Source organism: Nonomuraea salmonea (genome assembly GCF_042428605.1).
Taxonomy (GTDB): domain Bacteria; phylum Actinomycetota; class Actinomycetes; order Streptosporangiales; family Streptosporangiaceae; genus Nonomuraea; species Nonomuraea salmonea.
The window spans coordinates 276,918-333,245 of the sequence record NZ_JBHMCF010000034.1; the positions used below are offsets into that span (position 1 = coordinate 276,918).

Here is a 56,328-nt window from a genome sequence, read left to right on the forward strand (position 1 = left end):
CGCGAGCTGCTCGCCGAGCACCTCAGGCGGGCCAGAGGCATGGTCGTCGGCCCGGAGAACGTCCTGGTCACCAGGGGCACCGGCAACGGACTCGACCTGGTCGCGCGCATCCTCCTGGAGCCCGGCACGAAGGCCGGCGTGGAGGACCCCGGCTACCCGGCGGCTCGGGTGATCTTCGGCTCCAGGGGCGCCGAGGTGGTGCCGTGCCGGGTGGACGAGGACGGCGTGATCGTCGATCGCCTGCCCACGGACCTGCGCCTGCTCTACACCACCCCGGCGCATCAGTATCCGCTGGGCGGCCGCCTGCCGATCCCGCGCAGGGAGCGGCTGCTCGCCTGGGCGAGGCGCACGGGCGCGACGATCGTCGAGGACGACTACGACGCCGAGTTCCGCTACGACGTGGCCCCGCTGCCCGCGCTCTACGGCCTCGACCCGGCCCGCGTCGTGCTGCTCGGCACGCTGTCGAAGACGCTGGCCCCCGACGTCGGGGTGGGCTGGCTGGTCGGCACCCCTGAGCTGGTCGCCGAGGTGGCCGCGCTGCGCGTGGCGGTGGCCGACCGCACCAGCGGCCCCGTCCAGCAGGCGGTGGCGACCCTGATCGAGCGCGGCGACCTCGACCGCCACCTGCGCAGGATGCGCCTGGAGTACGCCCGCCGCCGGGCCGCGGTGGTGGAGCTGCTCGGCCCGCTCTGCCGGCTGCGCGGCGACACGGCGGGGCTGCACGTGCTCGCCGAGCTGCCGCCCGACCTGGTGCCCGTGGTGATCGAGCGGGCGGCGCGGCGCGGGGTGCTGCTCGACTCCACCCTCCGCCACCACCACGCGGAGCCCCGCCTGCACGGCCTGGTCATCGGGTACGGCTCCGCGTCCCTGGCCGACGTGCGGCGCGGCTGCCGGATCATCGCCGAGCTGATCCGCGACGCCGGTTGAGCCGGTCAGTTGAGCCGGTCGGTTGAGCCGGTCGGTTGAGCCGGTCGGTTGAGCAGGTCAGCCGTGCGGGCCGCGCTCCGGCGGCTCCAGCCGGCTGAGGACGGGCAGTGAGCGGAAGGTGTACATCGGGTCGACGGGCAGCACGTGACGGGCCCACCAGCGCGCGGGCAGCGGGTCGGGCGAGGGGTCGGTGAAGCCGGGGGCGTAGTCGTCGTACGGCGGGTCGTACAGGTAGCCGGTCGAGACCCCGCCCCGCTCCAGCTCGGCGATCGCCGCGTCGCGGTCGCGCACCAGCAGCGGCACCCGGAACAAGGGCCTGGACAGGTCGTCGAGCACGGCGGGCGCGACGGTGGGCAGCTCGGCCAGGCGCTGCACGCCCGCCAGCCGGCGCGCGCGGTCGCGCGGCACCCGCGCCACCCGCCTGGCCTGGTACCAGCGCACCAGGCGGCTCCTGCGCGCCCGGTAGTGGTGCAGGTCGGCGCGGACCCACGGGTCGAAGGGCGGCAGCACCGGCACCTGCTTGAGCGCCTCCTTGAGCCGGTCGGCGGCGAGCGGGATGCGGTAGCCGTCGCGCGGCTCCATCAGGCCGAGGCGGCGGGCGAGCGCGAGCGCGGGGCGTACGAGGTCGAGCTTGAGCGCCGCCTGGCGGGCCATGGAGGTGGCCACGCTCAGCATGTCGGCGCGCAGCGAGCCGGGGACGAGCAGCGCGTCGCGGGCGCGGGTGAGCGCCTTGAGGTCGGACTCGTGCTCGACGGCCAGCACGCCGCCCGAGCCGGCGGACGGATGCTTAGACAGACTGAAGACCCCGGCCTGCCCGAACGTGCCGAGCGGGCGGCCCCCGAGGTCGGTCTCCATGGCGTGGGCGACGTCCTCGATGAGGATCTTCCCGGCGAAGGCGGGGACGTCGTCGGGCAGGCCGTACAGGTTGGTGGTCAGCACCGCGTCCACGCCGGCGAGGTCGACGCGCGAGGTGTCGATGTTGCCGTCACGGGGTGACAGCGGTGCGATCACCGGGAGCAGGCCGGCCGCCAGCACGAGGAAGAGGATCTCGTCCGCCGAGATGGGTGACATCAGCAGCCGCTGGCCGGGGGTGCACCAGTGACGCAGCGCGAGGTAGAGCCCCAGCCGGTTGGACGGAAGCGACAGACAGTGACGGTCTGTACGCTCTGCGATGCGTTTCACCCTTGTAGGACAGTACGCAGTCTCCCGTACGTTTTCAATGCTTTGTCGGCGGTCTTGAGCAACACCGGATTGGCCATCACCGTGGCTCTGGTCTTGCGCACCGGCACCCGCATCATCCAGTGGACGCCCGCCGCCACGCCGGCCCTGGCCACCCGGCCCTCGGCCACCTCAAGCTGGCCGTTCTTGAGCTTGTCCTTGTACTCCTTCTGGCCCCGCCCCATGTCGATGATCTGGATGCCGTCGGCGGCGGCGCGCTCGGCCATCGCCAGGTGGTGGATGAGCCCGGGGGAGTATTTCGCGAACGCGGTGTCGTAGGCGGGGAACCAGCCGGCCAGCGTGGTGCGGGTGCGCACCCCGAAGTGGCCCGCCACCGGCCGGTCGTCGACGTAGACCATGTCGAGCACCCCGGCGAACGTCTCGGTGCGGGTGGCCAGCAGCCGCTCGACCAGCTCGACGATCCACTTGTGGGCGAACCTGTCGGTGCGCCCGGTGCGCCGGTATTGGTCGGTCTTCCAGTTCAGCAGCGTGCGCAGCGGCGCGAGGTCGCTGGTCGCGTAGTCGTGACGCAGCGTGCCCATCTCGCGCTGCAGCTTGCGCGACTTGGCCAGGGTGGACTTGTAGGTCTTGCCGGACTGCTTCTTCAGCGTCTCGGTGTAGGGCTCCCAGCCCTCGCGCAGGTCGATGATCGGCGAGGGGTGCCGCTCGGCGCGCGCGTTGAGCAGCGGCTGCCCGCCGACCAGGTGGTCGAACTCGTAGACCGAGAGCCCGCACTCCTTGATCAGCCGCATCGGGTCGATCTCGACGTCTTTCGCGTGGACCAGGCCCTGGGCGTCGGTGAGGCCGGCGGCCACGGGTTTCCCGATGCCGAGCGGATGCCGTTCGAAGGGGAAGAATCCCACTATTTCCGGACCGTCGTAAATGACGGCGACACGTACGACGTCTCGGAGTTCGCCCACGATGAGGGTGAATTCTGGGGATAGGAAGGGGTTGTCGAAGGCGGTGTCCGCTTCCTGCAGGGCACGCCATCGGGTCACTTCCGGCTGACCCAGTTCACGAGGCAGGGCAAGGGTGACGCGCATGAGCTCCTACTGTCGGCATGCACTCTGTCCAGCATGTGGCCAGGGGTGTATTACCCAGAGTAAAGGATCTCGCCCCCTGCGGTCGCCGCAGCTCCGGAACGTTACAAGATTCCCAGCTAGCGCTCAGGACCGAGTGACGTTCTAATGTGTGTTCATGACCGAATCTGGGACCGTGCCCGGCATCGACCACCCCCGTCTGGTCGCCTGGATGGGCCAGAACGTGCCCGACGCCGGCGAGCCCGGCTCCGTCTCGCTCATCTCGGGCGGCAGGTCCAATCTCACCTACCTCGTCGAGGCCCCGGGACGACGGCTGGTGCTGCGCCGGCCGCCCCTCGGTCACGTGCTCCCCACCGCCCACGACATGCGCCGCGAGTGGCGGGTCATCTCGGCGCTCGCGCCGACGCCCGTCCCGGTGCCGGAGCCGGTCGCGTTCTGCGCCGACGAGGACGTGATCGGGGCGCCGTTCTACCTCATGGGGTACGTCGAGGGCGCCGCCGTACGCACCCGCGACGAGCTCGGCGACCCGGCGCCCGAGCGCGTCCAGCGGCTGTCGGAGCGGCTGGCCGAGGTGCTCGCCGCCATCCACGCCGTCGACTACAGGGAGGTCGGCCTCGGCGACTTCGGCCGGCCGGAGGGCTACATGGCCAGGCAGCTCGACCGCTGGAGCCAGCAGTGGGAGCGCTCGAAGACGGCCGACCTGCCCGACTACCACCGCCTGGTCGAGCGGCTGCGCGCGCGGCTGCCCGCCGAGGCGCCCGGCACGCTGGTCCACGGCGACTACCGGCTGGACAACACGCTGCTGCGGCTCGGCGACCTGGAGATCGCGGCGGTGGTCGACTGGGAGATGTCCACGCTCGGTGACCCGCTGGCCGATCTGGGGCTGACGCTGACGTACTGGCATGACAGGGACGACGAGGAGCGGGCGCGCATCCCCGTGGCCGGTGACGTGACGGTGGCGCCAGGATTCATGAACGCGGCGGAGTTCGCCGCCCACTACGCCAAGGTGTCGGGTCGCGAGATATCCGACCTGGGGTTCTATGTGGCGTTCGGCAACTTCAAGCTCGCCGTCATCGTGGAGGGTATCCACGCGCGCTTCCGTCAGGGTAAGACCGTGGGAGAGGGCTTCGACCGCATCGGCGCGGCCGTGCCCACGTTGATCTCGCGCGCCCATCGCATGCTCGACCAGCACTGAACGCCTCGAACCCCCCAGGCAAGGAGCGTCATGAGCACTGTTGCACTCATCACCGGAGCGGCGAGCGGCATCGGGGCCGCCGTCGCGCGGCGCCTGGCGTCGGGCGGCGCCCGCTGCGTCCTGGTCGACCTCGACGCCGAGGGCGTGGAGCGGCTGGCCAAGGAGGTCGACGGAGCCTGGCTGGCCGCCGACGTCAGCCAGGAGGAGGCGTCGCTTGAGGCCGTCGCGCTGGCCGAGCGCCGCTACGGCCGGCTCGACCTCGTGCACCTCAACGCCGGCATCGCCGGCAAAGTGGACTTCGCGGACTTCGACGCCGAGCGCTACCGCAAGGTGGTCGGGGTCAACGTGGACGGCGTGGTGTTCGGCGTGCGGGCCAGTGTGCCGCTGCTCGTACGCTCGGGCGGCGGCGCCATCGTGGCCACCGCCTCGCTGGCCGGGCTCGTGGGCTTCGCCGGCGACCCCGTCTACACGATGACCAAGCACGCGGTGGTGGGCCTGGTCAGGGCGCTGGCCGAGCCGCTGGCCGCCCAGAACGTCCGCATCGGCGCGGTCTGCCCAGGCTTCACCGACACGCCGCTCGTGGCCGAAACCCGCGAGCTGTTCGCCAACGCCGGCTTCCCCCTGCTCACGGCCGACGACGTCGCCGCCGCCGTCGAGAGCGCCTTCTACACCGACATCCCAGGCACCCTCCTCGTCGTGCAGCCGGGGCGGCAGCCCGTGCCGTACCGGTACGCCGGCGTGCCGGGACCCGTCACCGGGCAGCGCCCGCCGAACGTCGGCTGACGAGTCCAGATCAACGGCAAGCGCCTCGCAAGCGGGACCACTACCGTGAGGAGGGCCGGGCACGCAGCCCGGCCCTCGTCACTTTCCGGACCTTGTAGGTTCGTTGTTCCCCCTAACATCTCGTGAGGATGAGGAGCGTTCAGTGATTCCGACCGAGGGCCGACACGCGCGCAGGCGATCGCCGTGGCCGATCGCGATCGGGGCGGGCGCGCTCGCGGTCGTGCTGGTGGCGGGCATCATGATCTACGCCGCCATCCGCACTCAGGCCCGCACCGAGTTCAAGGGCAGCGACGTCGCCACGTCCGTGCCCACCCAGCCCGCCCCCACGCTGGAAGCGCCGCCCGCGTTCGACAAGTGGCCGCGCTGGGGCATCACCCACACCCAGTTCAGCGCCGACAACGAGCCGGAGCACGTCGCCGAGCAGGCGAGAGGCGTGCTCGGCCGGGTCCCCATGCTGCAGAACCAGCACATCATGGGCTGGGGCGTGGGCAACCCCGAGCCGAGCCCCGGGCAGTTCAACTTCCGCGACCTCGACCGGCGGCTGACGTTCATGGCGTCCTCGCGAGCGATGCCGGTCATCACGCTGTGCTGCGCCCCCGACTGGATGAAGGGCGGGCAGGCCGGCCGCACCGACTGGAGCAAGAACCACACGGTCGCGCCCAAGAAGGAGCACTTCGACGACTTCGCCAAGCTCGCCGCGCGGGTGGCGAAGCAGTACCCGACGGTCAAGCACTACATGGTCTGGAACGAGTTCAAGGGCTTCTGGAACGCCGACACCAACCGCTGGGACGCCGAGGGCTACACCGAGCTGTACAACAAGGTCTACGACGCGCTGAAGAAGGTCGATCCCCAGATCAAGGTCGGCGGGCCCTACGTGCCGATCGGCACCCTGTCGGGCACCGGGCCGTCGGAGCTGACCGGGCCCTGGGGCACCGTCGACCAGCGGGCGCTCGACGCCATCGAATACTGGATCGAGCACAACAAGGGCGCCGACTTCATCGTGGTCGACGGCGCCTCCATGACCAGCGACAAGGGCAACGTGCCCGACGACTTCAGCGCGCAGGCCAAGTTCAGCGCGATCACCACCTGGCTGCGGCAGAAGAGCGGCGACAAGCCGGTGTGGTGGGCCGAGTGGTACGTCGAGCCGGAGAACTCCGGATGGAGCGAGGACAAGCGCACGGCCGTGCAGGCGAGCGCGCTGATGGAGTTCGTCAAGAGCGGCGTCACCACCGCCCTCTACTGGAACCCCCAGCAGGACGGCGAGGGCGAGTGCCCCGGCTGCCTCTGGGCGCCCAAGGTCGGCGGTGAGATGCCGATGGCGGGGCTGCTCAGCGGCTTCACCCGATGGTTCCCCGCCGGGGTGAAGGCCGAGGAGGTGAGCTCGTCCGACCCGAAGGTCAAGGCGATCGGGCAGGAGCAGCAGCTCGTCATGGTCAACACCAGCGACCGGAGCGTCACGGCCACCGTGGACGGGCGTCAGGTCAGCCTGCGGCCGTACGAGATCAAGTGGTCGGGGCGCGGCGGCGCCTGACCCCCGCCAGCGCGCAGCACGCCACCAGCACCGCCCCGAACGCCGGCAGCCAGGTCAGCCTGGCCGCCACCCAGGCCGCCGACTCAGGGGCGGTGTGCAGGCCGGGCAGCACCCGGCCGGTCAGCAGGCCGAGCGCCGTCACGGCGATCATCGCGGTCTGGTGCCACAGGAAGATCGTGATCGCGTGCACGTTCACCAGGGCGACGGCGGCCCAGGCCAGGGGGCGGCGCAGCGCCCGGCGTAACGGATCGGCCAGCAGCCGCGCCGCCCCGCACTGCGCCAGCCCGAACATGACGACGGCCGGCGTGGGCGGATCGAGGTTGGACACCGCCGCCCCCGGCACACCCACCATCGAGGCCGGATAACCGGCTGCGAGCACGAGCGCGACGGTGGCTGCGCCGCCGCCCAGCAGCAGGCCCCACCCCGTACGCCGGGACGGCATCCCACCCGCCCAGGACACCCCGAGGCAGTACGGCACCAACCACCCCGCCACCACATTCACCCACCCCAGCCACCCAGGCCCACCCGCCCAGAACCGGCCCACATCGACCAGCGCGACCACGACCACCAGCACCGCCACGGTCACGGCAGGGGCCCGCCGGACCGATGCCGACGTGGTGGGGGCGGGGGCCTGCTGGGTCGGTGCCGTTGTGGTCGGGGTGGGGATCTGCCGGGTCGGCGCCGTCGCGGTCGGGGCGAGGGCCGGTTGGGTCGGTGCTGTCGTGGTGGGAGCGGGGGATTGCCTGGGCGGTGCTGTCGCGGTCCTGAGTGAGACTGACTTGGTGGCCAGGGGGGTCAGGGCCGTGAGTGCCGCGAAGACCAGCAGGAACCACAGCGGCGACCAGACCAGCCTGGCCAGGGCGAGCACGACGTCCAGGGAGACCCCGGAGGCCAGCATGGTCACGGCGGCCACCGTCCACACGGCGACCACGGTGACGACCGGTCCGAACAGGCGCGCCAGCCGCCGGCCGAGCCACACGCGGTAGCGCTCGGTGGAGCGGGCCCAGCCGCGCGCCGCGACCAGCCCGCCCACCAGGAAGAACACCGACAAGGTCTGGAACAGCCAGGACGCCGGGGCCAGCTGCGGCAGCGCGCTCAGCGGGCTCGCACCGCGCAGCGTGCCGGAGTCGGCGACCAGGGCCGTCACCAGCCAGTGGCCGAGCACCACGCCGCCGATGGCGAGCGCGCGCAACCCGTCCACGGCCCGGTCCCGCCCCGCCGGGGTGGCGCGCTCGACGCGCTCGAGGAGCTCACGCATCGCCGGAGACGATCCGCGCGATGGTACGCAACGCCGGGGAGCCGGGCCGCAGGTAGTCGCTGTGCCCGCCGTCCCCGGCGGGGAAGACGCGCGTCCCGGCCGCCGGATCGACCGGGTCGAGTCCCAGGCCCAGCGTGACGAACGGCAGGTCGAACCGGGCGTGCGGCACGCGGGCGATCCAGTCGCCGCCGGCCCTGGCCGCCCACACCGGGGCCTGGGTGCCCAGCGGGCCGGTGGTGCCGGTGCCGGGAGCGCCGAACAGGACGATGCTCGCCACCCCGTCCAGATCAGGAGCGGCCCGCCCGCAGACCACGGCGCCGTACGAGTGGCACAGCAGCGACACCCGGGCCGGCCCCAGCTCGTCCACCAGGGCCCGCAGCGCGGGCGCCGCCGCGTCGGCCCGGTCGGGGGTGAGCAGAGCGGCCTCGTACGTGCCGGGCGTCCGATACCCCAGCCACGCGACCACCGCCGCCCGCCCGCCCAGCTCCTCGCGCAGGGCAGAGGCACCGGAACGCAGCCGCCCGTACCGGTCGAGGCTCGTGTCGGAGCCCGGCACCAGCACCGCGACCCGCTCGGCCGTTGCCGGATCGCCGAACACCTCCGCCGCCCTGCCGCCGTCCCGCCCGTCGAAGAACAGGAACCGCCGCGCGGGATCGGCCATCGCCCGCAGCACCTCCGCACGGCGCCGATGCCCGTGCCCGGCCGCCATCCGCTCGGCCGCCAGGATGCCCTGCCGGACGGCGGCGTAACGGGCCTCGGACAGCCCTGAAGGCGGCTGGACGGGCTCGGGAGCGGGAACCTCGGCACTGGACAGCGGAGCCGCTAAGGAGACCGTTAGAGACGCGATGAGCAGGCTGCGGCGAAACGGGAAGCGCATGCAGCCGAAGCTACGAAGCGCCCCCCGTCATCGTCGTCACGCCACGGAGTGGACCAGGAACGTACCCCTCAGGTACTACGCCGCTCAGTTGTTCGCCGCGATGTAGAGGAATCTCTCCACGATCACCGCCAGCGCGACCGCGAACGCCGGCACGGCCAGGAACAACAGGCGTTTGCGGGCCCGCGGCGCCCGGTTGGGGCCGTTGAGGCGGATGATCTCGTAGCTGAAGAGCGCCACCCACGTCACCGCCAGCGCGGCGATGCCCACCGGCGTCCACGGCGAGGTCGGGTCGCCCCTGCCCTCGTACGGGTTCGGCTCCGGGATCTCGGTGCCTCTGACGAACTTCTTCCACGTGTAAAGCGCCGCGTCCTGGTTGGCGTAGACCCGCTTGACGTCGGGTGACTTGTCCAGGGCCGCGCGGAACCGTTCGCCCCAGTCGGCCGGGAAGCCCTCGTTGAGCTGCAGGTAGCTCACCTGGCCCCGGCTCACCATCAGGTACGAGTTACGCGGCGCGCTCTTGAGCTTCGCCACCGCGTTCTCGATCTTGGACGGGTCCTTGAACACCAGCGCCTGCTCGGAGAAGCTCACCCGCTCGATGTCCCGCTCGCCCCACGGCAGCGTCGGCGTGACCTCGGGGCCCTCCTTCGGCACCAGGTAGAGCACGCGGGCGCTCGGCTTGTCGTGGTCGTAGACGTAGTGCAGCGCCGCCACCTCGCCGGTGGTGACCCGCTCGAACTTCTCGTTGCCGTACCTCGCCAGCAGGAACGCCATCGCGAACACCACCGCGAAGCACGCCGCGAGCACCAGCGAGATCCGCTTGGTGAGCTGCGGGTTGAAGCGCACGTTGCGCTTGCGCAGCGGCACCGTCTCCTCGCGCACGTCCGCGCTGTCGGCAGGCAGGTTCGGGAAGAACGCGTACGCGGCCAGCAGGCACGCGCCCGGCAGCGCGAACATGTAGATGCGCAGCCCGATCTCGCCGCCGTAGCTCTGCAGGCCGAGTGCCAGCACCGGCACGCAGAGCAGGATCAGCGCGGAGCGGTCGAACACCCCGCGCCGCAGCCGGCGCAACAACCCGGCCGCCGCGCAGGCCAGGATCACCGCGAGGATGCCGAGACGGGCCTGCAGCACCATCGCGTGCGCCGGGTCCGTGCCCTCGATGCGGTCACCGGTGTTGCTGCGCAGGTTCTGCAGGATGTTGCCGAGGCCGCCGAAGATCGTGTCGATCTGGCTGGCCCAGAAGCCGACCGTCAGGTAGCTGATCCAGGCCAGCACGATCAGGCCGAGGAAGAACGGCAGCGCCCACGTCAGCGTCGTCCGCTTGAACAGCAGGAACGCCGTCACCACGCCCAGCATCATGAACGGCGTGATCTGATGCGAGGCCACCGACGCCAGGAACAGCGCGACGAGCAGCATCAGCATCAGCAGCTTGTCGGCGCGGAACGTGCCGGTGTTGGCCAGCTCGCCCGGCGTCATCGCGTCCAGCTTGCCGATCCACTTGCGCAGGCCCTTGGGCGGCACCGGCTTCGTCCGCTGCTCCACCCGGCCGAACCAGCGCAGCAGGATCGCCACGAACGCCAGATAGAGGGCGAACGTGAAGCCCTGCGGGGAGAAGTAGTCCTGGCCGATCCACTGCACCAGCACGAACAGCAGCGCCGCGAACCACCTGGCCCGCGTCGTCGCCACCACCTGGCGCAGGATCAGCACGAACGGCAGCAGGTAGAGCAGGTTCGACAGCAGCGGCGTCCACTGCAGGATCGTCGTCATGTCGCTGATGCCGGCCGCCTTCGTCACGAAGGCGAACAGCGCGAAGAAGCCCGGCCAGCCCATGCGGGCGTCGATGTTGATCGCGGTCTCGCCGGTCCTGCCGATGAACTCCACGAAACCGGCATGGATGTACGCCGTGGGGAAGCGCGGCTCGTCGGCCACCAGCGCGCCCGCGCCGTGCAGGGCGAACGTGATGGCGGCGATCTGGAACAGCAGCAGGAACTTGCGGTCGGTGCTCTGGGAGACCGTGACGAAGAACGACACGATCATGATCAGGATGGCGATGAACGCCGTCGCCGGCAGCGCCGAGATCAGTCCGAGCCCGTCGATGTCGGCGGGATCGACCCCACGCCAGGGCCCAGGGGGCACCTTGAGCGCGAGGATGTACATGACGAGGCCCTCAAGGACCAGCAGGACGGGCAGCCACTTGGGCGCGCTGGCGACCAGCGCCCCCAGCCGCGCCCCGATCCCCTTCTTGGGCGCCTGCTGCCGCTGGGGCCCGCCGTAGGGCGCCTGCTGAGGGAGCGGCGGGCTGCTCACCGGCGGGCTGCTCACCGGCGGGCTCTGCACCGCCACCCCGCCACCGGGCGGCCCGGGGACGGTCATCGGCTGCACGAGGTCCGCCAGGCTCCGCGCCCCACCGGGCGCCTGGGAGGCGGCCGGCGCGCCGCCGGACGGCGCGGCCGCCCCGCCGGCGGGTGGCATGCCGGAAGGGGCGCCTTCGGTCGTGGCGCTCGTCGTGCTGGGCGCGTCGGCGGGTTTGGGTGCGTCGGCGGGCTTCGGTGGCGTGGCGGGCCGCACCTTCATGGGCTGCGTGCCCCCGACCTCCTCGCCGGCGTCGGAGGCCGGCGGCTTCGGAGGCTCCGCGACGACCGGGGGTTTGACGCCCGCCGGGTTCGTGTCGGTGGTGTGGGTGTCAGGGGCGGGCAGCGGGAGGGGGAGCCGGATCGCCGTGGTCGTTTCCGCGTCGGGGCCGCCCTCGTCCGCAGCGCCCTTGTCCGCAGCGTCCTTGTCCGCAGCGCCCTTGTCCGTGGAGCCCTTCTCCTCGGTGCCCTCGGTCTCGGTGCCCTCGCCGTCGGCGCCCTTCGGGGCCTCCTCGGCCGCGTTCGGGCCCTCACCGGACGGGGGCTCGAACGTCAGCTTCGGGATGACTCCCGTAGCGTCCGGATCGAAGGGCACGTCCGACTCCTCCTTGTCACCACGAACGTCCGGGGAGCTGGTCCCCGTGGTCTTGCCATCGCCGTCCCGTTGCCTCACGTTGACCATCATGCGGCCCCGGACGACCCCTGGGTGACAGGCGACCGACCAGTTTCGTCCACTTTGAGAATCTTGCGGAGATTTCCAAAGATCACAAGTGCGACGAGCACCTCGCTGACCAGCAGACCGTACCCGACCGCGTTCACCCCGAAGTACGGGAAGAGCAGCAGCGTGGACACCAGCACCAGCACGGCGAGCCCGATCTGCACGATCGCCAGCGTCCGCGCCTGGCTCTGCGCGCGCAGCGCACTCAGGTACACCTCGATCAGCACCCGGGGCAGCACCGCCAGCGCCATCAGGCGCAGCAGCAACGTGCCCTCCTCGGCGAACTCGGAGCCGAAGATCCGCAGGATCAGCGGCGCACCCAGCACCGCGACCGTGATGATCGGCACCACGATCATGAACGCCCGCCGCAGCGCCCGCCGGCAGTTCTCCGCCAGCGCCGCCCGGTCGAAGGAGCCCTCGACGGTCAGCGACACCGCCATGTTCATGGCCAGCAGCTCGATCATGCTGGCCAGCGTGTGCGCCATCGAGAAGCGGCCGAACGTGGCCTCGCCCACCTGCGTCGCCACCACCACGGGCACCAGGTAGACGATGGCCAGGATGGACAGCGTGCCGGGGAAGTCACCGGCCAGGAAGCGGCCGACCTCGCGCAGCCTGGGCGGCTCCTTCACGGGGTCCGACTCGCGGACGTGCCGGCGTACGACCACGCCGAAGATCAGCCACTGCACCGGGATCAGCGCCAGCGCGGTCGGGATGACCCACGAGACGAAGATCCCGCCGGAGGGCAGCGCCCCGGCGAGCGCCACCAGCAGGCCCATCTTGACCAGGCCGAAGACCAGGTTGTTCAGCGGCACGAACGGAGCCCTGCGCAGCCCGGTCAGCACGACGTCCTGGAGCGTGAAGACCGCCCACACGACCACGGACCCCAGGAAGAACAGGCCGGGCCCGAACCCGGCGAGCACGGAGTACGTCTTGCCCCACAAGGGCAGCGTCAGCAGGAAGCCGACCGCGGCGACCCCGCCGGTGGCGGCGGCCAGGCCGTACCCGCGCAGGATCAGCTCGGGCGTGCGGCGGCCGGCGATCGGCAGGAAGCGGGCCAGCGCGCCCACGAAGCCCAGCGCCGTCAGCGAGGCGAACAGCCGCATCGCGGTGATCACCGCCTGGCCGCGGCCGAACTCCTCAGGCGTGTAGAAGTGGGCGGCGAGCAGCCAGTAGCCCATGCCGAGCACGCCGGTGATGACCGTGTTGGCCATCAGCGCGTAGCCCTGCCGGAACAACGGGTTGCGCAGATCGGTGACGACCCTCGCCCAGACCCTAGACATTTCCGCGCACCCGCTGCAGCCCGTACCTCGTCCTGCGCACGACCGCGTACCCCTTGGTGAGGATGCGCTCGCGCAGGTAGATGAGAGGTACGGCGGTGCCTTCGACGGCGCGCTTGAACATGTTGATGGTCGTGCCCTTGCCGACCGTCAACCGGGGGATGGCGAGCATGTCGTGACGATCGGCGGCGATCGTGTTGCTCACGGCGCAAGCAGCAAAGTATCCGGCTTTGCGCACTTCACGGCGTACGCGGGCGCTGGAGTACCCGTACGGGTAGGCCATGGTGGCGACCGGCGCGCCGATCTTCTCCTCCAGCAGGCCCTTGTTCCTGCGCAGCTCCTGCCGCAGGTCCTCGATGCGGAGCTGGTCGAGCTGCGGATGGCTGTGGCTGTGGCCGCCGATCTCGATGCCGGTCTGCGCGGCCTCGCGGGCCTGGCCCCAGGACAGCATGTCGTCCAGGGGCCGGCCCGCGGCCTCCTTGCCCGCGTCGGAGACCCAGCCGCTGGTCAGGAAGACCGTGGCCGGGAAGTTGTAGCGGTCCAGCAGCGGCAGTGCGTGGCTGTGGAAGTCGGCGTACCCGTCGTCGAACGTCACCACGATCGGCTTGTCCGGCATCGAGCGGCCGTTGTTCTTGTTGAGCGCGGCCACCAGATCGCCCAGGGTGAGCGGGGTGAAGCCGCTCTCCTTCAGGTAGGCGAGCTGCTCGGCCAGGTCGGACGGCCGCACGGCGTGCGGCTTGGTGTCGTCGTTGGGCGTGTCGGTGACCGAGTGGTACATCAGGATCGGTACTCGAGTCATGATCGTGCCACTTTCAGCCGTACGGAACCGACGACGTAACCCCAGGTCGTCCAGGCCAGCCCGATGACGATGGCGGCGGCCCTGCCGAGCCCGCCCAGGTCACCGCGCAGGGCCTCGCCGACCCCGCGCAGCGCGCCGAGCGGCAGCGTCTTCATGGCGTGCGCCCGCTCGCTCGACAGCCCGTCCTGGGTGCCGACCTCGCGGGTCACCAGCGCCTTCGACAGCCCTTCCGCGTAACACCTGGACCTGAAGTACGAGAACCTCTCACGCTGTGTGGACACCTTGTGCCCGATCACCGCGCGCGGCTCGAAGAGCATGACCGAGCCCGGCTTGCGCTGCGAGAGCCTGATGCAGAACTCGGTCTCCTCGCACCCCAGCGGGCGCGACTTGCGTCCTTGCACGCTGCGGCCGATGCCGCTGTGGAAACCGCCCACCTCGGACACCGCGTCGCGCAGGAAGGCGGCGTTGCCGCCCATGACGTTGCGGATCGGCGCCCTGACCGCGGGCATGCCGCGGTAGGTGCAGCCGACCGTCCAGTCGAACTCGTACGGGAACCACGAGGGCCGCCGCCCCGACGCCCACAAGGGGTCGGTGCGGCCGCCCACGCCCACGACACCGGGTTCCTGGAAGCCCTCCTCCAAAGCCTCCAGCCACCCGGGATCGGCGACGGCGTCGTCGTCGAGGAACGCGACGATCTCACCGTTGGCCGTGGCCACACCGGTGTTCTTGCCACCGGACAACCCCTGCTCGTGCGTGTTCTCCACCACGATGGCCTGCGGGTACTCGCGCTTGAGCTTGAGATGCAGGTCGGGGTTGTGATCGACCACCAGGATCAGCTCGTGTGCCGGGCGCGTCTGGTTCTCGACCGACTCGACTGCCTGCCTGATGTCCTCCCACCGCTCCTCGGTGTAGACGCAGATGACAACAGACGTGTTCACAGAGATCCTTTTTTAAGCGACGCCTCGATCAGCGGCGGGAGTGGCGGCGGGCTCAGGCTGAGGGGGAGTGGGCTGGCGACGCCACTCCTTCAGGATGGTCTTGAGCACGCGGAAGCCGTCCCGTACGACGTGCAGGTTGCTCTCGCCGTGGATGCGATTGCGCTCGTGGCTCGGCACCTCGTGCACCTTCAGCCCGGCCTTGGCGGCCCGCACGTTCATCAGGGTCTCCACCTCGAAGCCGTCGCAGTCGAGGTCGAGCACGTCCAGGTGGCGCGCCCAGAACGCGTTGTAGCCATAGCAGAGGTCGGTGTACTGGGTGCGGTACATCACGTTGACGATCCCCGTGAGGATCTTGTTGCCGAGGCGGCGGTTGAGCGTCAGGTCGTCGCTGCCGCCGCCGGCCGCGTAGCGCGAGCCCTTGACGAAGTCGGCGCCCGTGACCAGCGCGCCCACGAAGTTGATGATCTCGCGGCCGTCGGTGGAGCCGTCGGCGTCGATCATCACGATGATGTCGCTGGTGCACGCGTCGAAACCGGCGGCCAGGGCGTCGCCCTTGCCCTTGCCCGTCTGGGTCACCACTTTGACGTTGGGCCGCAGCCGCTTGGCGACGGCCACGGTGTCGTCGACGGAATTGCCGTCGACGAGCACGATCTCGTCCACCCACTGGGGGATGGTGGCGAACACATGAGGGAGGTTCTCGGCTTCGTTCATCGCCGGCACGACCACGCTGACCGTCGGGGAGATGGCCAGGTGCGGAGTGACCGGCGTGAAGCTGGAGGGCGGAGGCATCGACCGCAGGGGTGCGGAGTGGACCTTGCCGTTGTGCTTGGTTATCTCGGGACTCATAGCGAGGGAATTCCTTCCGGGACCCGCATCACGCGCCGGGCACGGACCCTCCCCGGGTGCTGCGGGAACGGTGAAACCGGCGAATGATGCATCGGTGGATCCAGTGGAGTGAGGGTGTTGGTGCTGTGCCGGGGGGTCTTGCCCGGGAGCGGTCTAACGTGCTCCCGTTGGTTCCTGACTTACCGCATTGGATGGCTCCTGATGTTGCATCGAGGTGCGCACCCGACCGAAGCCCTTGAGCACTCGGTCGGCCGCCCTATAGAGAGACGGCCGGTCCATGACAATTGTTCGGGCCTTGTTGAAAGGAGTTCGGCCCATCCAGTGGACCGCCGCCGACGGCGACGGCCGTGAGATGCGGCCTTCGGCGACGTACAGGACGCCGCTCTTGAGCCAGTCCTTGTACTCCTTGCCGCCCTTGCCCATGTCCACCATGTGCAGGCCGGCGTTCGCGGCGGCCTCGGCCATCTGGAGATGGTGCACGATGCCCGGCGAATAGCGGCCGAACTCGGTGTCGTAGGCGGGGAACCACCCTACAAGCGTGGTCGCCGTACGGAGGCCGAAATGCCCGGCTACCGGCACGTCACCGGCATAAAGCATGGTCAGCACGCCCGCGAAGTCCGATGAGTTCTCGGCATGCATCATGTCGGTCAGCTCGACGATCCACGGCTGGGCGAATCTGTCCACCCGGCCGGTTCTTCGATACTGGTCGGACTTCCACGCCAGCAGGGTGCGCAGCACCTCGGGGTCGGGCGAGGCCCACTCCAGGCGCAGCTCGCCGTGCTCCCTGCCGAGCTTGCGTTCCTTGTACCTGACCGTCTTGAGGTTCTTGGGCGAGTTGGACTTGACCTGCTCCAGCCAGGCGTCGAAGCCGGCGGTGAAGTCCATCACGGGCGCGGGCCTGACGTCGGCCTCGTACGCGGTGAACGTCGGCTGCCCGGCCACGAGGTGGTCGAAGTCGAACACGCTGAGCTTGCAGGCCCGCAGCAGGGCCTTGGCGTCGAGCTTGAGGTCGGGGACCGAGATCAGGCCGTGGCAGGTGGTGAGGAAGCCGCCGAGGGGTTTGCCGATGCCGAAGCTGTGCCGCTCGTACGGGAAGAACCCGACGATGCGGCCTCCGTCGGAGATGACCGCCACCCTCACGTAGTCGCGCAGACGATCCATCGCCACGGCGAATTCGACCGACAGGAACGGGTTGTCCAGACTCGGATCGGCCTTCTGCAGCTCACGCCAGCGCGCGCGCTCGGAGTCGCCGAGTTCTCTGGGCCGGACTACCTGGATGTTCACCTTGCCCTGGCCCCCTGTTCGGTCTGCATGCTCTTCCCCCGGTACAACACCCGAAGCACGTACATGAACCCACCGAGCACGGCGACCGTCGCGACACCGGCCCGGGGCGACCACGCGTTGAAGAGCAGCATGGCCTGGGCGAGCAGTACGTTGAGCACAAGGCTCGCTGCTGCTCCCACGGAGAGTGCGGCAAGGGGGTCACGATCACGCAACAGTCCCACCACTGCCGCTCCTGGCACGACCAGGAGGAACAAGGAGATCAGGAACGGGCGCAGCGGTGTCTCGATATCGAACAGCGCGATGACCGCTCCTGCGATGCAGGCGAGCGCGACCAGCCAGGCCAGCGCTCTGCGGTGCTGCTTGAGCATCTCCTGTCTCTCTCCTGCCCTTGCTGGTTAGGACGCCGAACGATCGCAATTCATGGGACCAATCGGCGCCTGGACACGTCAATGCCGACGCTTGGCGACGCGCGCCGGTTTACCGGCAGGCGGGGTCTTTCGTGTGACCTTCAGCACACGGTCAAGTGATCGCCCACCCCGAAGCGGTCCCCAAGCACACCAGAATGCCCTATGTGGCCTAGGATCTTCGAGCCAGGGTCCGATTTATACCCGTTTGTCGATCAGATTTGTCAATCTACTGCGGGTTGACTTCTGCTTTGCGCAGGCCCTCGGCATCCGTCCCATCGGCGGATGAGGTGGCCACCCCCGACGTGGGCACGGGGGACGGTTCCTCGCTCGCCGTCGGCTGGTCGGTCGGCGGCTCGGGGAGCTCCTCGCCCTGCCAGGACAGCGCGCACGTGGCGGTGCCCGCGTTCGAGGTGAACGCGACCCGTCCGGTGCCCGGCTCGTACGGGTCGGCGACCGTCACCCTGACCGTCGCGGCGGCCCCCGCCTTGATCGAACCGCTGGCCGGGACCACGTCCAGGCCCTGCGAGGCGGTCGCCACCCAGGAGACCGCCGCGTTGCGGGCCCGCAGCCCGATCTCGCCGGCACCGGTGATCGCCTGCGGGCATGTGGTGACCAGCCGGGCGCTGGGCGCGGGGCGGCGGCGGGTGGCCGTCGGCGGTGCGGGTCTTCTCCTCGGCGGCCCAGCCGCGGGTCGTGAGGCCACGCGCGAGGGCGGGGCCGCCGACGGCGTACGGCTGGGCGACGGCGTCGGGGCCGGCTCGACCTCGTCGATCTCCAGGTCCTCCGTCGGCTCCGGGCTCTCCTCGACGGGCGGCGGCGTGGTCACGGTCGGGCGGGGGGCCGCGGTGCCGACGTCGGAGGCGTTCGAGCCGTTGATCACCACCACCGCGCCCGTCGCGGCCAGCAGGCAGGCGCCGGCCAGCACGAGCGGACCCACGCGGCGCGAGCGGCGCCGGCGCGGATGCGACTCGGCCACCACGGGGAACCCGGCGCGGTCCAAGCTGTCACCGCGGTCGGTGATCAGCTCGCGCGTCTGGTCCAGCTCGGGGCTGACGCACGTGTCGATCACCCGCCGGCGCAGCGAGATCCCGGGGTACGCCACCGGCACCAGGTCCAGCAGCCGCGCCGCGGAGACCTGCCGGTGCCGCCCCTCCGTGCACACCTCGCATCCGCCGATGTGCCCCGACAGCCGCCGCCGCAGCAGCGGGGTCAGCGGGCCCTCCCACGAGTCCACCATCGCCGACAGGTCGGGGCAGTGCGCCCGTCCGGTCCGCGCCAGCACGACGGCCGCGGCCGCGATCTCCAGGTGGTCGCGGGCCCGGCTCAGCCGGTTCGCCGACTGGCGGCCGGTCAGCCCGAGCACCGCGCCGACCTCCGCCGGGGTCAGGCCGTGGCGCAGCGACAGCTCCAGCACCTCGCGCTCGCCCCTGCGCAGCTCGCCCAGCGTCTCGTGCACCAGGTCCGCCAGCTCGGGGTCGTCCTGCTCGGCCGGGTCGGGCAGCGTCAGCCCGGCGGGCGGGGTGCCGGGGCGGTGGGCCAGGCGGGCGCGTACCTGGAACCTGGTCAGCGCGTACAGCCAGGCGCGCAGCTTGGCGGGCTCCTTCAGCCGCTCGACGCAGCCCTGCGCGGTGACCAGCGCGTCGTGCACGGAGTCGGCGGCGAGGTCGCGGTCGGCGGCCATCGCGTAGGCGTAGTCGTACAGGCGCTCGCCGTAGGAGTCGTAGAGCGTGGCGGGAGCTTCGGGGTCCGCACGCCGCAGAGCCTCGATCAGCTCCTGGTCGTCGGCGCGATCGATGGTCGGCCATCCAGGCACGGATTTCCCTCCCCGCGGGTAGTACGGGCACTAGAGCCCCACGCGGAGAGGACGCGGCCTGGTTCGTACCGGTTCGCCCTCCATACCCAACGGGCATGAAGGGCGAAAGGGTCAGCCGTCGCAGTTCGGTGTGCAGAGGCGGCGTTCCATGCCCTGCAGGAAGAAGTCACGGACCTGCAGGATGTCCTCGGCGATGTACGCCTCGCCGCCCGTCGCCTTGGCCAGCGCCTCCATCTGCCGCTTGCCCTTCTTGGCGTCCGGTCCGAACGCGATGAGCAGGATGCTGATCGGCCGCTTCGGGTTGTAGGTCTGCTTGAGGAACTGCAGCAGCTCGGCGTTCTTGACGCCGCCGTCCGGGTCGTCGTTGCCGGCGCCGTCGGTGAGGATGAGCAGGGTGTTGACCTTGTCCTGCTTGTACGTCTTGGTGAGCTGGGTGTAGGCCGCCTTGACGGTGTCGTTCAGGCCGGTGTCACCGGTGGCCTTGGCCTTGATCTGCGCGAACGTCGTGGCCAGCACCTCCTTGCGGAGCGCGCCGTCGATCGACTCGCTGAGCGGCCCGACCGGGACGTCCTCCCTCCAGTCCTTGCCCTTGCCGTCGAGGTGCGTGGAGAACGTCCACAGGCCCATCTCGGAACCGGCCGGGAACAGCGCGAGCCCCTCGGTGGCGATCTTGTTGATGGCCTGCATGCGGGTCATGCCGGTGCCCGGCACCGGCAGCGCCATCGTGCCCGAGACGTCGAGCAGGGTGAGCAGGCGGGTGCCGAGGTTCAGCCGGGTCCAGGTCTGCACCATGCGCGCCACGGTCGCGCCGTCCGGCGGGTCCAGCGCGGTCGGCGTGTCCTGGGTGAAGCCGTCGCCCTCCGCCAGCACGTCGCCCGGCTTGCCGTCGGTGCCGCGGAAGCCCGCCTCGCGCAGCGTCCGCTTGGCCGACTCCGAGGACAGATCCTGCTTGAAGTCCGCGGCGGCCTTCAGCACCTCCGGGTCCTTCGTCAGGATCGTCACCGGGTAGTCGAGGCTGAGCGTGCCCTCCTTGGGATAGAGGGCGACGACCGGCGCGTCCGGCTTCTTGCTGTTGTGCGCGTAGATGGCCTGCTCGGAGGTGACGCCCACGGGCACCTTGCTGCCCGGCTTGACGGTCAGGCTGGCCAGCAGCGCGTTCGAGTCGGCGGCGAGCTGGCCCGACAGCTCCTTGAGCGCGCCCACCAGCGCTTTGTCCTGGCCGGCCTCCTTGGCCGTGCCGGCCGCGGCCAGCAGCGCGGCGAGGCCGGCGGAGTTCTTCTGCGGGTCGAGGGCGAGCACCCTGACCTTCCTGCCGGGGCCGTCCACGTTGGCCACGTTCGCGGCGGCGATCATCGAGGTCCAGCTCGGCTGGAGCGCGCCCGACAGCTTGCCGGCCGCCGACTTGGCCGCCGCCAGCACCACGGGCGACGTCGCGATCGACCCCTCCACCTGCGGCAGCGCCTCACCGGCCGGGGTCTGGCGCATGCTCTCCATGAGCAGGCTGGAGTCGGCCACCCAGAAGTCGGCGGTGACCTTGCCGGCCGCGAGCGCGTTCGCGGTCCGCGCCGATGCCTCCTTGGCCACCGTCACCTCGACGCACCTGCCGTCGATCGAGTGCAGCGCCTTGTTGTAGCGGCCGGCGATCTTGTTGAGCGCGGGCTGGATGTCAGGGGCGGCGACCACCTTCAACGGCAGCTTGCCGCCGGAGCAGTCGTGGTCGCGGGTGAAGATGACGAACGCCGCGACACCGAGCAGGACGGCCATGGCGACGGCGCCGGCCAGCGGGACGAGCACCCTGCCACGGCCGTTCCTCGGCCGTCTGCGCGGGACGGGTTCGCCGGCTCTGTAGTCGCCATCGAGATCGTCTGTGCGGTGTCGCCCCACGATGTCCTCTTAGGTGTTTTAGAGACCGTCCGGAGACCCTAGCGGGAGATGCTCCGCAATACTCCGGGAACGATACTCGGTGCGGTCTCTGTGGCAAAACAGCCCTTTTGGTGCGACGATGACGCAGGGTGACCATCAATGGCAACAAGTGTGACCGATCCAGGCGCGCCGCCCCTCGCGTACGGCGACCGCCGCGAGGAGCACCGCCACCGCCGGATCGACCCACCACCACCCGAGTGTGTTCAGGTACAAACCGGCCAGCACCCCGGCCGCCATGGCCGCGCACATGAGGTTCTGGGTGCCCTCGCCCGACGTGGCCGCCGACGCCAGCCGCGCCCCCAGCCGCCGCTTCGCCAGGCCCAGCGCCGGCATGCTGACCAGGCTGACCGCCGTCACCACGATGCCCAGCACGCTCGGCGTCGCCCGATGCCCCGCGTCCAGGTCATGCGCCACGTGCAGGACCAGGTAGGGGGCCAGCAGCCAGAAGCTCACCGCCACCGCGCGGCGGGCCGTGCGCTCCGCGTGCGGTGACAGCGTACGCGTGCCGGTGAACCGCCACACCACGATCAGGCTCGCCGCCGCCTCCACCAGGGCCGCCAGCCCCCAGCCGATCAGCGCGACCGAGTGCGCCGCGAGCCCCGCGGCCAGGCCGAGCGCGCTCTCCACGCCCAGCCAGGCCAGCGTGACCAGCGAGAGCGTACGAGCGGCGCGGGCCGCGCGCAGCCAGTCCGCTGACGCGGCCGGACGCTCATGAATCCGCTGATCAGGCACCATGAACCCCCGAACTCCGGCTTATCCGGCCGTCGACAGCGATACGTACCGTACCCACTGCGGAGCGTGACGAGGAATGGCGGCGGCAAAGCCTGATCAAGGTTCGCCCGCATAATGAGGGGTCGATCATGAGGGGGAGGTCCTGTTGCCGTTCACGCCCAGCCACATCGCCGCCGTCTTACCGCTCATCGGGCCGTCGGCCCGGATCCGCAAATATCTCGACCCCTGGGCGCTGGCGTTCGGCGCCATGGTGCCCGACCTGCCGCTCTTCCTGCCGTTCCTGCCCGACTACAGCGACTGGCACTCCTGGCTGGGCGTCGTCACCATCGACCCGCTCGCCGTGCTCATCCTGCTGCCGTTCTTCCACCTCGTGCTGCGCGACCCGCTGATCGCGCTGCTGCCCGCCTCGCTCGCCGGGCGGGCCGCGCTCCTCGCCCCCGAGCGGCTGCGCCTGCTCCCCATGGCGGCCGGCGCCGTGACCGGGGCCGCTACCCACGTCCTGTGGGACTCCTTCACCCACTCCACCGGCGTCATCGAATGGGGGGCCTGGCTGTCGGTGAGCGTTCTGGGGGTGATCAGCCTCTACCGCCTCCTCCAGTACGTCTCGTCCGCCATCGGGCTCGCCGTCGTGATCTGGTGGGGATGGCGGGGCCTGTCCGGGATGGCGGCGGCGCCCGTACCCGAGCGGCTGCGCCTGCCCGCGCGCGTCCGCGCCGCCGTCCTGTCCGTGGCCGGGCTCGGCGTGCTGGCCGGCGCCCTCGTGTGGCCGCTCATCGACGAGCCCAGCCCCCGCCACGGCATCGCCGGCGTCATCACCAAGACCGGCGCGGGCACCGTGGTCGGCCTCTGCCTGGTCCTCGCCTGCTATGCGCTGGTCTGGCAGGTCAGGCGGCGCATGGCAGTATCGGAAGGTGCTTGAGTACGTCACCGACCCCGACGACCCCCGCCTGTCCGACTACACCCGGCTGCGGGACGTCGAGCTGCGCAAGAGTCTTGAGGCCGAGCGCGGCCTGTTCCTCGCCGAGGGCGAGAAGGTCATCAGGCGGGCCATCGGCGCCGGCTACCCGATCCGCTCCGTCCTGACCACCCGCCGCTGGCTCACCCCGCTGCAGGACGTCCTCGGCGACGCCACCGTCTACGTCGTCAGCGACGAGCTCATGTCCGGCATCGCCGGCTTCCAGGTGCATCGCGGCGCCCTCGCCTCCATGGAACGCCTCCCCCTGCCTTCCGTCGACACCCTCCTCAAAGGCCCGGCCCGCCGCATCCTCGTCCTGGAGGACCTGGTCGACCACTCCAACGTCGGCGCCATCTTCCGCTCGGCGGCGGCCCTCGGCGTAGGCGCCATCCTCCTGTCACCCCGCTGCGCCGACCCCCTCTACCGCCGCGCCGTGAAGGTCTCGATGGGCGCCGTCTTCTCCATCCCGTACGCCCGCATGGACGACTGGTTCGAGGGCCTGACCCGCCTGCGCGAAGCCGGCTACCACACCCTCGCCCTCACCCCCGACCAGCACGCCACCCCCATGGACCGCGCCCGCCTCACGGACCGGGTGGCCCTGCTCCTCGGCTCGGAAGGCGACGGCCTGTCCTCCCACTGGCTCCAGGAGGCCGACGAGGCGGTGTGCATCCCGATGAGCCCCGACGCGATGGCCGCCGGCGTCGACTCCCTCAACGTCGTGGCCGCCGCCGCAATCGCCTGCCACGGCCTCATGCGAGCGACAGACCCCGCACAGAGCCCTGCCTGAGTTCTGTGCTCGGATCAGCTGGTCAGGACATGCGCCATCTCCAGCCGGTCACCCACGGCAAGGGCCGCCACCAGTGACGTTCTTCTGAGCGTCCGGTCCACGGCGGCGGCGAACGCCGCGCCCTGCGCTGCTGTGAGCTCCGGCCTTTTCGCCATGCCTGAGCTGGGGGACGTTTAAGTGCGGCTCAGGGGGCACGGGCATACGCCACGTGAGCGTAAGGAGTGGGGATGCAGCCCGTGGAGAAAGTCACGTCGCTGGGGATGAGCCTGGTGAGCGGGGCGGTGGCCGCCGCGTTGTTCAGGCGGGCCTGGGCGATGGTGTCGGGGCAGGATGAGGCGCCCGATGCCGATGACCTGAGCCGGGGGTGGACCGAGGTGCTCGTCGCCGCCGCCGTGCAGGGAGCCGTGTTCGGGGTGGTCAGGGCCGCGGTTCAGCGTACGGGGGCCAAGACCTTTCAGCGGCGGCGGTGAGCCCCCGTCACTGGTTGTCGTCGTTCAGCCAGTCGGGGTAGCCGTTGAAGTCGTGGGCGATCGGCTCGCGGTCGATGGGGTGGCGTGCCCCGATGCTGCGCATGTGACGTTCGAGCGCGGGCACCTGCTGCCCCGTCGTGACGAGGGTGAGCTGCCAGGTCGTCGCGTCGGCCGCGGACGGGTGCGGGACCTCGGCGATGTCGATCGAGGTGGCCAGCCCGGCGAGCAGGATGCCGTGCGCCAGCTCGGCCGCCGCCTCGTGACCCTCGATCAGGGTGCGGACCTCGAAGAATTCCGCCATCAGGGTGTCCTTAGGGAGGGGTGTGTGGCTCACCCTACTCGGCAACGGACGGCGGGCCGAATCCATCGGAAAACGTACAGCGGCGTCGTGGCGGGGCGTCCGGCCGCAGACGAGGACGGACGGCGCGGCCGATGAGGCACACTGTAATCGTTCGATTACCGTACGTGCGTCCATCGCGCAGGCCGGAGGGTCCATGAACGGGGCTTGGATCATCACGCTCACCGTCGCCACGGGGCTGCTGGCCCCGCCGTCACACGCCACGACGGCGTCTCCTTCCGGTTCCGCGGAGGGTGGGGCGGCGCCTTTCCGGCTGGCGGCGCCGTTCTGGCCGGCCACCGCCGGTGCTCCGGGCGGGCCGGCGTTCGGGTTCTCGGCGGGACGGGGGTTCGGGCCGGCGTTCGGGGCGGCGCTCGGCCGGTCCGCGGGGGCGGACTTCGGGGCGGCGCTCGGCCGGTCCCTGGGAGCGATGTTCGGGGCGGCGTCGGAGGCCAGGGTGGCTCGGTGGCCGGGTGAGAGGGCGCGGAGCGGGGCGCTGACCTGTGCCGTGTCGACGCCGTCGGGGCGGCCGCTGACGTTCGCGCCTCGGGTGGGGCTGACGACGCGGCGCATCTCGGCGCGCGGCTACCTGGAGTTCACCGGGTGCACCTCGCCCGACGGCTCGGCCACGTTCCTGCGGTCGGGCTGGGTGAACGTCAAGGCCACCGCCCAGGCGTCGTGCGCCACCGCCCGCCGGGTACGCGGCACCGCCAGGATCACCTGGTTCGGCGCCACGGGACGCCCGGCGGGCACCTCGAAACTGGGCATCAAGGCCGACCACCTGGTCGCCAGGCATCCGGCCGACACGCTGCTCACCGGCACCGTACGTACGGGCTGGCTGGCCGGCCGGCGGGCCAGGGGCGGCATCGCACCGCCCACGGCCATCCTCGGCTGCGCCGCCAGCGGCCTGCACGCCTATCCCGGCCACGGCACCATCACCTTCGACTGACCGGCCCCGGCGGGCGCCCGCCGGTCGGCCGAAGCGCCCGCAAGCACCTCCGGCCGCCGACCCCCTAGCCGGTCGGCCGAAAGCCTCATGATGGTGTCGGCCGGTCAGCCGAAGGCGACCTGTTCGCCGGCGTAGTCCAGGAGTTTCTCCGCCGTCGAGAAGCGGCGCTCGTTCTGGTCGCCGAGCAGGACGCCGACGATCTGCAGGCCGTTGCGCTCGCCCGCGAACAGCAGGCAGTAGCCGGCCGCGTTCGTGTACCCGGTCTTGACGCCCAGCACCCCGTCCGCCCGCGACAGGAGCTTGTTGGTGTTGCGCCAGGTGTGCGCCCGGTGCACGGCGGTCTTCGACACCCTGTGCACCTTGGCGCCGACGACGGTCGTGAAGATGCTGCTGCGCAGCGCGTACTGCGCCAGCTTGGCCTGGTCGGCGGCGGTGGAGTAGCCGCCGTTGGCGGGAGTGGGCATGCCGTCCGCGTTCGTGTAGCGGGTGTCGGCGAGGCCGAGCGAGCGGGCGGTGCGGTTCATCTTGGCGATGAAGGCCGTCTTGCCAGGGCCGTAGTGGCGGGCCAGGGCGTTGGCCGCGTCGGCGCCCGAGGGCAGCATGAGCGCGTACAGCAGATCCCTGACCGTGAACCGCTCACCCTTGCGCAGCCCGGCGGTGGCGGCGCCGCCCTTGGCGGCGTACTTGACGTCGGCGGCGCTGATCGTGATGACGTCGCTGAGGTCGGCCTCGCGCAGCACGACGTACGCCGTCATGACCTTGACCAGGCTGGCCACCGGCACCCGCCTGGTCTCCCGCTTGCCGAGGTGGACCGTTCCTGCTGAATCGACGATGTACGCCTCTTTCGCCTTGACGGCGGGCGCGTTAGCGGCCTGGGCCGGAGTGCTGCCGAACCCGACAACCAGCGCGACCACCGCAGAGCTGATCAAACCCCCAATACGCATGAGAATCATGGTGACAGGAGATCAAGGATTCGTTTGCCTAACCAGGCCACGCGTCGCCCTCAGATGGGGGTAAATCCTTCATAGATCCGATATGGCGGGGGGCGGTGGCCATGGCGGGAAAGTTCGTCATCACTGAGGATGAACAGGGCGAATACCGGTTCGCACTCGTCGCGAACAACGGGCAGACCCTGGCGGTGGGGGAGGGATACCCCAGCAAAGTGGCATGCGTAAACGGCATCGAGACCCTCCGCAGGAACGCCCCGCAGGCGACGATCGAGGACCGTACGACGAGTCCGGCAGCTACCGGGTAGTCACGAGTCCTGCGTCACCAAGGGCTGGTCGTCGGTGGTGCGGCGGCGCCGGCGGCGGATCATGAACCAGGCCGCCCCGGCGACGGCCACCACCGCGACGACGGCCGCCGTGATGGGCGACCGCGCGGCCAGCTCCAGCCATCCCCACACGACGGCGGTCAGCCCAAACCACCACAAAGGCGCCCAGGTCAGGCAGCCGAGCGCGCTGGCCACGACGTACCAGGGGTAGGAGACGCGCAGCGCCCCTGCCACCCAGGGCAGCGTGTGGCGCAGCATCGGCACCCAGAAGCAGCCGTAGACGGCGAGCGCGCCCCAGCGCTCGACAACGGCCTCGATCTTCGCGATGCGGTCGCGGCCGAGCTTGACGCCGACGCGCGACTCGTACAGCTTCTCGCCGAGCCTCCGGCCGACCCAGTAGTAGACCTGGAACGCGCCGAACAGGGCGTTGATGAGGATGACCCCGACCTGCCAGTACTCCAAACCGAACCAGAACGGCGCAGTGGGAGCGGGGACGGCCATCGTCAGGTACCACATGTCCGGGCCCACCCCCCTCTGGAATCCTTAGGCCAGCCTTACCTTAATTCACGCCACCGGCCGGTGCCATACCGGGTTGCAAGCAGCGCGCAACGGGTGCAACTCACCGACAACCGCTACTCAACCACCCGGTCTCACTCTATGGGTGAGCAAAAGGGGTGCTGACCATGCCGACGAGAAGCGCAACCGTCCTGACCAGCGGAACGTCGAACGCCGCGAAGCTGTTCGTGGCCGCTCTGGCGTTCACCAGCGCGTACGTCGGCTTCTCCGCCTACAGTAACGCCGGCACGGCCGAGCCGCGGAAGGCAGCCGAGCCCGCCCCGATCTCCCTGGCCGCCCGTGCCATGCCCGCCTCCGAGCAGCTGGCCGGCGGCATCGCAGGGGAGCCCGGCGCCCTCACGGTGAGCACCCTGCCCGCGGAAGGCTGCGCCGGGTCGTACGTGGCCCGCACCTTCCTGGCCAACCCCGACCCCGAGGACACCGTCCTCTACCGCTGGAAGCTGACCCGCTACAGCCCCGCCACCAAGACCTGGCGCACCTACCTGTCGGACCACGACGGCTTCGCCACGGCGGGCAGGACCGTCGAGTGGCGCGCCGAGGTCAACGGCACCCCTGGCTGGTATCGGGTCGAGCTGTCGGCCGAGGGCGCCGAGACCGTCAAGAGCCCCCGTTTCGAAGTGAGCTGCTGACCGACTGCCGGGCCGCGTCGACCCAGCGCGGCACGCCGATGCGCTCGGCGACCTCCAGCGCCTTCTCGTAGTGCTGCCGGGCCGCGTCGGGCTGCCCCAGGCGGATCGCCAGGTCGCCGAGCGTCAGCGCCACCGGCCACAGGGCGACCACGCCGGTGCCGGCGCCCGCCACCCGGTCGGCGAACGGCTTGAGCTTGTCGTAGCAGTCGACCATCCGCTCGCGGTCGTCGAGCAGCATGCCGGCCAGCGCCCGCCAGGTCATGACCAGCTCGTAGAGGAAGTCGGGCCGCACGGGAGGCCGGGTGGCGGCCACGGCCCCGGCGTCGTCGAGCCGCCCGGCGGAGGCGAGGGCCAGCGCGTACGCGTCGAGCGTCCACTTGGCGCCCCGCTGGTGCGCCTCGGCCAGCGGCGCGACCATCTCGGCCGCCCGCCCGGCCACCAGGTGCAGGCAGAACGTGGTGATCAGCGGCAGGTCCTGGCGGCCCTCCAGCATGCCGGCCCGCTCCGTCATGCGGGCCGCGTCGCGGTAGGCCCGCTCGGCGCCCTCGTAGTCGCCGGAGATCATCAGCCGCTGCCCGGCGTACCAGACGACGACCGCGGCGGGCGCGGACAGGTCGTACTGCTTGGCGAGCTGGTCGGCGGCCGCCGCGTGCTCGTCGGCCGCGGCGAACTCGCCCCTGGCCGCCGCGCACTCCAGCAGCACCAGGTGGGCCAGCGCCTGCGTGGCCATCTGCCCCGAGCGCTGCGCCACCTCCAGCAGCTCGCGCCCGATGCTCTCGCGCGAGTCGACGGCCGGGATGTCGTACGACTGCCGCAGCCGCCCGCTCAGCGCCGCCGCGATCAGCGCGGGGTCGCCGCTCTGCCGGGCCAGCTCCAGCGCCTCCAGCGAGGCCTGCCTGCCCCGCTCGGGCGAGGAGGAGCCCTCCAGCTCAAGGGCCAGCGTGGTCAGCAGGCTCGCGCGCAGCCGCTGCTCACCGGCCGGCAGCTCCATGAGCGCCCGCTCGGTGACGTCGACGATCTCCCACGCCGTACGGGTGAAGTCGCGCGCCATGCCCTTGTGCGGCACGGCCAGCGACGCCGCCACCTTCGCGGTGATCTCGAGGTCGCCCAGCGGCAGCGCGGCGTCCATGGCCTGGCGGCGCAGCAGCCGCGCCGCGTGCATGTCGCCGCACAGCGCGAGCGCCCTGATCTGCCGCAGCATCAGGTGCAGCCGCTCCTTGGCCCGCTCGGGCGCCTGGTCGCCCTGGTCGTCGGCGCGCGAGCGGTCGAACGCGGCGATCGCCTGCTCCCACAGCGTGGCCGCCTCGCGGTGGGCGAAGCGCCGCTCGGCCTGCTCGGCGGCCAGGCCCGCGTAGTGGACGGCCTTCCCGGCCGCGTCGGCCAGGAAGTAGTGGTGGGCCAGCGCCGCCACGTCGGACGGCGTGTGCCGCTCGATGACCGCCGCCACCGCCGCGTGCAGCCGGGTGCGGCGCAGCCGCGAGGCGTCGGAGTAGATCGTGTCGCGGACGAGGTCGTGGTCGAAGCGCAGCAGCCCGGGACCAGGCTCGGTCACCAGGCCGGCCAGCAGCGCCGCCTCGACGGCCTCGATGACCGCGTCCTCGTCGCCGGCCACCGCGATCAGCACGTCGAGGTCGACGTCGCGGCCGATGACCGCGGCCTGCAGCAGGATCTGCTGCGCGCCCGAGGGCAGCCGCGAGATGCGCCGCCGCAGCACGTCGCGCACGCCGGACGGCACCTGCGAGAGCACCTCGGTGGCGCTGGCGCGGTCGGCCGCGCCCTCGGAGTCGAGCAGGCGCACGGTCTCGCGGACGAAGAACGGGTTGCCGCCGGTGCGCTCGACGATGGACTCGACCGCGTCCTCGTCGATCTCGCGTACGCAGGTGGCCTTGACCAGCTCGGCCACCGCCTTCGGGTCGAGCCCCGACAGCCCCACGCGTACGGGACCGAGCCTGGCCAGCGCGGCCAGCACGTCGGACTGGCGGTCGTCCAGCTCGCTCTCCCTGCACGTCACCACCAGCAGCACCCGGCTGGTCGCGAGCAGGCTGGGCAGCGCGCGCAGCAGCGCGAGCGTCTGGTCGTCGGCCCAGTGGAGGTCTTCGAGTGTCAGCAGCACGGGCCCCCGCCGCGCCACGCCGGCGAGGTAGCCGCCGACCGCGCGGTGCAGCCGGAACCCGCCGGACGCCTCGTCCTCGTCGGGGTCGGGGGCGGCGTCGTCGAGCAGCGGCGCGAGCAACTGCGCGTATTCGCCCGCGCCGGTCATGTCGATCAACGTGCGCAGGATCTCCACCCACGCCCAGCCCGGCGGGGTGGCGCTGGAGTCGGGGCAGGCACCCGACGCGGTGGTCCAGCCGTCGGCGGCGAGCCTGCCTTCGAGCTGGCGCAGCAGCGTCGTCTTGCCCGCTCCCGCCACACCGGTGACGACCGCGACCTGGAACCTGCCGGTGCGCGAGGCCGCGGTGGTGAGCCTGGCCAGCTCGGCGTCGCGGCCGACGAACGGCTCGGGCTCCAGCGGCGGCGGCTCGATGTGCGCGGCGGGCCGCGGCGGCCAGGTGTCGGTGACGGGCGCGGCCGGCCTGGCGGCGCGGGCGGGCAGAGCGAGGTCGAGCTCGGGCGACTGGGCCAGGATGTCGGACTCGAGCTTGCGCAGCGCCGGGCCGGGGTCGATGCCCAGCTCGTCGGCCAGGATGTTGCGCGCCCTGCGCAGCGCGGCCAGCGCGTCGCCCTGCCGGCCGCAGCGGTAGAGGCCGAGCGCCAGCAGCCGCCAGCCCTCCTCGCGCAGCGGATGCTCGGTGGTGAGCGCCTCGAGGTCGGGGACGGTCTCGGCGTGCAGCCCCAGCCGCAGCCCCGTGTCGGCGTGGCGCTCGCGGGAGACCAGGCGCAGCTCGGTCAGCCGGTTGACCTCGGCCTCCGCCCACGCCTGGTCGGCGAAGTCGGAGTAGGGGGTGCCGCGCCACAGCCCGAGCGCCTTCTCCAGGCGGCCTCTGGCGGCCTGCGGATCGCCCTCTTCGAGGTGCTCGCCGGCCGCGCGCACGAGCTGCTCGAACCTGAGCGCGTCGACCTGGTCGGACGCCACGCGCAGCGCGTAGCCGGACGCGACCGTCACCAGCAGCCGGTTGGGGCCGCCGCGCGGACGGCCCGGCTCCAGCACCCTGCGCAGGCGCGAGATGTAGACCTGCAGGCCCGACTGCGCGCCTTTTGCCGCGTCGTCGTCCCACAGATCGTAAAGAAGTGTGTCAACGGGCACGACCTGACCTCTGGCCACGAGCAGGCGGGCCAGGACGGCCCGCTGTCGCAACCCGCCGAGGTCGAGTTCGTCGTCGTGTTCGTACGCCTCGACTGGCCCCAGAACTCGGAACGCCACCATGTCAGCCGCCACGCTATGCGGGCCTACGAATCACGCACAAGGGCCGTGGTCGATTAGCACGCGATGGGTTTGGGATTGTCACTAGGTGGCCTTCGAGATCGCGGACGGGGGCTCCGCGCCGGCGTCCCGGCCGCCGCGCCTGCGCAGCAGTGCCCAGGCGCCGAGAGCCAGGCCGCCGAACGGGATCTCGATAGTGTAAGTCCAGAAGCCGAAAAGCAGTGCGGTGGCGATGGCGGGCGTGGCGCCCACGCCGAAGGCGATGAGGAGCGCGGCCACCCCGCTCTCCATGATCCCGGCGCCGCTCGGCGTGATCAGGGCGCTGGTCAGCACCCGCGACAGCGCGAAGACGGCGATCGACTCGGCGAGGCCGGGCCAGGCGCCGGTGGCCGACATGCAGGCCGCCATGATGGCCCACTGGAAGCCGAGGAAGAACACCATGCCGAGCGACAGCCCGGGCCACCGGGTGCGTACGACGCCCGCGGTGTCGGCGCGCAGCCGGTGGAACGCCTCCGAGGCGTGCACCTTCAGCCGCAGCAGCCGGGTGAGGCCGTCGAGCGCCCTGCCGAGCGCCCGCGCGGCGCGGTCCCAGTAGAGGGCCGCGGCCACGACCAGGCACAGCACGAGAATGGAGATCGCGCCCGTCCAGCCCGCGTTGGCGACGGTGGAGTTGGGCGCCTTGCCCGCGGCGAGCAGCGCGATGATGCCCACGGCCGGCAGGACGAACCTGAACAACGTGTTCCAGATGCCGCTGACCAGCGTCATCACCACGAACGCCCGGCTCGTGAACCCCCAGCCCTTCGTCATCGCGAACGACAGCGCCACGCCCACCGCCCCGCCGAACGGCAGCAGGTTGCTCACCGCGCTGCCCGCCGCGTTGAGCGCCAGGCCCTGGAGGTTGTTGAGCCCCGGCAGCGAGCTGGTCAGCACGAACGTGTAGGACAGCAGGCTGAGCAGCCACAGCGCCGTCATCAGCGCGATCTCGCCGCCGCCGAGGGTGGCGAACAGCGCCCCGATCTCGCTCCACGAGACCGGCTTGCCGGTCAGCGCCCGCACGATCTCCGGCAGGTAGACGACGAGCAGCACGGCCAGGCCGAGCGAGAGCACGGACAAGGCGATCTGCAGCCACTTGTTCTTCATCGGGGTCCAGTCTGCCGGTTGGCAGCGGGCCGCGCGTCACCCCCAGGTATGAGGCGTAGGTATCAGGCGGGCCACCCGTCGAAGGGATGACGCAGGCGGGCTCCCGGCGGCAGGTCGCGGCGGACGTACCACTCGGTGCCGAAGACGAAGCGGTAGAGCGGGCGCGGGACCTTGAGCATCACGGCGAGCGTGCGGTCGCTGTCGCCGCCGCTGGCCTGCGAGGCGTGCGCGGCCATGGACGCCCGCTTCTGGCGGGCGTAGCGGCGGACGTTGACGCGGTGGGTGATGGCCTCGCCCGGTGAGTACGCGCTCTCGAACGTGCGGACGTCGAACTCCGGCGGGAACCGGTAGACCTTCCCCGCCAGCTTCAGCAGCCGCACCAGCGGGTCGCGGTTGACCGTCGCCTCCAGGACGATCTCCGTGCCCGCGATCTTCGCCGCCCGCCTGCCCACCCGGTGCACCTGCACGTGGTCGGGATGCCCGTAGCCGCCCGCCGGGTCGTAGATGGTCAGCAGGTCGGCCCGCTCCTCCTGGAGGATCGCGGCCAGCGCCTTGGCGGCCGCCTCGGTGTCGGCGTCGATGAAGGCGTTGTCGGGGCGCTCGTCGGCGACGCCGCCCTGCGGGCTCAGGCCCGAGTCGCCGTAGCCGAGGCACTCGACGCGGGCGCAGCCCAGCAGCGCGGCCGACTCGTACAGCTCCTTGAGCCGGGTCTCGCCCAGCTCGTCGCCCGGCTCCATCTCGGCCAGGCCGCGCTCGCCCGCGGTGGCCACCACGAGCACCACGCGGTGTCCTTCGGCCGCGAGCATCGCCATGGTGCCCGCCGTCAGCAGGGCCTCGTCGTCGGGGTGGGCATGGAAGAACACAGCGGTACGTGGAGGCACAGGCCCAGATTAGTCTGGGAGGGGTGCGGATCTTTCACGTGAGTGACTGTTACCTGCCGCGACTCGGGGGGATCGAGGTCCAGGTCGCCGATCTCGTGCGCGTGCAGCGGGAGGCCGGGCACGAGGTGTCGGTGGCCACGGCGACCAGGGGAGAGCCGCTGCCCGGTGTGCACAGGATCGTCGCCCCGATGCCGTTCGACCTGCCCGTCCACCCGTTCGGGGTGGGGCATCTCACGCGGCGCATCACCTCGGCGCGTCCCGACGTCGTCCACGTGCACGCGGGGGCGGTGTCGCCGTTCGCGTGGATGGGGGTGCGGGCCGCGCATCGCGCCGGTGTGCCGTGCGTGGTGACCGTGCACAGCATGTGGGATCCGGTGACGCGGGCGCTCTATCGGCTGCTCCGGCTGGCGTACGGGTGGGAGCGGTGGCGGCTGGTGGCCACCACGGTCAGCAACGCCGCGGCCGCCCCGATCCGCGCGGTGGCCGGGCCGCTGGTGCCGGTCCGCGTCGTCTCCAACGGGCTCGACCTGTCCGGCTGGGCGCCGCCGCCCGGCGCGCCGGACTCCCGGTCCGACGTGCACGTCGTCGCCGTCGGACGGCTGGCTCCGCGCAAGCAGCCGGTACGCCTGCTGAAGCTGCTGCTGGCGGCCCGGTCCCAGGTGCCCGCCCACATCCCCATGCGGGCCACGATCGTCGGCGACGGGCCGGCACGGGGGCAGATGGAGCGGTTCCTGGAGCGCCACGGCATGGCGTCCTGGGTGTCCCTTCCCGGGCGCTACACCCGGGAGCAGATCGCCAAGGTGCTGGAGTCGGCCGACGTGTTCGTGGCGCCGGCGCCACGCGAGTCGTTCGGCATCGCCGCCCTCGAGGCGCGCGCGGCCGGGCTGCCGGTGGTGGCGCGGGCGCAGAGCGGCGTCGCCGACTTCGTCAAGGACGGCGTCGAGGGCCTGCTGGGCCGCACGCTGGGCGATCTGGCCAGGGCGGTCGCCCGCCTGTGCCGCGACCCGGAGCTGCGGGTGGCCATCGCCGCCCACAACCGCACCACCCCACCGACCGCCGGCTCCTGGGAAGCCGTCCTCGACGGTTTCGACCACGCCTACACCCACGCCCTCACCCTCCGCACCTCGTAACGAGGCTCGCCTTGGTGATGGCGGGTGTCCTTTGGGTGGGGTGGGCTCGTGGGACGTGGTGTTTGACGTCTTCGGTCGCGCTTGCACCGACGCTTTCCGCGCCTTGTAGCGGGGGCTCGCCTCGGTGAAGGCGGGCGTCCTTTGGGTGGGAGAGGGGCGGGCTAATCGGACGTCGTGCTCGACGTCTTCGGCCGCGTCTACACCCACGCCCTCACCCTCCGCGCCACGTAGCGAACGCTCGCCCTGGTGGTGGGTGTCCCTTGGGTGGGGTGGGTGGGCGTCGGGCTCGGTCAGTTCGGCTGCGCCGGCGGTTCTCCATAGGGAGGCCGGTTGGGGTCGTGGGGTCTGCGCGTAGGGATGGGTGGAAACGGCGAAGCCCGCCACCTTGGTGGCGGGTGGCGGGCTTTCCCCAGGCCCCGGGTGGAGGGTGCCCCCATGGCGTCACGCCCTCCGGGCAGGGGCCGGGACGCGGCCGCCGGAGCACCTGTCCCCCACAGGTGTTCACGGCGACCGCGAGTCTGCTAGGAGCAGGCCGAGACGATCTTGCTCTGGAACCCGCTGACCTTGCCGGTGAACTCGCTGGCCTTGGACAGGTCGCCGCCCTCGATCGAGGCGAACCCGTCGGCCAGGTCGGTCAGCGCGGCGCCGACCTCGCCGTCGTACTTGCCGGCCAGTTCCTTGGTCTTGGTGGCCGCCGTCTTGGAGGCCTCGCCGATCGCGTCCTTGTCGGTCGCGCTCGCGCTGATCGCTGAGCTCCACTCGGTGACGATCGTGGTGGCTTCCTGGGCCGCGGAGTTGCAGTCGACGGCCTGGCCGAACGCGCCACAAGCGGTGGTGAGAGCGGCAAGAGTGAGCGTCGCGGCCACAGCGGCGAGGCGACGAGGGGGAGTCATGTACGTGCCCTTCGTTGGTTCAACTTACGAAAAGCACCATATGGGCGATCACTTGATCGTCACTTGCACCCCACTAACACCACCCGTATCAACCCAGCGTAAAGCCGTGCAGCAAAGCTCGCACGATCTCGTCCGGTTCGGGTAGCGGGAGCTCGAAAATCCCCCGATAGGTGATGAAACCGACGAACATGTCAGTCAGCATCCACAGGTCCGCGTCGGGCCGCAGCTCGCCGCGCGCGATCGCCCGCTCGTACACGACCCACGACCGCTCCATGCGGGTGCGCATGGAGGTGCGGACGACGTCCGCGATCGCCGGGTCGCGCCCCGCCTCGGCGTACACCTGCCTGGCCAGGCGCGACACCTCGGGGCGCCGCCACAGCGCGATCGTGTCGGCGACCACCACGCTCAGGTCGCCGGCGAGCGTGCCGGTGTCGGGGACGGCGACGTGGACGTCCATGAGGCCGCCGAGGGTTTCGAGGAGCATGTCCCGTTTGCCGCCGTATCGGCGGAACACGCTCGCCCTGCCGACGCCTGCCGCGGCGGCGACGTCGTCCATGGTGAAGTCGAGGCCGTGGGAGAGCACCAGCGTGGCAGCGGCCTGCCTGATGCGGTGATCAACCGAGGGGTCGGGTTTACGACCGCGCGCAGGCATTGTGATACTCCAAGTATCCGATATCGAGCGTCTCACTATTCAGGGGTCGTTATGAGAGTAGTCGTCATCGGCGCGGGGGTCGCGGGGCTCGCCCTGGCCAGGGGGTTGCTGCGCAAGGGCCACGACGTCGAGGTGTACGAGGAGTCGCCCGAGCCGCGCACGGCCGGCGGCTCCGTCTCGCTCTGGCCCGGCAGCACGGCCATCCTGGAGGAGCTCAAGGTGGACTGGGCCGGCGTCGGCCGCCGCCTGGAGACGCTGGAGTCGTGGGCCCCCGACGGCCGCCGCCTGCTGACCCTCGATCTGACCGTCCCCGAGCGCCGCTTCGGGCATCCCGTCGTCCACGTCGCCCGCAGCGAGCTGGTGGAGCTGCTGGCCGACGGCGTGCCGGTGACGTACGGCGCCCGCGCCGAGCACGTGGTGCCGGAACGGGCCGAGGTGCGGCTGTCCGACGGCCGCACGGTACGCGGCGACGTGCTGGTGGGCGCCGACGGCCGCCGTTCGGCGGTGCGCTCGGCCCTGTGGGGCGCCGACGCGGCCACCCTGAGCCCGTGGGTCACCTGGCAGGGGTTCACCACCGAGCCGACCCTGCTGACCGAGTCCGGCAGGGCGGTGATGATCGCGGGCAGGCACGGGCTGTGCGGGCTGATCCCGGCGGGCAGGGGGCGGCTGCTGTGGTGGTTCGACGTCAGGTCGGCGCCGGGGCGGCCGTTCTGGGCCGGCGACCCGCAGGTGGTGGAGCGGCTGCGGGAGCGGTTCGGGGAGTGGGCCGACCCGGTGCCGAAGGTGCTGGCCTCGATCGCGGACATTGACTTCTTCCCCCACCACCGCCAGCCGATCCCCAAGGTCTGGGGGAGGGGGCCGACCACGCTGGCCGGTGACGCGGCCCACACGATGCCGCCCACCATGGCCCAGGGCGCCAATCAGGCGCTGGAGGACGCCTGGCTGCTCAGCCGGTCGATCGGGGACCTGCGGGCGTACGAGAAAGCCAGGTCGAAGGTGGTGCGCAGACCCGCCAGGCTGGCCGCCACGGAGGCCACCGACATGCAGCGGCCGATCGCCGGACTGCTGCCCGACGGCCTCACAACCCGCATCTACACCCTGTTGTTGCGCCGCTACAGCAACTACCTCTTGACAGCCCCCTGAGGCCGCCCGACTATGTCGCATATAGAGCAACTCGGTGCGTAATGCGCAACAAGGGCGGTGCCGGTTGACCATCACGTCCAGCCTGATCTCCACGCTCCCAGGCAGCGCCTACACCGATCCTGAGGTGTTCGCCGAGGAGCAGGAGAAGATCTTCGAGAACCTCTGGTTCTGCGCCGTCAGGTCGGCGGATCTGGCGAAGCCGGGCGCGTTCAGGACCGTTCAGGTGGGCCGGGAGAGCGTCATCATCGTACGCGGGCGCGACGATCAGGTGCGCGCCTTCCTCAACGTCTGCCGGCACCGTGGGGCGCGGTTATGTCTGGAGGAGGCCGGCGAGGTCAAGCGGACGATCAGGTGCGCCTACCACGCCTGGTCCTACGACCTGAACGGCCGCCTCGCCGCCGCGCCCAACCTGGCCAGGATGCCGGACATCGACCGGGCCGCGTACGGAATGGTCCCCGTGCACCTGCGCGAGTGGCTCGGCTACGCCTGGGTCTGCCTGGCCGCCGAGCCGCCCTCGTTCGAGGAGACCGTCACCCGGGCCGCCACCGAGCGGCTCGGCGACCCCGCCGCCATCGAGCGCTACCACGTCGAGGACCTCGCGCTCGGCCGCCGCATCCTCTACGACGTCAAGGCCAACTGGAAGCTCCTGGTCGAGAACTTCATGGAGTGCTACCACTGCGCCACCATCCACCCCGAGCTGACCGCCGTGCTGCCGGAGTTCGCCGGCGGCTACGCGGCGCAGTACTACGTGGGCCACGGCGCCGAGTTCGCCGAGCGGGCCGCGGGGTTCACCGTGGACGGCAGCCCCGGCTTCGGCAAGCTGCCGGACGTGGCGCAGGAGCAGGACCGCCGCTATTACGCGATCACCGTCAAGCCGCAGGTCTTCGTCAACCTGGTGCCCGACCACGTGATCCTGCACCGCATGTTCCCGCTGGCGGTGGACAGGACGGTCGTCGAGTGCGACTGGCTCTACCACCCCGACGTGGTCGCGTCGGGCGCCGACGTGTCGCTGTCGGTCGAGCTGTTCCACCGGGTCAACGAGCAGGACTTCGACGCGTGCGAGCGCACCCAGCCCGGCATGTCGTCACGGGCCTACCGGGACGGCGGCGTGCTCGTGCCCAGCGAGCACCACATCTCGCTCTTCCATCAGTGGGTGAACCAGCGCTTGCGCGGATAGCGCACGGTGAGCCCGCCGTACTTCGCCCGGCCGGTGATCACGAAGTAGAGGGCGCCTGGCCGTGGCCTGCTCGGCACGTCGTCGGTCCGCGTGGCGCCCCAGGTGCTCTCGAAGCCGTCGATGTTCGCCACCGCGCCCTCGGGCACGGTGATCCTGGCGTTGCCGTACTGGAGGTCGAGCTCGATCTCCACCACCTGGTGCGGGATCACGGCATCGGAGAAGTCGAGGTCGACGGTGCCGTACTTGCTGCCCGCCCGCAGGCGGCGGGGCACCGCCCAGTCGCCTGAGCGCTTGACTGCGCCGTTGGCCTGCTGGAGCTCCACGACGTCGCCGACCCGCGGCTCGTCCGCGGGCAGGTCGTCGATCAGGGCCAGCAGGTCGGCGTACGTCTTCGCGGTGAGCGCGCGTTCAAGCCGCTCGTCGAGCTCGGGGTGGGTGAGGCGGCCCTCGGAGAACGCGCGTTGCAGCCGCTGGGCGGTCTGCTCGCGGTCCTCATCCGAGACGCGCATCCGCATTTCCGACATGTCCTGAGCATAGGTTCGCTTGACTCAGAAGGGGAGTTGCCGCCCTGAAGGGGTGCGGAGATCGAGGGGCAACGGACGGTGTCCTGGACGGGGGCGCTGAATCACCTGGACTCTCTTCACACCCAATAGGTACCCATCGGATGGCTTTGAAGACACCAACCTTAGGTAGCCTGTGGCTGATGCCGGCAGACCCGTTCCACCATCCCGCACTGCTCTATCGGAGTGATGGGGAATATGTGGCTGCCACCACGGCCTTCGTGACCGACGGCCTGGCCGCCGGCGACCCCGTCGCGGTGGCCGTACCCAGCGCCAGGCTCGCGCTCATCGAGGGCTCGCTCGGCGCCGCCGCCCGCGACGTGCTCATGCTCGACATGACCGAGGCGGGACGCAACCCCGGCCGCATCATCCCCGCCGTGCTGCGCGGCTTCGCCGACCGGCATCCCGGCCGCCACGTGCGGATCATCGGCGAGCCGATCTGGCCGGAGCGCACGCGCGACGAGTACGCCGCCTGCGCGCAGCACGAGGCACTGATCAACCTGTCGTTCGCGGGGCGGCCCGCGACGATCATGTGCCCGTACGACGTGCGCACGCTGAGCGACGAGGTCATCGGCGAGGCCGCGCGCACCCACCCCGTGCTGCGCGACGCGTCCGGCACGTGGACGAGCGCCGACTACGCGCCCGAGCAGGTCGTCGAGGGCCACAACCGGCCGTTCGACGAGCCAGAGAGCTGCGTCTCGCTGCACTTCGACAGCTCCAACCTGTCGTCCGCGCGGGCCCTGGCCGCCCGCGAGGCCGCCGCCCTCGGTTTCACCGGCGACCGGCTCGACGACATCAGGCTCACCGTGGCCGAGCTGGGCGCCAACAGCCTCGACCACGGCGGCGGCGCCGGGCTGCTGCGCGTGTGGCAGGCCGACGGGCGGCTGGTGTGCGAGGTCAGCGACCGCGGCCACATCACCGATCCGCTGGTGGGCCGCCGCCCGGTCGATCCGCGCCAGTCGGGCTCGCGCGGCCTGCTGATCGTCAACCTGCTCAGCGACCTCGTACGCGTCCACACCCGCCCGGGCGCCACCACCGTACGCGCGTACTTCGACTCCGCCTCCTGACCCCCGCCCGGGCGTGGGGACGGCCACCCGCACCCTGAGGGGGCCGACCCTACCCAGGGTCATGAAACGCCAGCTCAACGGCCACGGCCAGGGGCAGGTCAGCCCAAGGTATTAGGGGATCCTTCAGGGCGAGTTCGGGCCGATCTCCGATGTTCGGAAAAGCCGCTTTCCACGAGCTTTGAAGGCATGAAGGAATTGCTCGTCAGTGGATTCGCGGCCATCGGCGCCGGCAGCGGCGCGATGCTCACGCTGCACGCCGCCTCGAACCTGGACCCGATGCACGCCGTGATCAGTGAGTACGTCTGGCAGTCGGCCGGCTGGCTGCTGCCCGCCGCGCTGACCCTGTTCGCTGTGGGCTCCGCGCTGATCGCGGAGGCGCTGCGCCGGGCCGGTGCGAACCGCTGGGTCGTCCTGTTGCTGCTTGGCTGGGGCGCGAGCATGTTCCTGGTGGGCGCGTTCCCGACGGACCGGCCGGGGCTGCCGCTGTCGATGTCGGGGGGCATCCACCGCTATGCCGCTTTCGCCGCGTTCGTCATGATGCCGCTCGCCGGGCTGCTGCTGGCCAAGGCGCGGGTCCGCTACGCGAAGGCGCTGCGCGTGCTCAGCGTGGTCGCCGTCGGCGCGCTGCTGCTGGTCGTGGTCCCGTACGTGGTGCGCATGTTCGGCATCCCGCTGTCCAACGACGACATCCCCGCCGGGCTGACCCAGCGCGTGGTGGTCGTCACCGAATTGGGCGTGCTGGCCTTGGCGGGCATGGCGATGCTGCGGACCTCCGCCCGCCGTGTGCCGGCCCTCGCCTAGATCAAGAAGTCAGGCGTGAAAGCCGCACTACGGGAAGAGGAAGGAGATGACGATTTTGATCGCGTACGACGGGTCCGACGACGCCAAGGCCGCCATCGAGTTCGCGGGCCGGATGTTCCCGGGGGAGCACGCCGTGGTGCTGACCGTGTGGGAGCGGCTGGCGATGACCTCGGCCCGCGCGTCGGCCGGGCTCATGGTGACGATCGACCAGGCGGGCGCAGAGGACGAGGCGATCGGGCAGGCGATGAGCGAGCTGGCCATGCAGGGCGCCGAGCTGGCCAGGGAAGCGGGGCTGGACGCCACCCCGCGCTGCGACGTGGACTCCGTGGCCGTCTGGTCGACCATCGTGGACGTGGCGGAGGAACTGGACGCCTCGCTCATCGTGACCGGCACCAGAGGGCTGGGCGGGGTGCGCTCGCTGCTGCTGGGCAGCACGTCCGACCGGGTGCTGCACCACGCGCACCGGCCCGTGCTGGTCGTCCCCGGCCCCCGCAAGGACGGATGAGACGACGTATAGTGTCGGCATGATCGCGACGTGCCGACGAATGATGGCCCCCTAGGGGGTTTCACCGGCACGTCCACGTTGAGGCCCTGCTAGCCGGGGCCTCTCTTCGTGTCCGGGGCCCCTTCGGGAGGCATCCGATGTACGTCACGACCACCATCCCCTACGTCAACGCCAGGCCGCACCTCGGCCACGCGCTGGAGCTCGTCCAGGCCGACGTGCTGGCCAGGCACCACAGGCGGCGCGGCGCGCCCGTACGGTTCCAGACCGGCAGCGACGACAACTCCTTGAAGAACGTGCTGGCCGCGGAGGCGGCGGGCGTGCCGGTGCGCGAACTGGTCGACCGCAACGCCGCCGCCTTCGAGGCGCTGCGCGGGCCGCTCGACGTGTCGTTCGACGCCTTCATCAGGACCAGCGCGCACCCCGCGCACCGCGCCGGCGTCGAGCGGATCTGGCAGGAGATCGCGCACGACCTCTACCAGCGCCACTACGAGGGGCTCTACTGCGTGGGCTGCGAGCAGTTCTACCAGGAGGGCCCCTGCCCCGACGGGCATCCAGGGCCGCTGCAGACGGTCTCGGAGCAGAACTGGTTCTTCCGGCTCTCCCGCTACCAGGACGCGCTGCTCGACCTCATCGGCAGCGGGCGGCTGCGCGTCGAGCCGGCGGCCCGGCGCAACGAGGTGCTGGCGTTCGTGGCGGCCGGGCTGTCCGACATCAGCGTCTCCCGCTCGGCCGCCCGCGCCCGCGGCTGGGGCATCCCCGTGCCGGGCGACTCCGACCAGGTGATCTACGTCTGGTGGGACGCGCTGGCCAACTACGTCACGGCGCTGGACGAGCCCGGCGCGTACGAGCGGTGGTGGGTGCGCGAGCAGGACAAGGTGCACATCGTGGGCAAGGGCGTGATCCGGTTCCACGCGGTCCACTGGCCGGCCATGCTGCTGTCGGCCGGGCGGCCGCTGCCCACCGCCGTCTTCGTGCACGACTACATCACGGCCGGCGGCCGCAAGATCAGCAAGTCGGCGGGCGGGACGGCCGATCCAGCGGAGCTGGTGGCGGCGTACGGGGTGGACGCGGTGCGGTGGTGGCTGCTGCGCGAGGTGCCGCGCGTGGGCGACGTGGACTTCACCGAGGAACGACTGCGCGCGCGGGCCGACGAGGACCTCGCCAACGGCCTCGGCAACCTGGTCAGCCGGGTCGCGACCATGGTGCACCGCTTCCTCGACGGCCACGTGCCGCCGCAGGACGAACCGTTGGCCGAGATCTCGGTGGACGCGGCGCTCGCGGACTTCGACTTCCGGCGGGCGGCGATCGAGGTGTGGCGCATCGTCGAGGAGGCCAACCGGTACGTCGAGGCCGCCAGGCCGTGGGCGCAGCCGCGCGCCCGGCAGGAGGTGTCGCTGGGCCGGCTGGTCGGAGCGTGCAGGGAGCTGGCCGATCAGCTGGAGCCGTTCCTGCCGACGGCCGCCCGCCGCGTGGCCGCGGCGGTCGGCGGTGAACGGCTGGCGAAACCGCGCCCGTTGTTCCCGCGCAGCGGAGTTTGACGATCTTGACTGTCCGGCTTAGGTTTGCGCGCAACCGACCACCTGGTATGGAGGCGCGCATGCCCACTGTCGAAACCCTACGCGGCCCCGTCGATGTCAACACGATGGGTCAGACCCTGATGCACGACCACGTCTTCGTGCTGGCCACCGAGCACGTGGACAACTACGGCGCGGGCGCCTGGTGGGACGAGGAGACCAGGGTGGCGGACGCGGTCACCAAGCTGCGCGCGGTGGCGGCCAAGGGCGTGCGGACGATCGTCGACCCGACGGTGTGGGGGCTCGGCCGCTACATCCCGCGCGTCAAGCGCGTCGCCGACCAGGTGCCCGAGCTGAACATCATCGCCGCCACCGGCCTCTACTCCTACGACGAGGTGCCCCACCAGTACGAGCACCGCGGCCCCGGCCTGCTCATCGACTGCCCCGACCCGATGATCGACGACTTCGTGCGCGACCTGACCGAGGGCATCGCCGGCACCGGCGTCAAGGCGGCCTTCCTCAAGTGCGTGGTCGAGGCCAAAGGGCTCACGCCGGGCGTCGAGCGCATCTGCAAGGCCGTGGCCCAGGCCCACCTGCGCACGGGCGCGCCGATCACCGTGCACACCAACTCCTTCACCCAGAGCGGGCTGCTCGCGCTCGACCTGTTCGGCAAGGAGGGCGTCGACCTGACCAAGGTGGTCATCGGGCACGCCGGCGACAGCAACGACCTCGACTACCTCATGCGGCTCGCCGACACCGGCGCCGTGCTCGGCATGGACCGTTTCGGCCTCGACCTCTACAACCCGACCCCGCAGCGGGTGGCCACGGTCGCCGCGCTCGCCGCCCGCGGCTACACCGACCGCATGGTCCTCAGCCACGACACGGCCTGCTTCATGGATTACTTCGGCGGGCCCTGGGACGAGACCCGCGACGCGGTCGCGCCCAACTGGCGCTACGATCACATTCACGACGACGTCTTGGCCGCACTGCGGGACTCGGGTGTGACCGACGACCAGATTGAGCAGATGCTGGTGTTCAACCCGAAGCGCTACTTCTCATAGAGTGGTTGGGTCGGGAGAGCGACGCGGGTAGGTGGAACTGGGTGACTTCGGAGCAGGCCTTGTCGATAAGCCTCGGACTCCAAGGACCCTGCGTCATCGCACGGTTGACGGGGGACTTCGACTTCGGCTCCGCCGCCGAGGTCCGAGACCGCGTGACCAAGGCCCTCGATCTCACCCAGCCGCCGCTGCTCGTCATCGACATGCAGGCCGTGAGCGTCTGCGACTCCTCCGGCCTGTCGGTGCTGGTCTACCTGCACAAAGCGGTCACCGCCTCCGGCGGGCGGCTGCTGCTGTCCGGGCTCAACGGCCGGTGCAAGCACCTGTTCGCGATCACCGCGCTCGACAAGTTCTTCGATATCCGCAGCACGGCCGAGCTCGCCATCGCCGAACTCAACGAAGCAGGGAATTCGCCGCCGTTTACCGGGTAGTGCCCGTGCATGGCGGCAGAAGAGCCCGATCTGCTCGGCACGTACCTTGAGCAGATCGGCAAGACCCCCTTACTCTCCGCTGACGACGAGGTCGATCTCGCCCGGCGGATCGAGGCCGGCCTGTACGCGGGCCATCTCATCGAGCGCGGTTCGGGCACGCCCGAACTCGAACACATCGTCCTTGACGGGCGGCGCGCCAAGGAGAAGCTGATCAGGTCGAACCTGCGGCTGGTGGTGGCGGTCGCCAGGCGCTACTCCTACCGGGGGTTGCCGCTGCTCGACGTCATCCAGGAGGGCAACCTGGGGCTGATCAGGGCGGTGGAGAAGTTCGACTACCGGCGCGGCTTCAAGTTCTCCACGTACGGGATGTGGTGGATCAAGCAGGCCATCGAGCGCGGCATCCACGACAAGAGCCGCACCGTACGCCTGCCGTCCCACGTCGCCGAGGAGCTGTCGCGGCTGCTGCGCGTCGAGCGGCGCCTGGCCACTGAGCTGGGCAGGGAACCGACGGACGCCGAGCTGAGCGCGGCGGCGGAACGCACGCCCGCGCAGGTGGCCACGTTACGCCGGCTGGGCCAGGAGACCGTGAGCCTCGACCTGCCCGTCGGCGAGCACGGCGAGAGCAGGATCGGCGACATGATCGCCGACGAGGACGGGCTCGAGGTGCAGGAGCTGACCGAGCGCCGCGCACTCAGCGCCGAGCTGCGCCAGGTGGTCACGTCGCTGCCGCCGCGCGAGGCGTTCGTCATCAACCTGAGGTATGGGCTGAGCGGCGAGCAGGCCCAGAGCTACACCGCGATCGCCGCGCATCTGGGCCTGACCAGGGAACGCATCAGGCAGCTGGAGAAACAGGCGCTGAAGCGGCTCAGACAAGGAGGGCCGCTGCTGGCCTGGGCGTCGTGAAGCTCTCCTGAGCCTGCCTGGATCTACTGAGGGGACTCGCCGGGGGTTCAGGCGGTGACGAGGAGTGCCACCCCGATCAGCACCACGACCGGGACGAGCCACATCACGACCTCGGCGGCGAACTCCTTCATCATCGGGCAGGTCTCCATTCAGGTGAGGGCACGCGAAACGTCACTGCGCAGCATAGCCGTCCCGGGCGGCTGCCCGGTCCCCGGGCGTGCCCCCACCCTCCTGGTTCAGGCCGTGACCGCGCCGTCCGAGGCCGAGCGGACGGATGCGACGTACTTGGTCAGGACGCCGCGCTCGACCTCCCGCTCAGGCCGCCGCCACGCCGCCCTGCGCCGGGCCAGCTCGTCCTCCGGCACCAGCACGTCGAGCGTGCCGGCCGCGCTGTCGATCACCACCGGGTCGCCGTCCTGCACGAGCGCGATCGGCCCGCCGTGGTACGCCTCAGGCGCCACGTGCCCGATCACCAGGCCGTGCGAGACGCCGCTGAACCGGCCGTCGGTCACCAGCGCCACCGAGGTGCCGAGGCCCCGGCCGACCAGCGGACCGGTGATCGACAGCATCTCGCGCATGCCGGGGCCGCCCGCCGGGCCCTCGTACCTGACCACGATGACGTCGCCCGGCACGATGCGGCCCTCCTGGATCGCGACGTAGCAGTCGTTCTCCGAGTCGAACACCTTCGCCGGGCCCTCGTGCCGGAAGTCGTCCTTGCCGCCCAGCTTGAGCACCGCCCCGTCGGGCGCCAGCGAGCCGCGCAGGATGGCCAGCGCGCCGCGCTTCTTGAACGGCTCGTCCGCGCTCGCCACCACCCGCTGGCCCGGCGTCTCCACCGCGGCCTCGGCCACTTCGGGCAGCGTGCGGCCGTCCACCAGCGTGACGTTCTCACGCAGCAGCCCCGCCTCCAGCAGCCGGCGCACCACCAGCGACGTGCCGCCGGCCCGCCACAGGTCGAGCGCGGTCGCGTCGCCGCCGCTCGGCTTGAGCCCGGTGATGATCGGCACCTCGCGGCAGACCTCGCCGATGCGGTCGATCTCCAGCGGCAGCCCCGCCTCGCGGGCGATCGCCAGCAGGTGCAGCACCGCGTTCGTGGAGCCGCCCATGGCCGCCACCGAGACGATCGCGTTGTGCAGCGCGTCGGCGGTGAGCACCCGCGACGGGCGGGCGTCGCGGGCCAGCGCGTCCATGGCGATCTCGCCGATGCGGCGGGCCGCCGCGTTCTTCTCCTCCGCCACCGCCGGGATGTCGCCGATCCCGAACGGTGCGAGGCCCAGGAAGTCGGCGACCGCGCCCATGGTGTTGGCGGTGTACTGGGCGGCGCAGGTGCCCGCGCCGGGGCAGGCGTGCCTGGCCAGGTCGTCCAGGTCGGCCTGGTCGAGGCGGCCCACCTCGCGCTCGCCGAGCGCCTCCCACATGTCCTGGATCGTCACGTCACGTCCCCGCCAGCGGCCCGGCATCATGCTGCCGCTGTAGAGGACGACCGACGGCACGTCCAGCCTGGCCAGGGCCATGATCGCGGCCGGTACGGTCTTGTCGCAGCCCACGATGGCCACCAGCGCGTCGAACTGGTGGGCCCGCCCCATCAGCTCGATCGAGTCGGCGATCACCTCGCGGCTGATCAGCGACGTGCGCATGCCGGGCGTGTGCATGGTGAGGTTGTCGGAGACGGCGATCGTGTTGAACTCCATCGGCAGGCCACCCGCCGCGCGCACCCCCTCCGCCACGTGCTCGGCCAGGTCGCGATGGTTGAGGTTGCAGGGCATGGTGCCGGTCCAGGTGGAGGCGATGCCCACCACGGGGCGGCGCATCTCCTCCTCCGACAGGCCCATGGCGTACAGATGGGAGCGGGCCGGTGCGCGGTCGGGGTCGTCGGCGATGCTCAAGGGGTCTTCCTCCCAGGTACGGGTCGAGGCCCCTTTATGATCCAACGTCCCGTTCCCGTGCCGTCGCCCGGCCCCCTCACTGCTCGCGCATGCCCCACGGTGAGCCGTACGCGACCAGCAGATCCAGGAACGGGCGCGGCTCGAACGCCTCCGGCCCCAGCACGCCCGTGCCCTTCCAGACCCCCTCGGCCAGCAGCTCCAGGGCGATCACCGGGTTGACCGCGGTCTGCCAGACGACGGCCTGGCTGCCGTACTCGCGCATCGTCCACTGGTTGTCCACCACGTGGTACAGGTACACCTCGCGCGGCCGCCCGTCCTTGACGCCCTTGACCCACGTGCCCGCGCACGTCTTGCCGTGCATGCGCTCGCCCAGCCCGGCCGGGTCGGGCAGCACGGCGGCCACCACGTCGCGCGGCGACACCTCGACCGTGCCGTCCCCGGTGCGCACCTCGACCGGGTCCGTGCGGTCCACGCCGATCGCGTGCAGCGTCTTCAGCGCGCCGATGAACTCCTCGCCCAGGCCGTACTTGAACGTGACCCGCCGCGCCGGGATCCACCGCGGCACCAGCACGACCTCCTCGTGCTCGACGTTCACGCACTCCACGGGGCCGATCCCGTCGGGGAAGTCGAAGACCTCGGGCTCGCTGAACGGCTCGGTGGTGTACCAGCCGCGGTCCTTCTCGTAGATCAGCGGCGGGTTGAGGCACTCCTCGATCGTGGTCCAGATCGAGAACGACGGCGCGAACTCGTAGCCCTCGACGGTCAGGTTGCCGCCGTCCCTGATGCCGATCTCCTCGATCTCGTCGAACAGCTCGTCGGCGGCGTAGCGGGCGAACACGTCGGCCAGGCCCGGCTCCACCCCCATGCCCACCAGGGCCAGCCCGCCACGCTCGGTCCACGCGCCCGCCCTGGCGAACTGCTCGTCGCCCAGCTTGACGCCGACCTCCTCGTACGGGCGCTCTGGGTGCGGCCTGGACATCGACATCGCCATGTCGAGGTAATCGGCGCCCGCGGCGAGCGCGGCGTCGAACAGAGGCAGCACGAAACGCGGGTCGGTGGCGTTGAGCAGCACGTCGCAGCGGTGCTCGGCGAGCAGGTCGGTGACCGCGCGGGTGTCGGCGGCGTCGATCCTGGCCGGGGTGAACCTGGCGGCCGCGTCGCCGAGGGCGGCGACGGCGGCCTTGGCGCGGGGGAGGTCGTAGTCGGCGACCACCATGTGGTCGAAGAACGGGCGGCGGGCGGCGATCCGGGTGATGGCGGTGCCCACGCCGCCTGCTCCCACGAGAAGGATACGCATGACGAAAAATCCCCTTTTAGCAGCTTTTTGGGGGTGTGTCCGCTCATCCAACGCCCGTACGCTGAACAACGTCAATGGCGTTGGCATAAGGAGGGTGAGCTGGATGGCCAAGCGGGTGGTGCCTGAGACGGCGCGCCGGCGGCGGCGTCCCACCAAACAGGGCCAGGTGCTCACGCACGGCCTCATCGTCGAGACCGCGCTGCGCATGCTGCACGAGCACGGGGCCGCCGGACTCAGCGCGCGCCGGCTCGGGCTGGCGCTCGGCGCCGACGCGAGCACTATTTATCGATACTTCCGCGGCATGGACGACCTGGTGCTGGCGATCGCGGATGAGCTGTTCGGGCACGCCGTCAACCGGTTCGAGCCGACCGGTGACTGGCGGGGCGACCTGCGGGAGCTGGGGCTGCGCATCCACCACGCCTATCTGGCGCATCCGCAGGCGGCGCTGCTGACCGCGTCCCGGGTCACGGGGCGGCCCAACGAGGTGGCGGGGGACGAGATGATCCTGGGGATCCTGCGGGGGGCGGGGTTCGGGGATGAGGACGCGGTCCGGATTTATCACGCTTTCATTGACCAAAGCCTGGCGTTCTCCATCCTCGACGCCGCCACCCTGGCCCTGCCCCCGGCGGCCCGCGAGGCCGACGAGGAGGTCTGGCGCGACACGTACGCCCGCCTGCCCGCTACCACCCACCCCCACATCGCCGCCACCGCACCCCTGCTGGTGGCCCGCATGAACGACAGCGCCTACCCGACAGCGCTGGACATGCTGCTGTCCAGCGCGGAGGACCAGCTCACCCGCTCTTCCGGCGCAGTGGGTCAGCTCGCCCGCCCGCCCGCCCGGCGCGGCGAGGCCGGGATCCGGGTAGGCACTCCGGCATGCCGGAAGGACATCTGACCCACCGCCACGCCCGCGAACAGCACGCCGACCTGGGCGGGCGGGTCGTGCGCGCGGCCGGGCCGCAGGGGCGCTTCGACGCCGGGCCGTACGACGGGCGGGCGCTGCGGTCCGTTGAGGCGCTGGGCAAGCACCTGCTCTACCACTTCGACGGCGCCCCGGCCGTCCACGTGCACCTCGGCATGCGCGGCATCTTCCTGCGCTACCCCGACCCCGGCACACCGCCCCGGGCGGGCACCCGGCTGCGGCTGGCCACGGACGACGTCGCGTACGACCTCATCGCCCCCTCCACCTGCGAGCAGCTCGACGCGGACGGCGTCGCCGCGCTGCGCGCCTCACTCGGCCCCGACCCGCTGCGCGACGACGCCCCGGAGGAGGAGGCGGTACGCCGGCTGCGGGCGTTCCGCGGGCCGGTCGGCGCGGCCGTGCTCGACCAGAAGGTGTGGGCGGGCGTCGGCAACGCGTGGCGGGCGGAGCTGCTGTTCCTGACCGGGCTGCATCCCGGGGCCCGCGACCTCGACGCCGCCACGGCCGGGCGGCTGTGGGAGGCGGCACGGACGTACATGGCCCTGGGGCGCGACGCGGGGCAGGTGGTGAGCGACCCGGCGGCGCCCGACGAGCGCTGGGTCTACAAGCGCGAGCACTGCCGCCGCTGCGGCGCCGCCGTCCTGACCTGGCAGCTCGCCTCCCGGACCGCGTACGCCTGTCCTGTGGACCAGCCCGGGTAACCTGGAAGTGAGATGACAATCACGATCAGTAACTCTTTGCTGGATATCCGCCGCATATACCTCGAACCGGCCGCAGCAGAGCTGCCGCGAGGGCAGGAGATCCTCGCCCGCTTCCCCGGGGCCGAGCTGATCGAGGTCGAAAGCCACCACCGCATCCCCGAGCTGTACGGCGACGAGACCAACGTCAGCCGCTGGGTGCGCATCAAGACCGAGTCGCTCGTGCTCGGCATCAAGAAGTCGCTCACCGCCCGGCCCAACGGCCGCTCGTCCGACTTCATCGCGCCGTCCACCGCCAACGGCTGCGCCATGGCCTGCGCCTACTGCTACGTGCCGCGCCGCAAGGGCTACAGCAACCCCATCACCGTCTTCGCCAACATCGACAAGATCCTCGGCTACCTCGAGCGCCACGCCGGGCGGCAGGGCGTCAAACCCGAGCCCGACCAGGTCGACCCGCGCGACTGGGTCTACGACATCGGCGAGAACTCCGACTGCTCGGTCGACGCCACCATCTCCGGCAACGTGCGCGACCTGGTGGACCTCTTCGGGCGGCTGCCCAACGCCAAGGCCAGCTTCGCCACCAAGTACGTCAACCGCGACCTGCTCTCCTGGGACCCGCGCGGCGGCACCCGGGTGCGGTTCAGCCTCATGCCGGCGGCCGACTCGAAGCTGCTCGACATCCGTACCTCGCCCGTCGCCGACCGGATCGAGGCCATCAACGACTTCGTGGCCGCCGGGTACGAGGTGCACGTCAACTTCAGCCCTGTCGTCGTACGCGAGGGGTGGCTCGACGACTGGGCCGAACTCCTCACCCACCTCGACGACGCCCTCAGCCCCGAGGCCCGCGCCCAGCTCGCCGCCGAGATCATCTTCCTGACCCACAACGACCGCCTGCACGAGGTCAACCTGGGCTGGCACCCGAAGGCCGAGGAAGTGCTGTGGCGCCCGGACCTCCAGCAGCCGAAACGCTCCCAGACGGGCGGCTGGAACGTCCGCTACCGCACCGGCCACAAGGGCCGCTACGTCGCAGCCCTCACCGACCTCATCAGCGCCCGCCTGCCTTATTGCAATATCCGCTACGCCTTCTGACCGCCCACGCCGCCCTGTCGGCCTTCTGACGTCCTGTCGGCCTTCTGAGTGCCCACGCCGTCCTGTCGGCCTTCTGACCGCCCACACCCTTCAGCCGACCTTTTGATTGCCCACATTGTCCTGTCATGCAAGGACCGTTCGTCTGATGGGCTAACCCTCACGGGCGGCCAGAGCGAGGCGCTTGTTGAGTGAGGCGAGAGACTCGTCCGCCATGAGAGCCGGCAGGCGCGGAGCATCGTGGTCGATCTGCCGCAATACGGCCGGGTGGCCGCCCTGACGCATCGTCCAGGCCCGCACCACCTCGGGCATCGCCTCGACCGCCGCGTCGGACAGGATGGCCTCCCGAGGCAGCCACTGCGTCAGGAACTGCGACACCCGCGCCGGACTCCACCACAACGTCCGCTCGCCGACGAACTCCATCAACACCTCGAACGCCTCCCGCGCGCCGGGCCCCACCGGCATCGGCCCAGGCTCTCCCGTCGCTCCAGCCGAGCCGGTGGTTTCGGCGGGTGCCGCCGTCTCAGTGATGCCGGCCGTTCCGGCAGTCGAACCCGTTTCAGAGCCGGACACATCATGCTGCGGGCCGGCAGCCGATCCGGTATCGCGAAGGCGCGCCCCTTCCAGTACGGTGCGGGCCCGCGTGATCGCGAACGGCCGTACCTCCGGCAGGGTGTCGGCCACCTGCGCCCCCATGACGCGGTCGGTGAGCGCGAACGCATCCAGCATCCTGGCCGCCACGCTCTCGGGAGGCGTCGGCCGCAGATCCAGCTCGTCGAGGAACTTCGCCTCCTCCACCAGCGCGTCCACCGCCAGGCCGCCGCTGGGCTGGTCGATGCCGACGACGAGGATGTGCGGCTCCTTGCCGTTGTCGTACCGGAACGACAGCACCGCCAGCACCTGCTCGCCGTAGGGGTCGGCCTTCCCGTACCAGCCGCCCTCGCACTGAACCTGCCCCATCCGCCGCACCCACCCGGCCAAGGTGTCGGCCACCCCACGCCCAGCCACCGCGAACAGCCCACTCACGCCCGAAGCGCCCTCAGCACCTCCAGCGGTATCCACGGAGCCATCACCCTCAGCACCTCCGGCGGAATCGACGGAGCCATCACCCTCAGCATCAGAAGACACCGAGCCCTCGGCCTCGTCGCCGGGCGAAGTCGCGCCCTCGCCCTCGTCACCCCAGGCAGGGGCGTCGGTAGGGCGGTTGACTGCGGCGAGAGCAGCCAGAGCAAGACGAGCCTCCATCCCACCGTCCTCGGCCGCCTGCCCCAGAAACTCCTCCACCTGCCCCGACCCCTCCAGCCCGGCCGTGAGCCTGGCCGCCCAAAGCTCGGTACGCAACGGAGAGCGCCACCTGAGCAGGTCGCGAGCCTGGGTGATCGCCGTATCGAACGCAGTGCTGCTCACCCTTAGACCGTATCGCCACGCGCCTTCCCACCAGCCCGCCCAGCCCCACGTTCGCCACCAGCCGAGAGACCCGAGCGCGGGCACGAGCGTGGGTGTGGGTTGGGGCTGGTCAGGGGATGCATGGTGGCGGTCCCGGCCGGAGCGTGGGCTTGGGGCGGGACCGCCGTTTCGTGGTCAGCGGGAGTCGCCGCCGAGGCCGGCCTTTCTCAAAGCTTCGGCCATGGCGCCCGTCGGGGCCGGGCGGTCCTGGCGGCGCTGGCCGCCGCGGCCTCCGTCGCCGCGCCCGCGTCCGCCGCCGTTGCCGCCCTGGCCGCGCCCGCCCTGCCCGCCTTGTCCGCCCTGTCCGCGGCCTCCGTCGCCGCGTCCGCCCTCGCCACGTGGGCCCTGGCCGCGTCCGCCATCTCCGCGGCCACCTTCACCGCGGCCGCTGTCGCCACGTCCGTTGTCACCGCGTCCGTTGTCACCGCGTCCGCCGTTGCCGCGGCCGCCCTCGCCCCGTCCGCCGGCGCCGCGAGATCCGTCGCCGCGGCCGCCTTCGCCGCGGGATCCGTCGCGGGAGCCCTGGCGGCCGGCGCCCCTGCGGGGGGTGTCGGTGCCCTCCTGCGTGGTCTCGTCTTCGAGGCGCAAGGTCAGGGAGATGCGCTTACGGGGGATGTCGACCCCCAGGACCTTGACGCGGACGATGTCGCCCGGCTTGACGACGTCGCGCGGGTCGGAGACGAACGTGCGGGACATGGCCGAGACGTGGACGAGGCCGTCCTGGTGGACGCCGACGTCGACGAACGCGCCGAACGCCGCCACGTTGGTGACCACGCCCTCAAGGATCATGCCGGCCGTCAGGTCGGACAGCTTTTCGACGCCCTCCTTGAAGGTGGCCGTCTTGAAGGCGGGACGCGGGTCGCGGCCGGGCTTTTCCAGCTCGCGCAGGATGTCGGTGACGGTCGGCAGGCCGAAGGTGTCGTCGGTGAACGCGCGCGGGTCGAGCGAGCGCAGCGCCGCCGTGTTGCCGATCAGCGACTTGAGGTCGGTCTTGGCCGAGGTCAGGATGCGGCGCACCACCGGGTAGGACTCGGGGTGCACGGCGGAGACGTCGAGCGGGTCGTCGCCGCCCCTGATGCGCAGGAAGCCCGCGCACTGCTCGAACGCCTTGGGCCCGAGCCGCGGCACGCTCTTGAGCGCGGAGCGGGTGCGGAAGGGGCCGTTGGCGTCGCGATGGCGCACGATGCTCTCGGCGAGCGTGGCGCCGATGCCGGACACGCGGGTGAGCAGCGGGGGCGAGGCGGTGTTGACGTCGACGCCGACCGCGTTGACGCAGTCTTCGACGACGGCGTCGAGCGAGCGGGACAGCTTGGACTCGGCGAGGTCGTGCTGGTATTGGCCGACCCCGATGGACTTGGGGTCGATCTTGACCAGCTCGGCCAGCGGGTCCTGCAGCCGCCGCGCGATGGAGACAGCGCCGCGCAGCGACACGTCGAGCTCGGGCAGCTCCTGCGAGGCGTAGGGGGAGGCGGAGTAGACGGACGCGCCGGCCTCGGACACGACGATCTTGGTGAGCCCCGGCATGTGCTTGACCAGCTCGCCGGCCAGCTTGTCGGTCTCGCGGGAGGCCGTGCCGTTGCCGATGGCGATCAGCTCGACGCCGTGGCGCTGGGCGAGCGCGCCGAGCACCGCCAGCGACTGGTCCCACTGCCGCTTGGGCTCGTGGGGGTAGATGGTGGCGGTGTCGACGACCTTGCCGGTGGCGTCGACGACCGCGACCTTGACGCCGGTGCGCAGGCCGGGGTCGAGCCCCATGGTGGGCCGCGCGCCGGCCGGCGCGGCGAGCAGCAGGTCGCGCAGGTTGGCGGCGAAGACCCGCACCGCTTCGTCCTCGGCGGCCTGCCACAGCCGCATGCGCAGGTCGATGCCCAGGTGGACGAGGATGCGGGTGCGCCACGCCCAGCGCACGGTCTCACCCAGCCACTTGTCGGCCGGGCGCCCCTGGTCGGAGATGCCGAACCTGGCGGCGACGCGCATCTCGTAGTCGGGGCTGTCGTCGGGCTCGAGCGTGACGGAGAGGATCTCCTCCTTCTCGCCCCTGAACATGGCGAGGATGCGGTGGGAGGGCAGCTTGGGGAACGGCTCGCCGAAGTCGAAGTAGTCGGCGAACTTGGCCCCCGCCGCCTCCTTGCCCTCGCGGACCTTCGACACCAGCCGGCCGCGGGTCCACAGCTGCTCGCGCAGGCCGCCGATGAGGTCGGCGTCTTCCGCGAAGCGCTCGATGAGGATGGCCCGCGCGCCTTCGAGCGCCGCGCTCGCGTCGGCGACGCCCTCGGTGACGAAGCTCTCGGCGGTGGCGGCGGGGTCGAGCGAGGGGGCGGCGAGCAGCTTGTCGGCCAGCGGCTCGAGCCCCAGCTCGCGGGCGATCTGCGCCTTGGTGCGCCGCTTGGGCTTGTAGGGCAGGTAGATGTCCTCGAGCCTGGCCTTGGTCTCGGCCGCCATGATCTGCTCGCGCAGCTCGTCGTCGAGCTTGCCCTGGGACTCGATGGACTCCAGGATCGCCGTCCTGCGCTCCTCGAGCTCGCGCAGGTAGCGCAGCCGCTCCTCCAGCGTGCGCAGCTGCGCGTCGTCGAGAGCGCCGGTGGCCTCTTTGCGGTATCGCGCGATGAACGGCACGGTCGCGCCGCCGTCGAGCAGCTCGACGGCCGCCTGCACCTGGCCGTCGCGCACGCCGAGCTCTGCGGCGATCCGCTGGTGAATAGAGAGCACTTGCCTGCCTTTCGATGGTCCCGCCGGTCAATTGTGCAGGACGACGCCGTCCTTCATGACCAGAGTGCGCGCAGGGTGAACGACCACGGCCTCCGCCGCGCTCCCGCACGGCACCACGACCAGGTCGGCGCGGTCGCCGGGGGCCAGGCCGTAGGAGCCGAGGCCGAGCAGGCGGGCGCCGCCCGTGGTGGCGGCCTCAAGAGCCAGCTCGATGTCGTCGTCTCTGCGGAAGGTGCTGCGGTAGGCGAGATGCATGGCGCGCTCCAGCATGTCGCCGCTGCCGTACGGCCCCCACAGGTCGCGGATGCCGTCGTGCCCGCACGCGAGCGTGACCCCCGCGGCCCGCAGCCGTTTCACGGGCGGCACGGGGAAGCTGTAGACCGCCGCGGTGACGAGCGCCACCCCGGCGTCGGCCAGCCCGTCGATGAGCCGGCCCTGGGCGGCGTCGTCGAGCTGCCCCAGCGCGTACGCATGACTGACGGCCACCCGGCCGCCCAGCCCGAGCACGCGGGTGCGTTCGATGATCAGCTCCAGCTCCCACCCGCCTAAGGTGCCGCCGTCGTGGAGATGGATGTCGAGGTGGGCGCCGTAGCGCTCGGCCAGCCCGAAGACGACGTCGAGGTGGCGCACAGGGTCGCGGTCGATGCCCGCCGGGTCGATCCCGCCCACGGCCTCCACGCCGTTCTGCAGCGCCTCTTCGAGCAGCTCGGCCGTGCCAGGGTTGGTGAGCACGCCGTGCTGGGGGAAGGCGACCTGGCGCACGCCGATCGGCAGGCCGGCGGCGGCCTCGCGGACCGCCTCGACGCCGCGCAGCCCCACCTGCGGGTCGATGTCGGTGTGGGTGCGCACGTGGGCGGTGCCGAAGGCGATCATGCGCTCCAGCAGCGCCCTGACGCGCGGCACGCTCGGGACGCCCAGCTCGGCGCGGCGGCCGAGGTCGTTGCCGATGCGGCCGGCGAGCGTGTCGTCGGCCGAGTGGGGCACCCAGGGGCCGCCGTAGAGCGTCTTGTCGAGGTGGCAGTGGGCTTCGACCAGGCCGGGCAGCACCACCTGCCCCGTGACGTCGACGACCCGCGCCTGCGGCGGCGCGTCGACGCGCGGCGCCACCTGCGCGATGCGCCCGTCGCGCACCAGGAGGTCGGCGGGCTCGAGGGCCGGCTGACGGGGCCGCCACACCA

General features: G+C 71.3%; 52 protein-coding genes (2 of these 52 running past the window's edge). 23 read left to right on the forward strand and 29 right to left on the reverse strand.

Going from position 1 to position 56,328, the window contains the following annotated elements; all coding sequences use genetic code 11:
* Positions 1-927, forward strand: partial view of a MocR-like pyridoxine biosynthesis transcription factor PdxR gene (gene pdxR, locus ACFFR3_RS29115; RefSeq protein ID WP_345388817.1) — the 3' portion only. 459 nt of this gene lie to the left of the window's left edge; only the last 927 of its 1,386 coding nucleotides appear in the window; its start codon lies beyond the left edge, outside the window; the stop codon is at positions 925-927.
* Between the two features lie 57 nt (positions 928-984).
* Here the strand turns inward: pdxR and ACFFR3_RS29120 are convergent, their stop codons facing one another.
* Positions 985-2,109 (reverse strand): DegT/DnrJ/EryC1/StrS family aminotransferase, encoded by a 1,125-nt coding sequence (locus tag ACFFR3_RS29120; protein ID WP_345388815.1) that lies wholly within the window; start codon positions 2,107-2,109, stop codon positions 985-987.
* A complete protein-coding gene (locus ACFFR3_RS29125) occupies positions 2,106-3,065 on the reverse strand; it encodes a GNAT family N-acetyltransferase (RefSeq protein ID WP_345388813.1) in 960 nt (319 codons plus the stop codon). Before ACFFR3_RS29125 ends, ACFFR3_RS29120 begins: the two co-directional genes overlap by 4 nt.
* A gap of 277 nt (positions 3,066-3,342) precedes the next feature.
* Between ACFFR3_RS29125 and ACFFR3_RS29130 the strand changes: the two genes are divergently transcribed.
* The 3 genes from ACFFR3_RS29130 to ACFFR3_RS29140 all read left to right on the forward strand — a co-directional run bounded on the left by ACFFR3_RS29130 (position 3,343) and on the right by ACFFR3_RS29140 (position 6,694).
* Positions 3,343-4,380 (forward strand): phosphotransferase family protein, encoded by a 1,038-nt coding sequence (locus ACFFR3_RS29130; protein ID WP_345388811.1) that lies wholly within the window; start codon positions 3,343-3,345, stop codon positions 4,378-4,380.
* 30 nt (positions 4,381-4,410) lie between these two features.
* Positions 4,411-5,163, forward strand: a complete 753-nt coding sequence (locus tag ACFFR3_RS29135) for an SDR family oxidoreductase (protein ID WP_345388809.1) — start codon at positions 4,411-4,413, stop codon at positions 5,161-5,163.
* Positions 5,164-5,305: 142 nt separating this feature from the next.
* Positions 5,306-6,694: a GH39 family glycosyl hydrolase gene (locus ACFFR3_RS29140; RefSeq protein WP_364370146.1), complete on the forward strand. Its 1,389-nt coding sequence runs from the start codon at positions 5,306-5,308 to the stop codon at positions 6,692-6,694.
* Here ACFFR3_RS29140 and ACFFR3_RS29145 read toward each other — a convergent pair.
* The 12 genes from ACFFR3_RS29145 to ACFFR3_RS29200 form a co-directional block, all read right to left on the reverse strand.
* Positions 6,666-7,952 (reverse strand): acyltransferase family protein, encoded by a 1,287-nt coding sequence (locus ACFFR3_RS29145; protein WP_364370149.1) that lies wholly within the window; start codon positions 7,950-7,952, stop codon positions 6,666-6,668. The genes ACFFR3_RS29140 and ACFFR3_RS29145 overlap by 29 nt on opposite strands.
* Complete coding sequence (locus ACFFR3_RS29150; protein WP_379484177.1) at positions 7,945-8,829, reverse strand: alpha/beta hydrolase; 885 nt, start codon at positions 8,827-8,829, stop codon at positions 7,945-7,947. The genes ACFFR3_RS29145 and ACFFR3_RS29150 overlap by 8 nt, the downstream gene beginning before the upstream one ends.
* 84 nt (positions 8,830-8,913) lie before the next feature.
* The gene (locus tag ACFFR3_RS29155; protein ID WP_379484178.1) at positions 8,914-11,772 is read right to left on the reverse strand and encodes a hypothetical protein; all 2,859 of its coding nucleotides are present in this window, start codon (positions 11,770-11,772) and stop codon (positions 8,914-8,916) included.
* 86 nt (positions 11,773-11,858) lie between these two features.
* Complete coding sequence (locus ACFFR3_RS29160) at positions 11,859-13,175, reverse strand: lipopolysaccharide biosynthesis protein (protein ID WP_345388795.1); 1,317 nt, start codon at positions 13,173-13,175, stop codon at positions 11,859-11,861.
* Positions 13,168-13,971, reverse strand: a complete 804-nt coding sequence (locus ACFFR3_RS29165) for a polysaccharide deacetylase family protein (protein WP_364370157.1) — start codon at positions 13,969-13,971, stop codon at positions 13,168-13,170. Before ACFFR3_RS29165 ends, ACFFR3_RS29160 begins: the two co-directional genes overlap by 8 nt.
* Positions 13,968-14,909 (reverse strand): glycosyltransferase family 2 protein, encoded by a 942-nt coding sequence (locus ACFFR3_RS29170; protein WP_345388791.1) that lies wholly within the window; start codon positions 14,907-14,909, stop codon positions 13,968-13,970. The genes ACFFR3_RS29165 and ACFFR3_RS29170 overlap by 4 nt, the downstream gene beginning before the upstream one ends.
* A gap of 12 nt (positions 14,910-14,921) precedes the next feature.
* Positions 14,922-15,755, reverse strand: coding sequence for a glycosyltransferase family 2 protein (locus ACFFR3_RS29175; RefSeq protein ID WP_364370160.1), 834 nt, complete (start codon positions 15,753-15,755; stop codon positions 14,922-14,924).
* Between the two features lie 153 nt (positions 15,756-15,908).
* Complete coding sequence (locus ACFFR3_RS29180) at positions 15,909-17,039, reverse strand: GNAT family N-acetyltransferase (protein ID WP_364370163.1); 1,131 nt, start codon at positions 17,037-17,039, stop codon at positions 15,909-15,911.
* Positions 17,036-17,407, reverse strand: a complete 372-nt coding sequence (locus ACFFR3_RS29185; protein WP_355418680.1) for a hypothetical protein — start codon at positions 17,405-17,407, stop codon at positions 17,036-17,038. The genes ACFFR3_RS29180 and ACFFR3_RS29185 overlap by 4 nt, the downstream gene beginning before the upstream one ends.
* A 265-nt stretch (positions 17,408-17,672) precedes the next feature.
* Complete coding sequence (locus ACFFR3_RS29190) at positions 17,673-19,259, reverse strand: RNA polymerase sigma factor (RefSeq protein ID WP_379484179.1); 1,587 nt, start codon at positions 19,257-19,259, stop codon at positions 17,673-17,675.
* A gap of 111 nt (positions 19,260-19,370) precedes the next feature.
* Positions 19,371-21,053, reverse strand: coding sequence for a substrate-binding domain-containing protein (locus ACFFR3_RS29195; RefSeq protein WP_345388781.1), 1,683 nt, complete (start codon positions 21,051-21,053; stop codon positions 19,371-19,373).
* A gap of 225 nt (positions 21,054-21,278) precedes the next feature.
* On the reverse strand, positions 21,279-21,917 hold the full coding sequence (locus tag ACFFR3_RS29200; RefSeq protein ID WP_364370168.1) for a cation diffusion facilitator family transporter: 639 nt from the start codon (positions 21,915-21,917) through the stop codon (positions 21,279-21,281).
* A 142-nt stretch (positions 21,918-22,059) separates the two neighbouring features.
* Here ACFFR3_RS29200 and ACFFR3_RS29205 point away from each other — a divergent pair, with 142 nt between their 5' ends.
* Both ACFFR3_RS29205 and ACFFR3_RS29210 read left to right on the forward strand, forming a co-directional pair.
* Positions 22,060-22,833 carry a DUF4184 family protein gene (locus ACFFR3_RS29205; protein ID WP_379484180.1) on the forward strand — a complete coding sequence of 258 codons (774 nt, stop codon included), beginning with the start codon at positions 22,060-22,062 and terminating at the stop codon, positions 22,831-22,833.
* Positions 22,826-23,656: a TrmH family RNA methyltransferase gene (locus tag ACFFR3_RS29210; RefSeq protein ID WP_379484181.1), complete on the forward strand. Its 831-nt coding sequence runs from the start codon at positions 22,826-22,828 to the stop codon at positions 23,654-23,656. Before ACFFR3_RS29205 ends, ACFFR3_RS29210 begins: the two co-directional genes overlap by 8 nt.
* A gap of 14 nt (positions 23,657-23,670) precedes the next feature.
* On the opposite strand, the gene ACFFR3_RS29215 is transcribed toward ACFFR3_RS29210, so the two are convergent.
* Complete coding sequence (locus tag ACFFR3_RS29215) at positions 23,671-23,811, reverse strand: hypothetical protein (protein ID WP_379484182.1); 141 nt, start codon at positions 23,809-23,811, stop codon at positions 23,671-23,673.
* Positions 23,812-23,883: 72 nt separating this feature from the next.
* Between ACFFR3_RS29215 and ACFFR3_RS29220 the strand changes: the two genes are divergently transcribed.
* Complete coding sequence (locus ACFFR3_RS29220) at positions 23,884-24,126, forward strand: DUF4235 domain-containing protein (RefSeq protein ID WP_364370180.1); 243 nt, start codon at positions 23,884-23,886, stop codon at positions 24,124-24,126.
* Between the two features lie 7 nt (positions 24,127-24,133).
* Here the strand turns inward: ACFFR3_RS29220 and ACFFR3_RS29225 are convergent, their stop codons facing one another.
* Positions 24,134-24,427, reverse strand: a complete 294-nt coding sequence (locus tag ACFFR3_RS29225; RefSeq protein WP_345388771.1) for a hypothetical protein — start codon at positions 24,425-24,427, stop codon at positions 24,134-24,136.
* 193 nt (positions 24,428-24,620) lie between these two features.
* Between ACFFR3_RS29225 and ACFFR3_RS29230 the strand changes: the two genes are divergently transcribed.
* Positions 24,621-25,412, forward strand: coding sequence for a hypothetical protein (locus ACFFR3_RS29230; RefSeq protein WP_379484183.1), 792 nt, complete (start codon positions 24,621-24,623; stop codon positions 25,410-25,412).
* Between the two features lie 104 nt (positions 25,413-25,516).
* Here the strand turns inward: ACFFR3_RS29230 and ACFFR3_RS29235 are convergent, their stop codons facing one another.
* Complete coding sequence (locus ACFFR3_RS29235) at positions 25,517-26,356, reverse strand: D-alanyl-D-alanine carboxypeptidase family protein (RefSeq protein WP_364370186.1); 840 nt, start codon at positions 26,354-26,356, stop codon at positions 25,517-25,519.
* 110 nt (positions 26,357-26,466) lie between these two features.
* Here ACFFR3_RS29235 and ACFFR3_RS29240 point away from each other — a divergent pair, with 110 nt between their 5' ends.
* Positions 26,467-26,667 carry a YegP family protein gene (locus ACFFR3_RS29240; protein ID WP_345388765.1) on the forward strand — a complete coding sequence of 67 codons (201 nt, stop codon included), beginning with the start codon at positions 26,467-26,469 and terminating at the stop codon, positions 26,665-26,667.
* Here the strand turns inward: ACFFR3_RS29240 and ACFFR3_RS29245 are convergent, their stop codons facing one another.
* Positions 26,668-27,201: a DedA family protein gene (locus ACFFR3_RS29245; protein ID WP_345388763.1), complete on the reverse strand. Its 534-nt coding sequence runs from the start codon at positions 27,199-27,201 to the stop codon at positions 26,668-26,670. It abuts the gene before it with no gap.
* A 167-nt stretch (positions 27,202-27,368) separates the two neighbouring features.
* Here ACFFR3_RS29245 and ACFFR3_RS29250 point away from each other — a divergent pair, with 167 nt between their 5' ends.
* Positions 27,369-27,890 (forward strand): hypothetical protein, encoded by a 522-nt coding sequence (locus ACFFR3_RS29250; RefSeq protein WP_345388761.1) that lies wholly within the window; start codon positions 27,369-27,371, stop codon positions 27,888-27,890.
* Here the strand turns inward: ACFFR3_RS29250 and ACFFR3_RS29255 are convergent.
* From ACFFR3_RS29255 to ACFFR3_RS29265, 3 genes are all read right to left on the reverse strand, one after another.
* Complete coding sequence (locus ACFFR3_RS29255; RefSeq protein WP_364370193.1) at positions 27,859-31,254, reverse strand: ATP-binding protein; 3,396 nt, start codon at positions 31,252-31,254, stop codon at positions 27,859-27,861. The genes ACFFR3_RS29250 and ACFFR3_RS29255 overlap by 32 nt on opposite strands.
* Before the next feature lie 81 nt (positions 31,255-31,335).
* Positions 31,336-32,391, reverse strand: coding sequence for a lysylphosphatidylglycerol synthase domain-containing protein (locus ACFFR3_RS29260; RefSeq protein ID WP_364370196.1), 1,056 nt, complete (start codon positions 32,389-32,391; stop codon positions 31,336-31,338).
* 62 nt (positions 32,392-32,453) lie between these two features.
* Positions 32,454-33,272 carry a PIG-L deacetylase family protein gene (locus ACFFR3_RS29265; RefSeq protein ID WP_364370199.1) on the reverse strand — a complete coding sequence of 273 codons (819 nt, stop codon included), beginning with the start codon at positions 33,270-33,272 and terminating at the stop codon, positions 32,454-32,456.
* Positions 33,273-33,310: 38 nt separating this feature from the next.
* Here ACFFR3_RS29265 and ACFFR3_RS29270 point away from each other — a divergent pair, with 38 nt between their 5' ends.
* Positions 33,311-34,402: a glycosyltransferase gene (locus ACFFR3_RS29270; protein WP_364370202.1), complete on the forward strand. Its 1,092-nt coding sequence runs from the start codon at positions 33,311-33,313 to the stop codon at positions 34,400-34,402.
* 521 nt (positions 34,403-34,923) lie between these two features.
* Here the strand turns inward: ACFFR3_RS29270 and ACFFR3_RS29275 are convergent.
* Together ACFFR3_RS29275 and ACFFR3_RS29280 are read right to left on the reverse strand one after the other, a co-directional pair.
* Complete coding sequence (locus tag ACFFR3_RS29275) at positions 34,924-35,295, reverse strand: DUF8711 family protein (RefSeq protein ID WP_345388751.1); 372 nt, start codon at positions 35,293-35,295, stop codon at positions 34,924-34,926.
* A gap of 88 nt (positions 35,296-35,383) precedes the next feature.
* The gene (locus ACFFR3_RS29280; RefSeq protein WP_345388749.1) at positions 35,384-35,947 is read right to left on the reverse strand and encodes a TetR-like C-terminal domain-containing protein; all 564 of its coding nucleotides are present in this window, start codon (positions 35,945-35,947) and stop codon (positions 35,384-35,386) included.
* 51 nt (positions 35,948-35,998) lie between these two features.
* Here ACFFR3_RS29280 and ACFFR3_RS29285 point away from each other — a divergent pair, with 51 nt between their 5' ends.
* Both ACFFR3_RS29285 and ACFFR3_RS29290 read left to right on the forward strand, forming a co-directional pair.
* On the forward strand, positions 35,999-37,090 hold the full coding sequence (locus ACFFR3_RS29285; RefSeq protein ID WP_364370209.1) for an FAD-dependent oxidoreductase: 1,092 nt from the start codon (positions 35,999-36,001) through the stop codon (positions 37,088-37,090).
* Between the two features lie 64 nt (positions 37,091-37,154).
* Positions 37,155-38,267 carry an aromatic ring-hydroxylating oxygenase subunit alpha gene (locus ACFFR3_RS29290; RefSeq protein WP_345388744.1) on the forward strand — a complete coding sequence of 371 codons (1,113 nt, stop codon included), beginning with the start codon at positions 37,155-37,157 and terminating at the stop codon, positions 38,265-38,267.
* On the opposite strand, the gene ACFFR3_RS29295 is transcribed toward ACFFR3_RS29290, so the two are convergent.
* Positions 38,237-38,791 (reverse strand): DUF1707 SHOCT-like domain-containing protein, encoded by a 555-nt coding sequence (locus ACFFR3_RS29295; protein ID WP_364370215.1) that lies wholly within the window; start codon positions 38,789-38,791, stop codon positions 38,237-38,239. The two genes, ACFFR3_RS29290 and ACFFR3_RS29295, sit on opposite strands and share 31 nt — an antisense overlap.
* A gap of 179 nt (positions 38,792-38,970) precedes the next feature.
* Between ACFFR3_RS29295 and ACFFR3_RS29300 the strand changes: the two genes are divergently transcribed.
* The 7 genes from ACFFR3_RS29300 to ACFFR3_RS29330 all read left to right on the forward strand — a co-directional run bounded on the left by ACFFR3_RS29300 (position 38,971) and on the right by ACFFR3_RS29330 (position 45,106).
* Entirely contained in the window at positions 38,971-39,894 is a 924-nt protein-coding gene (locus ACFFR3_RS29300; RefSeq protein ID WP_364370218.1) for an anti-sigma factor RsbA family regulatory protein, read from the forward strand.
* 186 nt (positions 39,895-40,080) lie between these two features.
* Complete coding sequence (locus tag ACFFR3_RS29305; RefSeq protein ID WP_364370221.1) at positions 40,081-40,695, forward strand: DUF998 domain-containing protein; 615 nt, start codon at positions 40,081-40,083, stop codon at positions 40,693-40,695.
* Between the two features lie 46 nt (positions 40,696-40,741).
* On the forward strand, positions 40,742-41,200 hold the full coding sequence (locus tag ACFFR3_RS29310; RefSeq protein WP_345388735.1) for a universal stress protein: 459 nt from the start codon (positions 40,742-40,744) through the stop codon (positions 41,198-41,200).
* Between the two features lie 137 nt (positions 41,201-41,337).
* Positions 41,338-42,738 carry a methionine--tRNA ligase gene (locus tag ACFFR3_RS29315; protein ID WP_345388733.1) on the forward strand — a complete coding sequence of 467 codons (1,401 nt, stop codon included), beginning with the start codon at positions 41,338-41,340 and terminating at the stop codon, positions 42,736-42,738.
* Between the two features lie 59 nt (positions 42,739-42,797).
* Positions 42,798-43,775, forward strand: coding sequence for a phosphotriesterase family protein (locus tag ACFFR3_RS29320; RefSeq protein WP_345388731.1), 978 nt, complete (start codon positions 42,798-42,800; stop codon positions 43,773-43,775).
* A gap of 41 nt (positions 43,776-43,816) precedes the next feature.
* Positions 43,817-44,203, forward strand: coding sequence for an STAS domain-containing protein (locus ACFFR3_RS29325; RefSeq protein WP_169789150.1), 387 nt, complete (start codon positions 43,817-43,819; stop codon positions 44,201-44,203).
* Positions 44,204-44,212: 9 nt separating this feature from the next.
* Positions 44,213-45,106 (forward strand): sigma-70 family RNA polymerase sigma factor, encoded by an 894-nt coding sequence (locus tag ACFFR3_RS29330; protein ID WP_364370229.1) that lies wholly within the window; start codon positions 44,213-44,215, stop codon positions 45,104-45,106.
* Positions 45,107-45,342: 236 nt separating this feature from the next.
* On the opposite strand, the gene ilvD is transcribed toward ACFFR3_RS29330, so the two are convergent.
* Positions 45,343-46,992, reverse strand: a complete 1,650-nt coding sequence (gene ilvD / locus ACFFR3_RS29335) for a dihydroxy-acid dehydratase (protein ID WP_364370232.1) — start codon at positions 46,990-46,992, stop codon at positions 45,343-45,345.
* A gap of 76 nt (positions 46,993-47,068) precedes the next feature.
* Positions 47,069-48,289: a saccharopine dehydrogenase family protein gene (locus ACFFR3_RS29340; protein ID WP_364370235.1), complete on the reverse strand. Its 1,221-nt coding sequence runs from the start codon at positions 48,287-48,289 to the stop codon at positions 47,069-47,071.
* Positions 48,290-48,392: 103 nt separating this feature from the next.
* Here ACFFR3_RS29340 and ACFFR3_RS29345 point away from each other — a divergent pair, with 103 nt between their 5' ends.
* The 3 genes from ACFFR3_RS29345 to ACFFR3_RS29355 are packed head-to-tail and all read left to right on the forward strand — an operon-like array spanning position 48,393 to position 50,998.
* Positions 48,393-49,184, forward strand: coding sequence for a TetR/AcrR family transcriptional regulator (locus tag ACFFR3_RS29345; protein ID WP_379484184.1), 792 nt, complete (start codon positions 48,393-48,395; stop codon positions 49,182-49,184).
* The gene (locus tag ACFFR3_RS29350) at positions 49,166-49,912 is read left to right on the forward strand and encodes a DNA-formamidopyrimidine glycosylase family protein (RefSeq protein ID WP_345388714.1); all 747 of its coding nucleotides are present in this window, start codon (positions 49,166-49,168) and stop codon (positions 49,910-49,912) included. Before ACFFR3_RS29345 ends, ACFFR3_RS29350 begins: the two co-directional genes overlap by 19 nt.
* A gap of 36 nt (positions 49,913-49,948) precedes the next feature.
* Entirely contained in the window at positions 49,949-50,998 is a 1,050-nt protein-coding gene (locus ACFFR3_RS29355) for a spore photoproduct lyase family protein (protein ID WP_345388712.1), read from the forward strand.
* A gap of 150 nt (positions 50,999-51,148) precedes the next feature.
* On the opposite strand, the gene ACFFR3_RS29360 is transcribed toward ACFFR3_RS29355, so the two are convergent.
* The 3 genes from ACFFR3_RS29360 to ACFFR3_RS29370 all read right to left on the reverse strand — a co-directional run.
* On the reverse strand, positions 51,149-52,402 hold the full coding sequence (locus tag ACFFR3_RS29360; protein ID WP_379484185.1) for a hypothetical protein: 1,254 nt from the start codon (positions 52,400-52,402) through the stop codon (positions 51,149-51,151).
* A gap of 174 nt (positions 52,403-52,576) precedes the next feature.
* Complete coding sequence (locus ACFFR3_RS29365) at positions 52,577-55,150, reverse strand: Tex family protein (protein ID WP_379484186.1); 2,574 nt, start codon at positions 55,148-55,150, stop codon at positions 52,577-52,579.
* Positions 55,151-55,177: 27 nt separating this feature from the next.
* Positions 55,178-56,328, reverse strand: the 3' portion of a protein-coding gene (locus ACFFR3_RS29370; protein ID WP_364370248.1) for an amidohydrolase. It continues 28 nt past the right edge of the window; the window shows 1,151 of its 1,179 coding nt (coding positions 29-1,179); its start codon lies beyond the right edge, outside the window; the stop codon is at positions 55,178-55,180.

Bases quoted from the DNA above. Each gene is read 5' to 3' on its own strand.
- ACFFR3_RS29130 (WP_345388811.1), top strand. From the start codon at position 3,343: ATGACCGAATCTGGGACCGTGCCCGGCATCGACCACCCCCGTCTGGTC.
- ACFFR3_RS29135 (WP_345388809.1), top strand. From the start codon at position 4,411: ATGAGCACTGTTGCACTCATCACCGGAGCGGCGAGCGGCATCGGGGCC.
- ACFFR3_RS29145 (WP_364370149.1), bottom strand. From the start codon at position 7,952: ATGCGTGAGCTCCTCGAGCGCGTCGAGCGCGCCACCCCGGCGGGGCGG.
- ACFFR3_RS29150 (WP_379484177.1), bottom strand. From the start codon at position 8,829: ATGCGCTTCCCGTTTCGCCGCAGCCTGCTCATCGCGTCTCTAACGGTC.
- ACFFR3_RS29160 (WP_345388795.1), bottom strand. From the start codon at position 13,175: ATGTCTAGGGTCTGGGCGAGGGTCGTCACCGATCTGCGCAACCCGTTG.
- ACFFR3_RS29165 (WP_364370157.1), bottom strand. From the start codon at position 13,971: ATGACTCGAGTACCGATCCTGATGTACCACTCGGTCACCGACACGCCC.
- ACFFR3_RS29175 (WP_364370160.1), bottom strand. From the start codon at position 15,755: ATGAGTCCCGAGATAACCAAGCACAACGGCAAGGTCCACTCCGCACCC.
- ACFFR3_RS29185 (WP_355418680.1), bottom strand. From the start codon at position 17,407: ATGCTCAAGCAGCACCGCAGAGCGCTGGCCTGGCTGGTCGCGCTCGCC.
- ACFFR3_RS29200 (WP_364370168.1), bottom strand. From the start codon at position 21,917: ATGGTGCCTGATCAGCGGATTCATGAGCGTCCGGCCGCGTCAGCGGAC.
- ACFFR3_RS29215 (WP_379484182.1), bottom strand. From the start codon at position 23,811: ATGGCGAAAAGGCCGGAGCTCACAGCAGCGCAGGGCGCGGCGTTCGCC.
- ACFFR3_RS29220 (WP_364370180.1), top strand. From the start codon at position 23,884: ATGCAGCCCGTGGAGAAAGTCACGTCGCTGGGGATGAGCCTGGTGAGC.
- ACFFR3_RS29225 (WP_345388771.1), bottom strand. From the start codon at position 24,427: ATGGCGGAATTCTTCGAGGTCCGCACCCTGATCGAGGGTCACGAGGCG.
- ACFFR3_RS29230 (WP_379484183.1), top strand. From the start codon at position 24,621: ATGAACGGGGCTTGGATCATCACGCTCACCGTCGCCACGGGGCTGCTG.
- ACFFR3_RS29235 (WP_364370186.1), bottom strand. From the start codon at position 26,356: ATGCGTATTGGGGGTTTGATCAGCTCTGCGGTGGTCGCGCTGGTTGTC.
- ACFFR3_RS29240 (WP_345388765.1), top strand. From the start codon at position 26,467: ATGGCGGGAAAGTTCGTCATCACTGAGGATGAACAGGGCGAATACCGG.
- ACFFR3_RS29245 (WP_345388763.1), bottom strand. From the start codon at position 27,201: ATGTGGTACCTGACGATGGCCGTCCCCGCTCCCACTGCGCCGTTCTGG.
- ACFFR3_RS29250 (WP_345388761.1), top strand. From the start codon at position 27,369: ATGCCGACGAGAAGCGCAACCGTCCTGACCAGCGGAACGTCGAACGCC.
- ACFFR3_RS29255 (WP_364370193.1), bottom strand. From the start codon at position 31,254: ATGGTGGCGTTCCGAGTTCTGGGGCCAGTCGAGGCGTACGAACACGAC.
- ACFFR3_RS29260 (WP_364370196.1), bottom strand. From the start codon at position 32,391: ATGAAGAACAAGTGGCTGCAGATCGCCTTGTCCGTGCTCTCGCTCGGC.
- ACFFR3_RS29275 (WP_345388751.1), bottom strand. From the start codon at position 35,295: ATGACTCCCCCTCGTCGCCTCGCCGCTGTGGCCGCGACGCTCACTCTT.
- ACFFR3_RS29280 (WP_345388749.1), bottom strand. From the start codon at position 35,947: ATGCCTGCGCGCGGTCGTAAACCCGACCCCTCGGTTGATCACCGCATC.
- ACFFR3_RS29285 (WP_364370209.1), top strand. From the start codon at position 35,999: ATGAGAGTAGTCGTCATCGGCGCGGGGGTCGCGGGGCTCGCCCTGGCC.
- ACFFR3_RS29295 (WP_364370215.1), bottom strand. From the start codon at position 38,791: ATGTCGGAAATGCGGATGCGCGTCTCGGATGAGGACCGCGAGCAGACC.
- ACFFR3_RS29300 (WP_364370218.1), top strand. From the start codon at position 38,971: ATGCCGGCAGACCCGTTCCACCATCCCGCACTGCTCTATCGGAGTGAT.
- ACFFR3_RS29305 (WP_364370221.1), top strand. From the start codon at position 40,081: ATGAAGGAATTGCTCGTCAGTGGATTCGCGGCCATCGGCGCCGGCAGC.
- ACFFR3_RS29310 (WP_345388735.1), top strand. From the start codon at position 40,742: ATGACGATTTTGATCGCGTACGACGGGTCCGACGACGCCAAGGCCGCC.
- ACFFR3_RS29315 (WP_345388733.1), top strand. From the start codon at position 41,338: ATGTACGTCACGACCACCATCCCCTACGTCAACGCCAGGCCGCACCTC.
- ACFFR3_RS29320 (WP_345388731.1), top strand. From the start codon at position 42,798: ATGCCCACTGTCGAAACCCTACGCGGCCCCGTCGATGTCAACACGATG.
- ACFFR3_RS29330 (WP_364370229.1), top strand. From the start codon at position 44,213: ATGGCGGCAGAAGAGCCCGATCTGCTCGGCACGTACCTTGAGCAGATC.
- ACFFR3_RS29340 (WP_364370235.1), bottom strand. From the start codon at position 48,289: ATGCGTATCCTTCTCGTGGGAGCAGGCGGCGTGGGCACCGCCATCACC.
- ACFFR3_RS29345 (WP_379484184.1), top strand. From the start codon at position 48,393: ATGGCCAAGCGGGTGGTGCCTGAGACGGCGCGCCGGCGGCGGCGTCCC.
- ACFFR3_RS29350 (WP_345388714.1), top strand. From the start codon at position 49,166: ATGCCGGAAGGACATCTGACCCACCGCCACGCCCGCGAACAGCACGCC.